Genomic DNA, 57,165 nt, shown 5'->3' with positions numbered 1-57,165 from the left:
GAGGCCCGCGAGTACGGCGTCCGCTCGGCCATGTCGACCCGGGAGGCGCGCTCGCGCTGCCCCCACGCGGCGTTCCTGAGTGGGCGGTTCCACGCCTACCGGTCCACCAGTGACGAGGTGATGCGACTGCTGCGCTCGGTGTCGCCGCTCGTCGAGCCGCTCTCGCTCGACGAGGCGTTCATCGACCTGGCTGCGGCCGACACGACCGAGCACCCCGGCCTCGCCGACCTGTCGTTGCCCTCGGTGACCGCGTTCGCCGAGGAGCTCCGCTCACGGCTCACCGAGGTGACGGGCGGGCTGACGGCGTCGGTCGGGATCGGGACCTCGAAGTTCATCGCCAAGGTCGCCAGCGACCTCGACAAGCCCGACGGTCTCGTCGTGGTCGCCCCCGGCACCGAGCGCGACCTGCTCCGCCCGATGAAGGTCACCGTGCTCCCCGGCGTCGGACCGGCGACGGCCGAGCGGCTGCGCCGGGTCGGGGTGCACACCGTCGCCGACCTGGAGTCCCTGGACGAGGACGAGCTGGTCCGGCTGCTCGGCAAGGCCAGCGGGCACTGGCTCTACAGCCTCGCCCGCGCCGAGGACGACCGCCCGGTGGTGGCCGAGCGCGAGGCCAAGTCGGTGAGCGTCGAGGGCACCTATGACCATGACCTGACCGACCGAAGCCTGATGGAGCACCTGCTGACCCGGCAGGCCGGCGACGTCGCCCGCCGACTGCGCAAGGCCGGGCTCTCGGGTCGCACCATCACGATCAAGGTGCGGATGCACGACTTCACCACGGTGAGCCGCTCGAACACGCTCGCCTCTCCCACCGACACCGCGTCGACCATCGCGCGGCTGGCGCGCGGGCTGCTCGCCGACCTGGACACCTCGGGCGGCGTACGCCTGCTCGGGGTCGGTGTCTCCGGGCTCGCCGACTGGGTGCAGGAGGACCTGTTCGGCGAGACGGCCGAGGAAGAGGAGGAGCTGCCCGAGGTCAAGGTGCCACACCACTCCCGCCGTGTCTGGGCGCCGGGCATGGACGTCGTCCACACCGAGATGGGGCAGGGCTGGGTGTGGGGCTCGGGCCGCGGGGTCGTGACGGTGCGCTTCGAGACGGCCGCGACGCCGGCCGGTCCGGTGCGCAGCTACTCCGAGGACGACCCGGAGCTCAGCCCCTGGCTCCCGCCGACCCAGCCCGAGTGAACGTCACCGCGTCGCCCGGACGCAGCTGCGCGCACTGCCACAGGTCGTCCTCGTCGACGACCGCGAGCACCGGGTAGCCACCGGTCGGTGGATGGTCGGCCAGGAACACGATCGGCACGCCGGACGGCGGCACCTGTACGGCTCCGAGGACCATCCCCTCGCTCGGCAGCTCTTCGTGTCCGGCCCGCGGGATCGACGCCCCGTCGAGGCGCAGACCGATCCGGTTGGAGTCGGCAGCCACGACGTACGGCGTCGCGCAGAGCCGGTCGAGCGCGCCCTCGACGAACCAGTCCGCCCGCGGACCGACCCGGACCCGCAGCGGACCGGGTCGCGGCGGGCGCGGCGTGTCCAGCGGCTGTGGTCGGCCTCGCGGCTGCCCCACCGGCAGCACGGCGCCGGCCTCCACCCGGGGCGGGCCGACCCAGGCGAGCGTGTCGGTGGACCGCGAGCCGAGCACTGGGGGCACCGCGATACCGCCGGCCACCGCGACGTAGGTGCACACGCCGGTCGGCGGCGTCGGGACTCGGAGCGTGCCACCCTTGGGGAGCCACTCGGCGCGGGCATGGGCGCTGCCGGCCCCGGCGACCGCTACCCAGCAGCCACCGTCGGCGCGCAGCTCGAGACCGCCGAGCACGACCTCGAGCACCGCGTCGTCCGCGTCGTTGCCGACGATCCGGTTGGCCAGGGCGGCAGCGGGGGCGTCGAGGGCGCCTGCCCGGGCGACCCCGAGGTGGGCGAGGCCCACTCGGCCGCGGTCCTGGACCGTCACCAGCGGGCCGGTGGCGAGCACGTGGAGAGACGTCATCGGGGGACGAACACCACCCGCGTGCCGGGCGCCAGCAGCGCCGGCCGGTCGCGCGCCGGGTCCCACAGCGTTGCTTCGGTGCGGCCGAGCAGGCGCCACCCGCCCGGCGACGCGGTCGGGTAGACGCCGCACCAGCTCCCGGCGAGGCCGACCGACCCGGGCGCCACCCGCGGACGCGGCGAGTCCAGCCGGGGTACGGCGAGCTCCCCCGGCAGCCCGGACAGGTAGGAGAAGCCCGGCGCGAAGCCGCAGAACGCCGCGACGTACTCGATCTCGGAGTGCCGAGCGACGACGCCGGCCACGTCGGTCCCCCAGAGATCGGCGACGGACGCCAGGTCCGGCCCGTCGTACACGACCGGCACCTCGACCCGCTCGCCACCGGGCGGCACGCCGGTCGCCGTCCACTCGCGCAGCAGAGCGGTCAGCGCCGCGACGTCCGGGACCCCGTCGAAGAGCACGGTCTGCGCCGCCGGCACCACCTCAGCCGCGCCGACGCCCGCCGACCGGGCCCAGGTCGCGAGATCGAGTGCCTCGACGGCGTGGGCGACCTCGGCGAGGACCGCGGAACGGCCGACGGGGCGCAGCTGCATGGAGACAGTCTGGACGGACTCAGGACTCGAGGGCGACCGTGCCGTCGAGGTCCTTCACCCGCAGGGTGACGTCCTGCGTCTCGTCGCCCATGTAGAGCGTGCATCCGAACGTGGTGTCGGGATCCTGGACGATGATGGCGTCCTCGCCGCAGTCGGCCTCGGCGGCCTCGATGCCCTGGTCGGTCGCCTCCTGGACGAGGTAGTCGACGACCTTGTCGGTCGAGATGATCGCCTGGGCCGGGGCGATGTCGAACTTCACGTCGTCGTCGGTCACGGTGGTGAAGGTGACCGTGTACGGCGCCTCGACGCCCTCGATGGACACCGTGCACTCGATGGAGGCGCCCTTCTCCGGCTCGGAGTCGTCCGGGCAGCTCGCGTCCGTGACCTCCAGGTCGGGGGTCGCCTTCTCCTGGGCCTTCTGGACCTGGTCGGCGACGTCAGCGGGGTCGTAGCCCCCGGTGTCGACGGAGACCGATCCGCTGCAGGCGCCGAGAGCGAAGAGGACGGGGGCGATGGCGGCGGCGGTCAGCGCGCGGCGCAGCTTGATGGTCACCTGCACATGATCGGGGCACGGCAGCCCCAGGTGAGTGGTTTCACCCCTACAGCCCTCGCAGCACCAGACCACCTTCGGCCAGACCGCGGCGTACGGCGATGGCGTGCGCGACCGCATCCGGGCTGTCGCCGTGCAGGCACACGGAGTCGACGGTCGCTGCCAGGGCGAGTGCCTGGGCCACGATCTGGCTCTCGTCGGTCACCAGCGCACCGGGCTCCGAGCGCGGCACCAGACGCCCGTCCGGCGTGTAGCCGCGATCGGGAAAGCCCTCGTGGAAGACCGCGCGCCCTGCCTCCGCCGCGAGCGTGAGCAGCCGGCCGGGCATCCCGAGCACGGGCAGGTCACCCGAGCCGTCGAGCACCGCTTGCGCCTGCTCCTCGTCGTCGAGGACCCGGTGGTAGAGGGCGCCGTGCGGCTTGAGGTAGCGCACCGAGGTGCCGGCGGCCACCGCGAGCTCGGCGAGAGTGCCGACCTGGTCGGCGACCTGGTCGCGCAGCACGGCGTAGGGCACGTCGCGGGCGACCCGTCCGAAGTTCACCCGGTCGTCGTACGACACCTGGGCGCCGACCGAGACGCCGAGCCGTGCTGCCTCCGCGCACACCACGCCCATGATGGCGGCGTTGCCGGCGTGGTAGCCGCATGCGACGTTGGCGCTGGTGACGACCGCGAGCAGCGCGGCGTCGTCGGTGACCTCCTCGCCGAGGTCGGCGTTGAGGTCGACCGTCTTGGCGTGCATGGCCCAACGCTATCGTCGCGACATGCAGCCGCCCGTCGCCGACAAGCGACCCACCAGCACCGAGATCCACGGCCACACCCGCACCGACGACTACGAGTGGTTGCGTGACAAGGACTCGCCCGAGGTCACGGCGTACCTCGAGGACGAGAACGCCTGGACCCAGGACCGGACGGCGCACCTCGCCGACCTGCGGCAGGCCGTCTTCGACGGCATCAAGGCCCGCACCCGCGAGACCGATCTGTCGGTGCCCACCCGCAACCGGGGCTTCTGGTACTACGGGCGCTCCTTCGAGGGCAAGGAGTACGGCGCGAGCTGCCGCGTCCCGGTCGCCGACCCCGATGACTGGACCCCGCCGAAGCCCGCCGAGGACACTGCGCCCGACCAGCCGGCGCTGCCCGGCGAGCAGGTCCTGCTCGACCTCGACGCGCTCGCGGAGGGCCACGAGTTCTTCTCCCTGGGCGGCTCCTCGGTCAGCCCGAGCGGCACCCTGCTGGCCTATGCGACCGACGTGGTCGGCGACGAGCGCTACACGATCCGGGTCAAGGACCTGGCCACCGGCCAGCTGCACACCGACGAGATCGCCGGCTCGCTCGGCGGCGCCACCTGGGACCGCGCGAGCGAGCACTTCTACTACACGACCGTCGACGACTCGTGGCGTGCCGACAAGATCTGGCGGCACCGGCTCGGCACCAGCCAGGACGAGGACGTGCTCGTCCACCACGAGACCGACGGCCGCTTCTGGGTCGGCGTGGGCCGCACCCGCACCGATCGGTTCCTGGTGATCGCGGCGGGCTCGAAGACGACGAGCGAGTACCGCTTCCTCGACGCCGACGACCCCGACGCCGGCTGGCAGGTCTTCTCCGAGCGCGTCGAGGGGCTCGAGTACTCCCTCGACCACGCCGTGATCGCCGGCGAGGACGTCTTCCTGGTGATGCACAACCACACGGGAGCCGACTTCGAGCTGGCCACCGCGCCGATCGCACCGACCCCGGCGGCCGGCTGGCGGCCGCTGATCGCGCACGACCCCGCCGTACGCCTCGAGGACGTGGACGCGTTCGCCGGCCACCTCGTGGTCCACCAGCGCAGCGAGGGCCTCACCCAGCTGCGGATCCTCGAGCTCGGCGACCAGGGCGTCGCCGACGACTACCTCGTCGAGTTCGACCACGAGATCTACACGGTCGGCTCGTCCGGCAATCCGGGCTTCCACCAGCCTGTCGTCCGCCTCGGCTACACGACGATGGCGGTGCCGCCCTCGGTCTACGACTACGACGTGCGCAGCCGGTCGCTGACCCTGCTGCGGCGGTCTCCGGTGCTGGGCGGCTACGACCCCGCCGACTACGAGGAGCACCGGCTCTGGGCGGTCGCCGACGACGGTGAGCGGATCCCGGTCTCGATCGTCGCGCGCAAGGGCCGCACCGGCACGGTGCCGACGCTGCTCTACGGGTACGGCGCCTACGAGACCTCGATCGACCCGTACTTCTCGATCGCGCGGCTCGCCCTGCTCGACCGCGGTGCGGCGTTCGCGATCGCCCACGTGCGCGGTGGCGGCGAGATGGGCCGGCGGTGGTACGACGACGGCAAGCTCTTCAACAAGCAGCACTCGTTCTCCGACTTCGTCGCGTGCGCGCGCCACCTCGTCGAGGCCGGCTGGTCGACGGCGGACTCGCTGGTCGCCGAGGGTGGCAGCGCCGGCGGGCTGCTGATGGGGGCTGTCGCCAACCAGGCGCCCGAGCAGTTCGCCGGCATCGTCGCGCAGGTGCCGTTCGTCGACGCGCTCACCACGATGCTCGACGCGACCCTTCCGCTGACGGTCACGGAGTACGACGAGTGGGGCAACCCGGAGGCCGACCCGGCCGTCTACGACTACATGGCGTCGTACGCGCCGTACGACAACGTGGCGGCGGTCGACTACCCGCCGATCCTGGCCGAGACGTCGCTCAACGACACCCGCGTGCTCTACGTCGAGCCCGCGAAGTGGGTCGCGCGGCTGCGAGCGACCGCCGTCGGACGCCAGGACTTCCTGCTCCGCACCGAGATGTCGGCCGGTCACGGCGGCGTGTCCGGACGGTACAAGTCGTGGCACGACCGGGCGTTCACGCTCGCCTGGATCCTCGACCGGATGGGCCTGGCAGGGGCCGAACCCCGAGCCTGATCCTGGGGCCGCCCCTGAGAAGTCCCTGAGAGTACGACCCCCATGCAACTCCCCGGCCGTCTCACACGTCGTCACTATTGAAGGTTCACGTTTACCAAGGGAATCCAAAGGTCACCGTGGACGTTGTTGAGAACGTGTGGAGACGCAATGGCGTCGTCCACGATCGAAGGAGGGCGTCACATGGCTACCCGTACCGCTCCGGCCCGAACGCGCGAGATCGAGGGCCGCGACAGCGTCGGCCTCTACCTCGATGAGATCGCCCGCAACCCGTTGCTCGACGCCGAGTCCGAGGTCGAGCTCTCGAAGACGATCGAGGCCGGCCTGATGGCTGAGCACCTGCTCGCTGAGGGCCGCGTCGGCCGCAAGAAGGGTGGCGCGCCGATGTCGGCGACCCAGGACGAGCTCGAGTGGCTCGCTGAGGAGGGTCGCCAAGCGGTCAAGACCTTCATCAACGCGAACCTGCGGCTGGTCGTCTCGATCGCTCGCAAGTACGGCCGGGCCCAGATGCCCATGCTGGACCTGATCCAGGAAGGCAACACCGGCCTGATCCGTGCGGTCGAGAAGTTCGACTACACGAAGGGCTACAAGTTCTCGACGTACGCCACCTGGTGGGTGCGGCAGGCGATCACCCGCGGCATCGCGCAGCAGGCTCGCGTCGTACGGCTCCCCGTGCACGTCGTCGAGGAGCTCAACCAGGTCGGCGGCGCCCGTCGCACCCTGGAGCGGCAGCTCGGCCGCGACCCCGACCCACAGGAGATCGCCAACGAGCTCGGCATGACGCTCGAGCGGGTCCTCGACCTGATGGCCTGGGGCCGCGAGCACGTCAGCCTGGACTCGCCGATCGACGAGGACGGCGACACGTCGCTGGGTGACCTGATGGCTCAGGAGACGACGCCGGGTCCAGACCTGTCCGTGCTCGACGTCGAGTCGCGCGAGCGGCTCAACAGCCTGGTGGGCCAGCTCGATGACCGCGCCGCCGACATCATCCGGTCGCGCTACGGCCTGGTCGACGGTCGGCAGCACAAGCTCGCCGACATCGGCCTGAAGCACGGCATCTCCGCCGAGCGGGTGCGCCAGCTCGAGCGGGAAGCCCTGCAAAAGCTCCGTCGCCTCGGCGACCCCGACCTCGCGGCCTGACCGCGATACTGACGTGGTTGCATAGTCGCAACCAACTGCTCGACCCCGTCCGACTCCTCGGGCGGGGTCGAGACCATTTCAGGCCGCAGCCACCAGCTCCGCGTACACCGCCTCGACGCGGGCGCGGAGCTCCTCGCGCGTGCCCGTGTTGACGATCAGGTACGTCGCGATCGCGCGGCGCTGCTCGGGCGTGGCCTGGGCGGCGATGCGGGACTCTGCGTCAGCCCGAGACCAGCCACGGTCCCGCAGCATCCGTTCGATCTGGACCTCTGCCGGCGTCTCGACGACGATCACTGCGTCGAAGGTGTCGGCCCGGCCGGACTCGGCGAGCAGCGGGATATCGTGGATGACGACGCCGTCCTTCGGGGCCGACGCCTCGAGCGCGGCGTACCTCTCGAAGACCAGCGGGTGCACGATCCCCTCGAGCACCTTGCGCTTCGCCTCGTCGTTGAAGACGATCTGGCCGACCTTGGCGCGGTCCATCCCACCGTCCGGCAGCAGGATCTCCGGTCCGAAGGCCTCGACCACCTGAGCCAGGCCGGGTGTGCCCGGCTCGACCACCTCGCGCGCCAGCTTGTCGCCGTCGATGATCACGGCGCCGAGCTCGGCCAGGATCGCCGACACCGTGCTCTTGCCCGAGGCGATGCCTCCGGTCAGTCCCACTCGCATGAGGGCAATCCTGCCGGACGACTACCTCCGGCCGTACGTCCGGCACGGCTGGCTGCGCAGCGAGCCACACTTCGGCGCCTTCGTGGGTACGTCGATCCCCGCGACCAGCGGCAGCACGATCCGCGAGCGGTGCTTCCGGTCGGCAGCGATCTGCACTCGCTCCCCGTGAGAGATGGTCTCGAAGGACCAGGTCGGGCGGGAGCCACCGGGGGCGTCCACCGTGATCCGGATCCGCGAGCCCTTGCGGAAGGGCTGTGCGAACGGGAAGAGCTCGACCCGGAGCTTGGTGAACTGCTTGCGCGACAGCGGTTTGGCGTCCGCCTCACGGTTGGTGTGCACCGGCGAGATCACCGTCGACTTCGCCCTGGCGAGCTTGCGGTGGCTGGCGCGCAGCCAGCCCGACTGGACGTAGACCTCCCGACCGTTCGGTCGCACCTCGGTGAGGGTCACCTCGAGGTCGGTGTCGCGGGCTCCGGGGGTGCGCACCCACAGGTCGACCGAGCCGGTGCCGACGGCGACCAGGGTCTGCTTCAGCGGCGGGGTGATCCACCCGAGTCCGGTGCCGGCCGGGATCTGCTTCCAGTTGTACGTCGGGTTGACCGCCCAGATCGAGCCCGGGCCCGTGAAGGTGGTCTTCGGCAGCGCGTTGGGACGGGCCCGGTAGCTGCGCGCCTTGGTCTTGCCCGGAGCCGCCTCGGACGGCTTCTCGCGGAGGTTCTTGCCCGGCGAGAGGTACCAGGCGGTCGCCTTGGCACGCGCGATCGGCCAGGACTTGAACGACTTCTCGAAGCGCGGCAGCGGCGACCCGGCCGGCTTCCCGTCGGCCGCGCCCTCCTCGAAGAGGACCCGGATCGGGTCCTGGCGCTCGAACGTCGAGAGCGCCTTGCCGTAGGTCATGCCGGCGTAGCTGGTGCCGGTCGGCATCGTCAGGCCGCTGACGCCGGTGAGCACACTCGCCAGGATGGGAGCCACGAACGCCTTGCGTCCTGTGGGGACCCGCTGGCCGACGTACAGATCCAGGAAGTCGGCGTACTTGTCGAAGACGCCGAGGCTCAGCGACTCGGTGTGCGAACCGTTGGTCATGGTCGCGTAGAGGTGCGGCGACGAGGTGAAGTCGTCGAGCATGGCCGGGAAGTGCCCGCCGGTCTGCTCGTCCTGCCAGGCGCCGGCCAGGAAGACCGGCACGTTGATCTTCTTCGCGAAGAGCATCGGCGAGATCGGGTCGCCGACCTCCTTCGTGTAGAACGGGTTGTCCTTGATCAGCTGCAGTGGGTCGGGGTTCTGCAGGCGCAGCGCCTGGTTGGCCGCACAGACGGTGTCGCCCGCGTCGACGCGCGGCTGCTCCCAGCCCTCGCCGTACGGCGCCGCGTCCTCGGCGCGGTCCTTCGCCCACGGGACGGCGAAGCCGGTGTTGAGGATGCCGCCCGGGTAGAGAGTGCCCTGGTAGGTGTCGTCGATGACCGACAGCGGCGAGATCGCGGAGAGGCTCGGCGGCTGGGTCTGCGCGACGTACAGCTGCGAGATGCCGGGGTAGGAGATGCCCACCATCCCGACCTTGTGGAACTGCGCCCACGGCTGCGCTGCGATGGTCTCGATCATGTCGTAGCCGTCGAGGCTCTGGATCGGTTCGAAGTTGCGGAACGAGCCGCCCGAGCACCCGGTGCCGCGGATGTTCACGCCGACGTAGGCGAAGCCCAGGTTCGTGTAGAGCTGCGCCATCACGGTGTTCTTGGGGTTGCTCGGGTCGTAGCCGGAGTACTCGACCACGGTCGGGAAGGGCCCGGTGCCGGGCGGGAAGGTGACGTTCGCCGAGAGCGTGGTGCCGTCGCGGGTCGTGATGTAGCCGAAGCCCTTGTCGAGGGTCTGGCCGGAGTAGAACGACGGAGCCGGAGCCGGGTCGTCGTAGTCCGTGACCGTGGCGGCCTTCGACGCCGCCCGGCCGCTCGTCGTACGCACCGTGTAGCTGCCGGGGTCGAGCTCACGCCAGGCGAAGCTGCCCGCGGTGTCCACGGTGCCCGTGCCGACGACCTTGTTGGCGCCGGCGACCAGCTCCACGCCCTGTCCGGCGGTCGCGTCCAGCAGGTACACCTGGTTGACGCTCCCCCGCACGACGAAGTCGCCCGGCGCCGCGGTGGCGATGTCGGTCGCCGTCAGCGCTCCGCCGATGAGAGCGATCGTGGCCAGAGCCGCAAGTGACGCCCGTCTCATGCTTCGCATGGCGCGATCGTGCCATGTGATGTCTCCGCCATCGACACAACGCGACGGGATTCGTCCGTCACGTCAGTACTGTCGACACATGAGCGCGATGGGCGAACCGGTGGCCTTCGAGGTCTACCAGGCCGGTCTCTACCTGCACGGCACGAAGGCCGACCTCGCCGCGGGCGATCTGCTGGTGCCCCGCCGCGAGTCCAACTTCGAAGCCGGCCGGGTGATGAACCACGTCTACTTCACTGCCACCCTCGATGCCGCGACCTGGGGCGCCGAGCTCGCCGCGGGCGAGGGCCGCGGCCGTATCTACGTCGTCGAGCCGACGGGTGACTTCGAGGACGACCCCAACGTCACCGACAAGAAGTTCCCCGGCAATCCGACGCAGTCCTTCCGCAGCCGCGAGCCGCTCCGCGTCGTGCGCGAGCTCGTCGACTGGGTCGGCCACTCTCCCGAGAAGCTGCAGGCGATGCGGGACGGTCTCGACGCGTTGAAGGCGCAGGGCAACGCGCAGATCTCCGACTGAGGTCGCTGAGACGCAGGCGCTACCGGTTCCCGCGACCGAACATGCGCCCCAACCGGTCCGCCATCGACCTCGCCGGCTTGATCTCGACCAGGGTCGACTCCTCCGGATGGGGAAGATTCCCCGCCTGGTCCGCGGAGAGCGTCGTACGGACGTGGCTGGTGTAGATCGAGCCGATCTGGTCAGCGTCGACGAACCGGGTCCCTTCGGACGTCTCGACGAGGATGCCGTCGAAGACCGAGACCCTTTCGTCGACGAGCACGTCCTGGACCGTGGCGAACGTGTGCCCGTCGCTCGTCTGCACCGGCGTGCCGGGCTGGAGCGCGGTGTAGGCGATGGGGTGATCAGGCGCGTCAGACATGTCCCCACACTAAGACGGCGTTGCCAGGGCAGCATGTCGAGATCCCGGCCCCGGCTCGGTCCCAGCTTCGACTCGACCAGTTTCACCAGCGAAGGATGGCTCACATGTCACACGTACGACGCTTCGACCACATCGGCATCACCGTCGCCGACCTCGACTCGGCGACGGCGTTCTTCGTCGGGCTGGGCCTCGAGGTCGAGGGCACCGGATCAGTGGAGGGCGAGTTCGTCGAGACCGTCTGCGGCATCCGGGGCGCGCACTGCCGGATCGCGATGCTGAAGTCGCCCGACGGCGGAGCACGGCTGGAGCTCTCGAGCTTCGTCACCCCTGACCACGTGCCCGGATCGCCCGCCGCGATGGCCAACGAGCTGGGCTTGCGCAATGTCTCCTTCGAGGTCGGCGACCTGCAGGCAGCGGTGGACGCCGTGGCCGCGGACGGCTACGGGCTCGTCGCCGGCATCGGCGAGTACGAGGGCAGTGTGCGGATGGCCTACGTGCGTGGACCGGAGGGGATCATCGTCTCGCTGTTCGAGCAGCTCGGTTGAGGTGGGTCTTTCCGCTGGCTGTCGGCGCGGGCAGCGAGGCCGGCTGGGCCCGCCGCACCATGTCGCCATAGGGATCCGGGGTGGCCCGTGTTCATGCTGGGGCGGGGGTCGCTGAACCGACGGGAGGTGGTCCTGGACAGCGGCCGTACCTGGCCTGGTTCTGCTTGATCTGGCGGTCCCTGAGGTCGTTGTCATAGGGAACGGGCTTCTTCGGAAGGTAGGAATCGAACCACTTGGAGGCCGGTGTCTCGTCCGTGGAGTACCGGGTCGACGTACCGGCTCGGCGTCGCCGACGTGGGCGCGCGGATCTCGGTGCGCGTCACGGCGACCGGTGCCGACCGTCCGATCGGGACCGCCACGTCAGCACCGTCAGCGACGGCCGCCTGACGCTGAGGGTCAAGGCCACCGGCCGCGGCTCCACGAAGGTGAAGGTCCGCTACCTCGGCAGCAGCGTGCTCGACGCCAGCGCCGCCTCGGGCAGGTACCGGGTGCGCTGACCGGAGCGCTACGACGCTGGAGGGCGGTGCTTCGACACCGCCCCTCCAGATGTCGGTGCCGTGACATAGGTTTGATCTCGTGAGTGAACGATGAGCAAGACCGACGAGCTGCGCGCGATGCGTGAGGCCAAGTACGCACGGGCCGCCGCCGCCCTGAGCGGTCAGCCCCAGGCCCAGCCGAAGACGGAGCCGAAGAAGAAGACGGCGGCCAAGCCGAAGACCGATCCCAAGACCGAGCCGCAGGCGGCGACCGATGACGGCCTGTGCGGCCACCGGTCGATGAACGGCCGCAGCTGCACCCGCGAGGCCGGCCACGCCGCCAAGAGCCACCGCTACTCCTGAGCGACGACCAACCGCAGGATCCGGTCGAGCTCGGCCCGGTCGGCGTCGCTGAGCACTGACAGCCGTTCCTCGGTCGCCGTACGACGGGCCTCGTCGAGCTTCGCGCGCAACGCCGTCCCCGCCGACGTGGGTACGACGCTGGTCGCACGCCGGTCGGCCGGATCAGGCTGACGCGCGACCAGTGACCTCTCCTCGAGGGCATCGACGACCTCGGTCGCCGACCGGGGCGCGATCCGCAACCGCTCGGCGAGGGTGGAGAGCCGGACCGGGCCGAGCTCCGCGACGGCGCGAAGAGCGCGCGCCTGGCTCGGCGTGACGTCGTACTCCGCCATCACCTCACCGAAGGAGCGGCGCATCGAGCGCGCCGCCATCATCAGGAGGTCGCTCGTCGACTCGTCGCCCCCGGATGAATGAGTGTGCACGGGAACATCCTAGCGAATGCGGGTGTTCCCTCATCGTGAGGTAACCTCACCATACTACCTGGCACCCACCCGTGAGAGAGGTGAGCGCATGGAGGAGTCCATGAGCCGCGGCCGCGGAGGCCGCCCCCAGAACCGCCATCCCGAGTCGCGAGCGGCCGACAAGGCCCAGCTCGCCGACGCTCCCGTCTCGCTGCGCCGCATCGGGCGGCTCTTCGCCGCACACCGAGCCCGCCTGGCCTTCGTGGTCGTCCTGATCGTGGCCAGCTCGCTGATCGCCCTGGCCCAGCCGTTCCTGATCAAGCGCGTCATCGACGTCGCGATCCCCCAGCAGGACGTCTCCCTGCTGCTCACCTGCGTCCTGCTCATGGTGGGCATCGCCGTCGCGACCTCCGCGATCGGCGTCGTCCAGACCTGGCAGTCGACCACCGTCGGGCAGCGCGTGATGCACCGCCTGCGCTCCGACCTCTTCGGCCACCTGCAGCGCCAGTCGATCGGCTTCTTCACCCGCACCCGCGGCGGCGAGATCCAGTCGCGGGTCGTCAACGACATCGGCAGCATGCAGTCGGTCGTCACCTCGACGGCCACCTCGATCGCGTCCAACCTGACCACGGTCGTGGGCACCCTCGTCGCCATGCTGCTGCTCAGCTGGCAGCTCGCCCTGGTCACCCTCGTCGTGCTCCCGCCGGCCGTCATCCTGACCCGTCAGGTCGCGCGGATGCGGTACGCCGTGACCGCCGCACGCCAGCGCAAGCTCGCCGACCTGCACGTGCAGGTCGAGGAGGGCCTGTCGATCAGCGGCATCCAGCTCACCAAGACCCTCGGCGCCGCGCCCACGCTGGCCCGACGCTTCGAGCAGACCTCGGCCGACCTCGTCGACCTGGAGGTGCGCTCGCAGCTCGCCGGCCGCTGGCGGATGGCCACGATGAACGTCGTCTTCGCGGCCGTGCCCGCCACCCTCTACCTCGCCGCCGGCCTGCCCGCGACGTCCGGCGGCATGACGATCGGCACGCTGGTCGCCTTCGTCGCCCTTCAGGGCGCGCTGTTCCGCCCGCTGATGGGGCTGCTCGGCGTCCAGGCCGACGTCACCGCGTCACTGGCGCTCTTCAGCCGGATCTTCGAGTACCAGGACCTCCCGATCGAGATCGACGACCCGGCCGACCCGGTCCGGCTCGATCACGTCCGTGGCGAGGTCTGCTTCGACCACGTCGACTTCGGGTACGGCGACGCGACCGTGCTCCATGACATCGAGCTCACGGTGCCGGCCGGCGGCTCCCTCGCCCTGGTGGGCGAGACCGGCAGCGGCAAGACGACGCTCGCCTCACTGGTCGCCCGGCTGCATGACCCCACGACGGGTGCGGTCCGCATCGACGGGGTCGACGTACGCAGCCTGACGCTCGAGGACCTGGCTGCGACCGTCGGCGTGGTGACGCAGGAGACCTACCTGCTGCACGCCACGGTCAAGGACAACCTGCTGCACGCGAAGCCGGGCGCCACCGACGCCGAGATCGAGGCGGCCTGCCGGGCCGCGCGCATCCACGACGTCGTGGAGGCGCTGCCCCAGGGCTACGACACGATGGTCGGCTCGCGCGGCCACCGGTTCTCCGGCGGCGAGAAGCAGCGGCTGGCCATCGCCCGCACGCTGCTGCGCAACCCGCGGATCCTGGTGCTCGACGAGGCGACCAGCGCGCTCGACAACGAGACCGAGCGGGAGGTCCAGGCCGCCCTCGACCGGCTGGCCGAGGGACGGACGACGATCACCATCGCCCACCGGCTCTCGACCGTGCGCAACGCCGACCAGATCGCCGTACTCGCCCGCGGTCATGTCGTCGAGCTCGGCACCCACGAGGAGCTGCTGCTGCGCGGTGGGCGCTACGCCGACCTGGTGCGCAGCGGACTCTCGACCGTCGCCGCCTGAAGGGTCGGGTCTGCGTTGAGCGCGGTCGCGCGGCAGACCTCGTCCCACGGCGTCGGCGTCAGGCCGAGCTCTCGCTCGATCGCACTGGAGTCGAGCACGTAGGGCCGCTGGAACTGGTACTCGGTCTCCCGCAGCTCACGCATGACGGACACGAACAGCCCGCTGAGCGCCAGGGTGCCCTTCGGGAAGCCCTTCACCGTCACCGGCTCGCGGCCGGCCGCCCGGCAGACGTCGGCCACCGCCTGTGCCTGGGTGACCGGGCCGTTGGTCGGCGCGTGCCAGACCCGGCCCCAGGTCTGCGGGGCAGCAGCTACGGCGACCAGCGCCCGGCCCATGTCGCGCACGTCGGTGAACGAGTGGGGTACGTCGGGCCGGCCCATCACCCGCACGGCCTTGCCGGCCAGTGCGGCCGGCGCGACCCGGGCGATGTGCCCCGCCTCGACGGTGACGCCCGGACCCATGTAGTCCGAGCCGCGCACCTCGACGGCGCGGATCCGGCCGGCCTCGTGCCGGGCCTTCGCCTCGGCCCACATCCCGGCCCTGATCCGGGCCTTCTTCGTGGCCGCCGCGTCGGGCATCCCCTCGACCATGGGGACGTCGACCGGCCCGTAGCCGTAGAGGCATGACGCGGTGACGAGCACGGCGCCGGTGCGCTCGGCGGCAACCAGGAACGCCTCGGCCACCGGCGGCCAGAACGTCGGCCACACCGTGTAGTCCGATGGGTTGACGCAGTTGTAGATCGCGACGGCGCCGGCGGCCAGCTCGACCAGACGATCGGCATCCGCCGCGTCGGCCGCCTCGCGGCGTACGCCAGGCAGGTCCGGGCCGGCACCCGAGCGACTAACCAGCCGCACCTCGTGGCCGGCCGCGACCAGCTCGTGCGCAGTGGCGCGACCGACGGGGCCGGCGCCGACGACGACGTGGAGCTCTGACATGGTTCCTCCTGAGGTTCGAAACGAGAGCGCTGCTCTCCGTTCCTCGAGGGTGGCACGACGCGCAGTCGAAAGCAAGAGCACTGCTCTCGTTTTGTGCGACCATGTCGGCATGCCCCGCATGTCCCGCGCCGAGAACCGTGCCGAGCAGACCCGCGCGATCCTCGAACGCGCCCGCGCCCAGCTCGCCGAGGTCGGCCCAGCAGCGCTGTCGGTCCGTCAGATCGCCCGCGACGTCGGCCTGGTCTCCTCGGCCGTCTACCGCTACTTCCCCAGTCGCGACGAGCTGCTGACCGCGCTGATCGTGGAGTCGTACGACGAGCTCGGCGACGCGGTCGAGCAGGCCGATGCCGGCGTACGGCGCCGGTCCGACCTCGACAAGCGGTTCCTGGCCGTGTGCGCCGCCATCCGCGACTGGGCGCGCGCCAACCCGCACGAGTACGCCCTGCTCTACGGCTCCCCTGTGCCCGGCTACGTCGCTCCTCAGACGACGACCACGTCGGCCAGTCGGATCACCGGCGCGTTCCTGCGACTCGCCCAGGAGTCCGAGACCGCCGGCGATGTGCTCGGTGCGCCCACCGGCGCCGTCCCGCCGAAGGGGCACCAGGCGCTCGGCGGCGTGCATCTCGCGCTCGAGACCACGGTCGCCGACGATCGGATCGTGCGCTGGCTGATGGCGTGGACGACGGTCTTCGGCCACGTCAGCATGGAGCTCTTCGGCCACATGCACCGCGGCATCCTCGACTACGACACCCACTTCCAGCAGGTGACCGGTCAGCTCGTCGCCGACCTGGGGCTGACCGGCTAGAGATGCAAGTAGTCAGCAGGTCTCGTTGGCCTGCGCGCAAGTGTCGACGCCCGGCTTGAGCGAGTACTCCTTCTGGACGCCGGACAAGCTCACGGTGACCCGGATCGGGGTCGGGTCCGGCTCGCCGCCGGCGTACGAGTAGACCATCCGCCACCAGGTGCGCCCCTGGTCGTCGGTCGTCGTCGTGGCGCGCTCGGTGTGACCGTCGGGGAACGTGTAGCTCACGTCGTACGCCGTCGCGCCTTGCGGCACCAACCCACCTGCAACCTGGACGGTGCGGAAGCCGTCCTCGGTGCGCGGGTAGATGCTGCTGACCTGGAACGGCCCCACTCCGGACGGGTGGGCCATCGAGATCGGCTTGTGCACGATCGTGATGCCGGCGCGGACGTCGCACAGCGCGTAGCTCTCCCCCGCGACCCACATCGTGGTCTCACCACCGACGTCGTCGGCCGGGAAGGTCACGACCTGCTGTGCCCCTGCCAGCACCTGCCCCATGGGGTCCACGCAGGTCGAGAGGTTGACCGAGGCCTTGCCCGACGGCTCACTCGGCGCGGGGTCGTCCGGCCAGCCCATCGTCCAGTCGGCACCGGGGACGGTCGGGGTCGGCGCTCCGGCGGGAGCGCCGTTGTCGTCGCGGCCCGCCTGGACGGCCCAGCCGGCAACGCCCACGACGACGAGCACGGCCGCTGCGGCGACGATCGGGGCCAGCCAGCGGCGCGCGCCACCACGGCCGTCCTGGGCCGCGGCCAGGAGGTCGGCGCGGATCCGCGCGCGCGACTGGTCGGGCAGGGACTCATCGGGCGGGGGTGTGAGGTCGTCGTCAGCCATCGTCACTCCTCGGTCAGGGCGCTCAGCCGGGCACGGGCGCGGGAGAGCCGGGACCGCACGGTCCCGACCGGTACGTCGAGCGCGGCGGCCGCCTGCTCGTAGGACAGGCCGGACCACGCGACCAGGCCGAGCACCTCCTGCTCGCGCACGGGCAGCTCGCGGACCGCGGCGAGCACGGTCTGCATCCGCGCGGTCGAGCCCAGCCGGTCGACGACGCGCTCCGCGTGGTCGGGCTCGACCGAGGGAGGCGGCAGCGCGGCGAGTCCGCGGCGACGCCGGCGCCCGGACCGGGTGAGGTTGCGGCAGACGTTGGTCGCGACGCCGTACAACCACGGCAGCGCCGACCCGTCGTGGGCCTGCACCCGGCCGCGGTGTCGCCACACCTCCAGGAAGACGGTCGCGGTGGCGTCCTCGGCATCAGCCCAGTCGCCGGTCGCCCGGAAGCAGTGGTTGTAGATCCGGTCGGCGTAGCGGTCGAAGAGGGCCGCCAGCGCCTCGGGGTCGTCGGCGCGCAGGGCGTCGACCAGGGCCAGCTCGTCCCCCTCGGTCACCACCACGCCTCCTCGCATACCTGGTCATGTCCGCGGCGAGCCCGGAGTTCCCGCCTATCGCATGCGCACCCGCACCTCGTGCGACCATCGGCCCGCGACCAGCTGGTGCCAGGGTCGCACCCGGAAGCTCGCGACCCCGCGCGGCAGGCCGCGCACGACCAGCGCGGTCGCCACCACGGTCCGCACCGGCTCCCACCGTCCACGTCGGCGGACCTGCACGGAGTACGACGACGCGGCGGGCCGGTGGCGCCAGGTCAGCAGCGCCCGGTGCGCACCGGTCTGCCGGGCCCGCAGCTGGGTGGGAGCGGCGACCTCCGGCCCGCGAGGCACGCCGACGACCGTGACGGCGGGTCCCGAGCCGGCGGCGTTGAGGGGAGTGATCGTGACGTCGTACCGCTCCCCCGCTAGGACGTTCGTGATCGCGACCGCAGGGCCGCTGACGGCGGCCTGCCCGCGTAGGTGGAGCTTCCGACCGGCCCAGGTGACGTCGTAGGCCGTCGCGCCTGCCGCCGGCGACCAGGTGACGTCCAGTCGATGCGAGCCGGGCGCCACGACCACCCGGCTCGGCCGGCCCATCGGCTCCGGAGCGGGCGCGGTGGGAGTGCCCTGCGTGACAACAGCCGCGCCCGATCCGGGAGCGGCGTTGCGCGCCGCGACGGAGACCCGGTAGACCCGGCCGCCCACCAGTCCGCCGAGGACCACTGGTCCGCCTGCCACGCTCCGGGCTCCATTGTCCCCGGGGACGTCGCTGGTCCAGATGACGTCGTACGACGTCGCCGTCGACACCGGGGCCCAGTCCACGGTCAGCCGGTTCAGTCCGGGGGTCGCGACCACCGTCGTAGGCGCACACGCCTGCCGGGGCCAGGGATCCGAACCCGCCACGACCACCCCGACGACGTTGGAGAAGCCGTCCGAGATCGCAGTCCCCTTGGCGGCCTGCAGGCGGAAGTCGTAACGGTGACCCGGCACCAACCCGGTCGCCTCCCACGACGTCCCCTCGAGCGCCACCGGCAACCGGATCCAGTCCGCGCATGCCGTCAGATCGCGTGTCCACACGAGCTCCTCTCGCGCGCCCGGCGGCCCGCTCCAGGTCAGCGCCGCCTTGCGCTCGCCGGGTGCGACCGCAAGCGTGGCGCCGCCCCAGTGCCCGTTGCGGACGACCGGCAGGGTGCCTGCACCGGTGCCGATACCCAGCTCAGCCAAGGCCTCCGCGACCCCGGCCGCCATCTTCACCTCACCGGTCGCAGCGAGGTGAGCTGGGTCCCACGTGTCGACGTACTCCTCGAAGCCGTGACCGGTGTCCGACACCACGACGGACGAGTCGGGTCCGGAGAGCCCGGCCGCCAGTGCCGGCAACGAGGCGTTGTAGCTGCCGATCTCCTCGGACCAGTCCTGGGGCAGTGCAGCGACGACGAAGTCGACCTCCGGGGCCGCAGCACGCGCTTCGGCGATCTCGTCGCTGACGAGATCGTCCACCTCCTCGGCAGGAAGGCCCATCCACCCGAGGTCGTTGAAGCCTCGGGCCTCGACGACGACGTCCGGGTCGAACTCCTCCACCAGTGAGGCCATCGAATCGGCCGGCTCGCTCAGCGTCGCCCCCCACCGGGCGGCGTGCTCGCGGTCGTCGAAGGCGGGGTCGGCGTACGCCTGGGAGCCCAGCTCCCCGGACACATTGTCGAAGACGTCCGTGTGCGGGCCCACGAAGTCGACGTCGACCCCAGCCGCGTCCAGCATCTGGTGCAGTCGGTAGCGCCAGGTCCAGTCACCGGCCGAGCCCTGCACGACGGAGTCGCCGACGATCATGATCCGCACGGGGTCCGGCGGTGCGGCGACCGCAGCCGGGGTCAGCGACGTCAGGGCGGTCAGGAGCACCAGTGCGGCGCCGAGACTTCGTCGCATGGCGCGAGGCTAGTCGATCGAGCACTCCTCAGCCGGCGAACCGGCGCCGGTACTGCTGGGGGCTCAGTCCGCGCACCCGGGCGAAGTGGTGGCGCAGGGTGGCGGCGTTGCCGAACCCCACCTCGTCGGCGATCCAGTCGATGGAGTGGTCGGTGCGCTCGAGCAGCTCCTCCGCGGCCTGCACCCGCTGTCGGGTGACCCAGGAGTGCGGGGTGGTGCCGGTCTCGGCCCGGAACCGACGGGCGAACGTGCGCGCCGACATGTGGTTGCGCCGCGCCAGGGTCTCGACGCTGAGGTCGTCGCCGAGGTTCTCGACGATCCACTGCAGCAGCGGTCCGAGGGTCTCCGCGTCGCAGTCCGGCACGGCGTTCGCGATGAACTGCGCCTGCCCCCCGTCGCGGTGCGGAGGTACGACGATCCGCCGGGCCGTCGTCGCCGCGACCTTGGCGCCGAAGTGGTCCCGCATCAGGTGCAGCGATGCGTCGATGCCCGCCGCGGCGCCCGCGCCCGTGAGGATGTTGCCGTCGTGGCAGTAGAGGACGTCCGGGCTGACCTTGGCCTCCGGATACGTCGACGCCAGCAGGTCGGTGTAGCGCCAGTGCGTCGTGCACTCCCGCCCGTGCAGCAGGCCGGCAGCGCCGATCTCGAAGACGCCCGAGCAGTGCGCGTAGATCGTGGCGTCGCGCGCGTCGGCGGCACGGATCGCCTCCAGGACGGCGGGGTCGTGCTCGAGGAAGTTGTACTTCGGCGCCAGGCAGACCAGGTCCGCGTCCTCGAGGGCCTCGAGCCCGCGCTCCACGACGATGTCGTAGTCGGATCGGCCGCGCAGTCGCCCCGGTCGCGGCGTACACACCTGGAAGTCGAAGACCGGGTTGTCGTCCTCGGGGTGGTACGGCTCGCCCCACACCTCGACGAGAGATCCCAGCCCGAACGGCTCGGCGCCTTCCTGCACGATCACGGCGACCTTCTTCACCCGAACAGCAAACACCCGATCTGGCAGAAAATCAACGGACCCTGACTTTTCTGCCACTCGTGGCAGGATCTCAACAGGCGCAGTATTACTGCCATGACCTTCCTGATGATTCTGCTGCTAGTCGTGGTGGCGCTCAGCGTTGCGAGCGTCTACCTGATCGTCCGCGACGGCCGGGGGCCGCAGCGCCCGCCGGTCTCGCACTTCGAGGACGCCCGCTTCGTGGCTCCTCTGGCGCGCTGACCTCTCTTCACTCCCCACAACGCACGAGGGCCCGGTCACCATCAGGTGACCGGGCCCTCGTGCGTTCAGAGCTGGTTAGCTGGCGCCGCCGGTGAGCTTCTCACGGAGCGCCTGCAGCGCCTCGTCGGAAGCGAGCGAGCCGCCGGCGTCGACGTCCTCGTCCACCTCAGCGGAGGAGGAGTACGACGTGGCCTCGCCGGCCTCGGCCTCGGCAACCTTCGCCTCGGCCTGCTGCTTGACGTGCTGCTCCCAGCGAGCGTGCGCCTTGGCGTACTGGTCCTCCCAGACCGCGCGCTGGTCGTCGAAGCCCTCGAGCCACTCGCCCGTCTCGGGGTCGAAGCCCTCCGGGTAGACGTAGTTGCCCTGCTCGTCGTACGTCGCGGCCATACCGTAGAGGGTGGGGTCGAAGTCCTCGACGTCACCCGCCGCAGCGGTCTCGTTGGCCTGCTTGAGCGACAGCGAGATCCGGCGACGCTCGAGGTCGATGTCGATGATCTTGACCATGACGTCGTCGTTGACCTGGACGACCTGCTCCGGGATCTCGACGTGACGCTCGGCGAGCTCGGAGATGTGCACCAGGCCCTCGATGCCCTCCTCGACGCGGACGAACGCACCGAACGGGACCAGCTTGGTGACCTTGCCGGGCACGATCTGGCCGATCTGATGGGTCCGGGCGAAGTGCTGCCACGGGTCCTCCTGCGTCGCCTTCAGCGACAGGGAGACACGCTCGCGGTCCATGTCGACGTCGAGGACCTCGACGGTGACCTCGTCGCCCACGGCGACGACCTCGGACGGGTGGTCGATGTGCTTCCAGGACAGCTCCGAGACGTGGACGAGACCGTCGACGCCGCCGAGGTCCACGAACGCACCGAAGTTGACGATGGAGGAGACGACACCCTTGCGGATCTGACCCTTCTGGAGCTGGGTCAGGAAGCCGTGGCGAACCTCGGACTGGGTCTGCTCGAGCCAGGCGCGACGCGACAGGACCACGTTGTTGCGGTTCTTGTCGAGCTCGATGATCTTGGCCTCGAGCGTCTGACCGACGTAGGGCTGCAGGTCGCGGACACGACGCATCTCGACGAGGGAGGCGGGCAGGAAGCCGCGCAGACCGATGTCGAGGATGAGACCACCCTTGACGACCTCGATGACGGTGCCTTCGACGACGCCGTCCTCTTCCTTGACCTGCTCGATGGTGCCCCAGGCGCGCTCGTACTGGGCGCGCTTCTTGGACAGGATCAGGCGGCCTTCCTTGTCCTCCTTCTGGAGGACCAGGGCCTCGACCTTGTCGCCCACGGAAACGACCTCATTGGGGTCGACGTCGTGCTTGATCGACAGCTCGCGCGAGGGGATGACGCCCTCGGTCTTGTAGCCGATGTCGAGGAGGACCTCGTCGCGGTCCACCTTGACGATGGTGCCCTCGACGATGTCGCCGTCGTTGAAGTACTTGATGGTCGCGTCGATCGCGGCGAGGAAGTCCTCTTCTGAACCGATGTCGTTGATCGCGACCTGCGGGAACTCGAGCTCCGGCAGAGTGGAGATGCTGCTCGTCATAAGGAAGGTGTGTCCTTGGATGGATGGAGTCGTACGGGCACGTCGAAGGTCCGTTTCACTAGCTCGGAGAGAGTTAGCGAGCGAATGTCCGCTCTGTACGGGACGTAGGCAGACCTTCGGCGCACCCTGAAGACTACGCGGGGCCCGCGACGTACGTCCAACCGGCGAAGGACTACGCTCCGCAGCGTGGAGAACCATCCCCCGGTTCGGGTGGAGCGACGACCGGTGTCGGAGGAGGAGTCCCGACGGGCCAACGGCCCCGACTGGGACCGGTACGCCGACGAGTACCAGGCCACGCACGGCGAGTTCCTCGGCGACGCGGGCTTTGTCTGGGGACCCGAAGGCTTCACCGAGGCCGAGGCCGGGGTCCTCGGCGACGTGGCCGATCGCGACGTCCTCGAAGTCGGCTCGGGCGCCGGCCAATGCTCGCGCTGGATCCGCAGCCGCGGCGGTCGCGCCTACGGGCTCGACCTGTCCTTCCGGCAGCTCCAGCACTCCCGGCGCATCGACATCGACTCCGGGCTGAGCGTGCCGTCCGTCCTGGGCACTGCCACCGCACTCCCCTTCGCCGACAACTCCTTCGACGTCGTCTTCTCGTCGTTCGGCGCCCTCCAGTTCGTGAGCGACATCGCGACCGCAGTGGCCGAGACCGCCCGAGTGCTGCGTCCCGGCGGTCGCTACGCGTTCTCGATCACCCACCCCACCCGGTGGATGTTCCCCGACGACCCGGGCGAGGAAGGGCTGACCGCGAGCCAGTCCTACTGGGACCGCACGCCGTACGTCGAGGTCGACGACGCGAGCGGCGTGGTGTCGTACGTCGAGCACCACCGCACGCTCGGCGACTGGGTCGGCCTGCTGGCGGGTCGGGGCTTCGTCATCACCGACCTGCTCGAGCCCGAGTGGCCAGACGGACACGACCGGGTGTGGGGTGGTTGGTCGGGCGTCCGGGGCCGGCTCACACCCGGGACGGCGATCTTCGGCGCTCGCCTGGGCTGACCGCCTGCGGGCCCCGCCGCAGGCAACCTCAGCCGGAACATGGCGGTGGCCCCGCCGGCGGTGTGGTGTCAGTGGGCATGTCGGGCGTGCTGGGCATGCTGGCGCGGGGGTTCGCGGCTCGGGCCTGGCGGCCCTCACACCTCAACCACCGGGTCAGTGCCCCAGAGACGACGCATGCGGCACCGGGTGGAGCCCGGTGCCGCATGTCGTCAGTGCTGGTACGTCAGTTGGCCGCCCCGGCCAGCTCGTGCTTGGCCGGAGCGCTGCCACCGCCGCCACCGCGACGGGCGGACAGCAGGATCAGGATCGCAGCGACCACGCAGAGGCCGCCGACGATGAACCCGATCAGCGGCACCCAGAAGAGCAGGAGGCGCAGGCCCGAGAGGTTCGTCTTAGCGTCGTCTGCGAACGTCTTCTGCTGCTCCTCGGTGAAGCCGACCTTGAGGTCGAGGACGGGGGTGCCGTCGTCGAGGTAGCGCTGCTGGTCCTGCTTCTGCTGCTGGATCGCACCGGTGATCGGCTCGACCCAGATCTCGATCTGCTGGTCGTAGGTGCCGTTGATGCCCTCGGCGATCTCGATCGGAGCGTCGGCGATGGCGATCTTGTAGACGTAGCAGTCGACGCCCTGGAAGCTCTCCTCGCGGTCGTAGATCGCGGGAAGGGCCTCACCGACGGTGCCGTCCCAGTAGGTGTAGTCCTTCTTCTGGGTGTCGAACGGCCACTTGTTGACCAGACCCTCGTGCGGGACCGCGTCGTCGGGCAGGCCCTTGAAGTCGGGCACCGCCTCGGCCGTCACCCGGTCGGTCGCGAAGACGTCGGTGGTCGCGCTCACCAGGCGCGGGTCGTCGCCGTCGACGCAGTCGGGTGCGTCGTCGATGTCGATCACCACGCACGCCGTGCTCACCCACACGGCCGTCGAGTCGTCGGACGCGTCCGAGTCGACCTTCGAGATGCTCTGAACCTTGACCGGGTTCTCGACGAGCTCGCCGGTGGCGGGGTCCAACTTCTTCACGACACCGTCGAGATGTGTCGTGGTGTTGACGTCGAGCGGCAGCTTCTTCAGCTGCCCCGGGGCCCATACCGTGGTCATGACGCCGACCACGAGCATGAATGCCCCGAGCCCGAGCAGGATCAGCCCGAACACCTTGCGCTTCACTTCGCCTCCCAAGCATCCGTTAGGTTCAGCGCACCGTAGCAGTACTGGCCGGTAGAAATGAGGCCTGCGTCACAGTCGAGGCGAAATCTTTATGGGTCCGCTGGTGTGGCATAGTCCCCGCGTGCCGCGCCGACCCGAACGCCTCCTGCTGCTCGGCGGGCTGATGATCGCCGGGCAGCTTGGACTCCGTGGCTGGGCGCTCTCCGGGTCGTGGTTCTACTTCGACGACCTGGCCTTCATGTCGCGCGCGATGAACCAGCCCTTCGACAGTGACTATCTGCTCGAGTCGTACGGCGGGCACCTGATGCCGGCCGGCTTCGCGCTCGTGCGCGTGCTGACCGACGCGGCGACGTACCAGTGGTGGCCGTGGGCCCTGACGCTCCTGGTGCTCCAGGCGCTGGCCTCGATCGGGATCTTCCGGCTGCTCCTCTCGATGTTCGGCCGACGACCGTTCGTGCTGGTGCTGCTCGCGGGCTACCTCTTCTGGGTCTTCACCCTCTCGGCCGGGATCTGGTTCGCGGCCGGGATCAACCAGCTCCCCCTCCAGATCGCGCTCGGCTTCGGGCTGACGGCGCACCTGGGCTACCTGCGCACCCCGCGCATCCGCTACCTCGTCACGACGCTGCTGTGGACCGCCTTCGGTCTCGCGTTCTACGAGAAGACGCTGATCCTGTTCGGCATCTACGCGCTGGTCGCCATCGGGTGGTTCAGCACCGGCAACACCCCGCAGCGACTCCGCGGGCTGTGGGACCGCTACCGCCTCGGGATCGTCGTGCACGGCGCCGTCGCCGCTGTCTACCTCGCCGCCTACGTGCACTGGGGCCTGGACTTCGGCCTCGGCGAGTCGGCCGGTGTCTCCTGGGGCCCGATCGCGTGGAACCTGGTCGGCGTGGCCCTGGCCGCCGCCCTGGTCGGCGGGCCGATCACCTGGGAGACGCTCAACGTCGGCTCGCTCGCCAACCCCTCCGACCTGCTGCTCCTGGTCTCCTGGGCCGGGTGCGCCGGCGTCATCGCCTACGCCTTCTTCACCCGCACGATGAGCAAGCGCGCCTGGTCACTGCTGGGCTTCACGCTGCTGGCCAACGTCGTGCTGCTCGCCAGTGCGCGAGCCTCGATCGTCGGCCCCGAGATCGGCCGGGAGTACCGCTACCAGACCGAGTCAGCCGCGATCGTCGTGCTGTGCCTGGGCCTGGCGTTCCTCCCGTTGCGTGGCGCGGTCGAGGTCAACTCGACCCGGGAGGGAGTGCCACGCACCTACGAGGGCCGGGTGTTCGTCGGCGTCGTCACTCTGCTGATCGTGGCGCTCTCCGTGGTGTCGACGGTCCGGTACGTCGACCTGTGGCAGAGCCGCAACGACTCCGAGGCGTTCTTCCGCAACGCACGCACCACCATCGCGGCCGCGGAGCACCCGGTGCCGATGGTGGACACCGGCATCCCCCAGACCCTGCTGTGGTCGTTCCGGTTCCCGGAGAACTCCTACAGCCACATCCTGCGCCCGTACGCCGACAAGGTCGACTACCCGCGCAGCTCGGTCGACGGGCTGTTCATCCTCGATGACGACGGCCGACTGTCGCCCGTCCGCCTCGAGCCTGCGCGCGAGATGAAGGAGACGAAGGGCTGCGGCTACCGGCTCGACGACGACGGCACGACGACCATCCCGCTGGACGGTCCGGTCCTCGGCGGCGGCTGGTGGATCGACCTCTCGTACGAGTCGTCCGAGGCGACGCCGCTGACGCTGACCGCGGGTGAGGAGGAGCACGAGCTCGACCTGCCGGCCGGTGACCATGACGTGTTCGTGCAGGCGGCCGGCGAGTTCCGGAGCGTCGAGCTCAGCGACTACCCCACGACGAGCGACCTGTGCGTGACCGGGCTCGTGCTGGGGACCCCCGTGCCCGACTCGCCGACATGATCCGGCCCGGGCCCCGAGTCCTGGCGGTTGCGGGCGCGCTGATCGTCGCGCAGCTCGCCTTCCGGGCATGGTCGGTGTACGGCTCCTGGTACCACTACGACGACTTCGACCTCATGTCCCGGATGGCCAACGCCGGGCCGAGCCCGCGAGCCGCGTTCGAGCCCTACGTCGGCCACATCATGCCGGGAGGCATGTACCTCTCCTGGCTGGCCGACGCGGTCGCGCCGTACGACTTCCGGGTCACCGCGACGATGCTGCTGGTGCTGCAGGCGGGGGCGTCGATCGCGCTGCTGTGGATGCTGGTCCGTGTCTTCGGACCGCGGCCGGGCATCCTGCCCCCGCTGGCGCTCTACCTCTTCGCCGTGATCACGACCCCGGTTGCGATCTGGTGGGCGGCCGGGGTGAACCAGCTGCCGTGGCACATCGCTCTCTTCGCCGGCCTCGGGACTCACGCGACCTACCTGCGCACCCGCCAGCTCCGCTACGCGCTGATGACGGTGGCGTGGTCGGCGTTCGGCCTGCTCTTCTTCGAGAAGACGATCCTGCTGTTCGGCGCCGCCGCGTTCCTGTCGCTCGCCTACTTCGCGACCGGCACCCTCGGGGTGCGTGCGGTCCAGGTGCTGCGCACCTACTGGCGCGGCGTCCTCGTCTACGCCGGTGCCCTCGGTGCCTACCTGGCCGTCTACGTCGCCACCGCGCTCGACTTCGGTGCCGCGGCCGCCGCGAGCGGCAGTCTGGGCCGGGTCACGTGGAACATGGTGGGCCACGGCTACGTCACCGCCCTGGCAGGTGGACCACTGCGCTGGCAGTACCTCGACCACGCTGCCTTCCCCGATCCCGGCAGCGCCGTGCGCTGGGCGAGCGTCGTGGCCGTGGGGCTGGTGGTCTGGGAGATCCGCCGAGCCCGGACCCGGAGCCTGCGCGCGTGGCTGCTGCCCGTCGCGTTCCTCGTCGCCGACATCGTCCTCGTGACGGCCGGACGTACGACGTACCCGGGCACGATCGTCAGCTTCGACTATCGGGACCAGGGCGAGATGGGCGCGGTCACCGCGATCGCCCTGGCGCTGGCCGTGCTGCCGGTGCGCGGCGCCGTGGAACCGGTCGAGGTCCGGCGCCCGAGCGAGCTCCTCGACCACCCGCGCCGCGTCATGGTCGCGGTCGCCGTACCCGTGGCGCTTGCTCTGGTGTCGTCGACACTGTTCGTGCGGCACTGGCAGACCCACGACCCCGGGCAGACCTACTTCGACAATCTGCTCCGCACCCTCACCGCGAGCCAGCAGCCCGTCGTCCTCGACGACACCACCGTGCCGGAGGTCGTGATGGGCGCCTACTCCTACCCGGACAACACGCTGAGCCGCCTGCTGACGGCGCACGAGGAGCACACGTCGTTCCCGGACGCGGCGATCGACGGCGTCTCCACGGTCACCGACGATGGCCACGTCGTGCCGGCCGTCATCCGGCCGCTCGAGCAGGCGCCACCGGGCCCGGACAAGGACTGCGGCTACCGGGTGGCCGACAAGTCGCGCACCATCGAGCTGGTGCCGACCGGGATCGGATCCGGGCCCGACGTCCGCCGGAACGCCCGCTCGTGGGTGAGGATCGGCTACCTCAGCAGCGGCACCAGCTCGGTCACGGTCGAGGTCGGTGATGAGACGATCTCGGCCACCATCGTGGGAGGGCTCCATGCGCTGTTCGTCAGGACCGACCTCATCGCCGACCCGGCGACGCACCAGTCGGTGGGCAGCGTGACACTCTCGGGCCTACAGGGCGACACCCAGATCTGCACCAACGACGTCACGGCCGGGCCGCTCCTGCCGGTGACCCAGGACGAGAGGGTGGCTTCGTGACCTTCCATGACCGCTCCTTCCCCGCGCTCAACGCCGTCCGTGCGATCGGCGCGATCATGGTGGTGCTCACCCACGCCGCCTTCAACACCGGCCAGATCAACCAGGGCTGGGTCGGCGCGGCACTGGCTCGTCTCGACTTCGGCGTCACGCTGTTCTTCGTCCTGTCTGGCTTCCTGCTGAGCCGGCCGTGGTTCCTCACCGTCGCCCTCGACCGGCCTGCCCCCTCGAGCCGCCACTACCTCTGGAAGCGCGCGCTGCGGATCCTGCCGCTCTACTGGGTCGTCGTCGTGATCGCGCTGACCCTCGACCCCGCCAACGACGGCGCGGGGTGGCAGGTCTGGCTCACCAACCTCACCTTCACCCAGCTCTACGTGCCCGAGCTGCTGCCGAGCTCGCTGACGCAGATGTGGAGTCTGTGCACCGAGGTCGCCTTCTACCTCGTTCTCCCGCTGCTCTGCTGGTGGCTGACGTGGCAACCCCGGGGCGTCGGTCACGTGCTCGACGCCGGCTCCGTGCTCCGCCGCTGCGCCGTCCTCTTCGTCGCCGGCGTCGCATGGCAGGCGACGGTCGCCCAGATCCCCGGCAGCGAGGGGCACTACGCCCAGTGGCTGCCCGGCTACCTGCCCTGGTTCCTCGTCGGCGTCTGGTTCGCCGCGGTCTCCGCGAGGCTCGCGGTCGAGCCAGGGGACCACGTCCTCGAGCGGCTGGGACGCGACCTGCCCGGCTGCTGGATCCTGGCCACGGCGGTCTTCGCGATCGCCTGCTCACCGATCGCAGGCCCCCGCCAGCTGCTCATCCCCGGCGGTTGGGAGGCCGGCTCCAAGGTGGTCCTGTACGCCGTCGCGGGGGCCTTCTACGTGCTCCCGCTGGTGTTCGGCCCCGAGCGGGAGGGCTGGGTCCGCACCCAGCTCAGCGGCCCGGTGCTCTACTGGCTGGGGGACATCTCCTACGGCATCTTCGCGATCCACATGCTGGTGCTGAACGCCGTCTTCGCGGTGCTCGACATCGACATCTTCACCGGCCGCTACCTCACCGTCGCCACCGCCACCCTGACCGTGACGATCGTGCTCGCCAGCGTCTCGTTCTACCTCTTCGAGCGGCCGATCCTGCGCGCCAAGAACATCGCGTTCTTCGCCCGAATGGACCGTGAGGCCCGCCCGGCGCGGGCCACGGTCCGGTGAGCGGAGCCGGCGCCCGCCGGGCCGATCCGGTCCCGACGGGCCGCCGACGTGCCGTGCTGGCGTCCGGGCTCCTCCTGGTCGCCGCCAGCACGGCGTTCCGGGTCTGGCAGCTCCACGGCGCGTGGTTCTTCTTCGACGACTTCTACTTCATCCAGCGCGCCCTCGACGGACCGCTGACCTGGACCTACCTGGTCAAGCCCTACAACGGACACCTGATGCCGGCCGGGGCGTTGGTCACCTGGCTGAACGCGCACGCTGACCCGATGTCCTTCACCTATCCCGCTGTCGAGATCATCGTCTGCTTCGCGCTCACCGGGCTCGCGATGCTGCGGCTGGTGTTGCGCCTGTTCGGAGCGCGCTGGGCGGTCCTCGTGCCGCTGACGATCTTCCTGTTCTCGCCGATGCTGATCCCGGCGACGATCTGGTGGGCCGCCGCGGTCAACCAGATCCCGATGATGCTCGCCATCATCATGGCGCTCTCGTCGTTCGTGGCCTACCTGCGCCGGCCGCGCTGGACGTCGCTCGCGGCGACCTTCGCGTGGATGGTCGTCGGCCTGCTGTTCGTCGAGCGGACGTTGGTCGGCTTCGCGGTGCTGTGGCTGGTGGCGCTGCTCTACTTCACCGCCGGTACCTTCCCCGACCGGCTCCGCCAGCTGTGGACCCGGTACCGCGGGGCGGTGGTCACCCAGGTCGTCGTGGTCGTGGCCTACCTCGCGGCATACGTGCCCTTCGCGCTCAACTTCGACGCCGGTTCGGTGCGCAGCAAGCCCCTCTTCGGAGTGCTCCGCGAGCTGGCCGGGACCGCCTTCCCGATCGGCGCGGTCGGCGGGCCCGTCGACTGGAAGGTCTCGGGAGTCACGCAGAGCGAGGTGCACCCGTCGCAGCTGCTGCTGGCGCTGTCGTGGATCGTCCTGCTCGTCGTCGTGGTCGCGTCGGCGATGACCCGCCGCCACGGCCTGCGCGCTTGGCTGATCCCGGTCGTGGGTCTGCTGGCCAACGCGGCCCTGATCTCGGTAAGCCGCGCGATCTACTTCGGCAGCGCGATCGCCCTGGACTACCGCTTCCAGACCGAGTCGGCGCTGACGCTCTCCCTCGCGGTCGGGCTGGCGTTCCTGTCAGTGCCGGGTGCCGCGCAGTCAGCGGAGCCACGCCCGTCGGCGACGTGGTCGATCACGACCCCGTCGTGGGCCGTGAGCGCGATGATCGGGTACCTCGTGCTCGCGACGGCGAGCACCGCGTCGTACCCGTTGCGCAACCTCACCGACACCAGCCCGGAGCGCTACTACGACAACGTCGCGGCCTCGATGCGCGCCGAGCCCGACGCCCAGCTGATGAACCTGACCGTCCCGGACTGGCTCTGGGCACCGCTGGCCTACCCGACCAACACCTACCGCTCCATGTTCCCGATGCTCAGCCCAGGCCCGTCGGTCTCGACCACGGTCACCGACCAGGGCCGCATCGTCGACGACAGCGGCACCTTCCGCCCGATCCAGTTCACACCGGCGCGGGCGCAGCTCACGCACGTCGGGCCCGACGGGTGCTTCGGAACCGCCCGGCGCACCACCTCGAGGTTCTCCCTCGACGGACCCGTGCTCGGACCCGAGTGGTTCCTCCGGCTTCGGTACGCCGCGTCCGAGGACAGCACCGCGACGATCGGGATCGGCGACCGCGAGGTCGACGTGCCGCTCGAGAAGGGTGGGCACACCCTCGTGACGCCCGCCCCGGGCGCCTACTCGTCGATCACGATCCGGGTGCAGTCCGGGGTCGCCTGCCTCGAGCGCCTCGAGATCGGCGAGGTCAGCCCCGGCCGCTGACGGTTCCCGGCGAGTGCGGCGACCAGCAAGCACACTCCCCCGAGCACCCAGGCCTGGCTCCACGTCACCGCCCAGGACCGGTCGGTGATCTCGTCCCAGCCCAGCGCGAGCGAGCCGATCAGCGCGGCCAGGCCGGCCAGCCAGGCCCAGGCCTCGGACCACCTGCCGAGCAGCCGTCCCACCACGAGGGCGACGGCGGCGCCGGCCAACCCCCACCAGCCGGCCAGGAGCGACCCAGCGCTCAGGACGACGGCGACGTCGAGCAAGCCGGTCGTCCCGGCGACGAGCGCGGGCTGCTCCTCACCGCGGGCTCTTCCGCGCGGCCAGAGCGCGACGAGCAGCACGACGAGCGCCCCGAGCCCGCCCACGCCGAGCAGGACGACGAACGGCAGCGCCGGGCGGTAGCTCAGCTCGACGGTCCCGGCATCGCCCGCCGGCAGCCGCCAGCCCTGCTTCCAGCCGTCCGTCCGTACGACGGGCAAGGTCTCGCCGTCGAGCGTCGCCCTCCAGCCGGGGTTCACGTTCTGCGGCAGCGACAGCACGGTGTCCCCCGTGCGGGCGGGCACGTCCACCGAGGCCGGGGCGTCTCGGGAGTCGCGGTGCGCGGTGACACCGGCCAGGAGCGGGCTCGACTCGGCGTCGTCTGTCCGCAGGCTCACCGCGTCCGCGCGCAGCAACGTCGGCACGGCGAGCAACGTGGTCTCCTCGGCGTCGAGCGCGACCTCGTCGGAACCGCACAGCCGCAGCGGCACGCTCCTCCCCCGGATCAGGTCCTGGGTGCTCGCCGTGAACGTCGTCTCCTGCACCTCGCCGGCCACGCCGATCCGGGGGCCGGTGCCGCAGGGGAACGACCGCGCGATCGTCGTGCCGGGGTTCAGCGACTCGCCGTTGACCTCCAGCTCGGAGATGCCCGGGGGGAGCTCGACGAACTGGCTTCCGGACGCCGAGTAGGCGCGGTCGACCTTGCGCACCTGCAGCTCGAGCTCGTCCACCCGCCAGCCCGGGACCCGGACGACGCCGTCGTCGTCGACCGGCAGCACCCGCTGCCGGTCCCCCGACGTCAGCTCGACCCGGGTCGGCAGCGATACCGGCGCGCCGCGGTCGACCGTCAGCTCCAGGGTGTCGATCCGGCGCCGGTCCGGGAACTCGATGCGGACGGTCTCGTCGGTCGACTGCGAGACCCACGAGGTGCCGTCATCACCGTCGGCGAGTGCGACGGGGCCCTCGGCGACATCGCGCACGACGGCGTCGCTGGTGATCCGGGCCCCGGAGGCCAGGAGTGCGCTCGCGTCCGCGGTACGGCGGAGCGACCCGGTCGCCGAGAGCTCGTAGGTGTCGGCGAACGACGACTGGAACCGGCGCGCCAGGGTGTCCCCGTCCTCGCCCGGAGCGATCAGTGAGTTGTCGCAGGGGAACGCCGTACCGACCTCCGCGCAGGCGGCGCGATCGGGGTCTCGCTCCAGCAGGATCGCCGCGACCGGCTGGCGCTCGTCGGGCTGCGGGAGATCCAGGAACCGTTGGGCCACGACGCCGGGCACCTCGACCTCCGCGAGCGAGAACGAGCCCACGAGATCGGCCCCCGGGCCGGCAGCGGTGATCCGGAGCAGCTCGGCACCGGTGAACCGCGTCGAGTAGGTCCGCGAGCCGCCAGGAGCGGGTGCGGGCACGAGGACCGACTCCTCCCCGGACTGGATGACCAGCCGCTCGACGGGCGCCGAGCCTGCGGCGAGCGTCACCCGCACCTGCGGCACCGAGACGGGCTCGGTGAAGCGCTCCTGCCACCACTGCCCCACCGGCTCGGCCTGCCGCCCGGAGCGCCAGGCCGTGGCCAGGTCGTGGTCGAGCGCGGCACCGGGATGCGCGCCGACCTCGAGGGGTGGCAGCGCGTCGGCGTACGCCTGCGAGGAGCTCGCGTCCGCCGACGACACGTCCCCGGCCCAGGTCTCGACGGTCTGCCACCGGTCGGGGTCGCGGAGGATGCGGTGCTGGTGCTCGGGGCCGTTGAGGCGATAGGGCTGGATCGCGGGCATCGTGGCCGAGCGGTTGGCGCGGACGGCAGCGAAGTTGACCTCGCGGCGCTTGTTCCCGTCCGTCAGCACGGCGCCGCCCTCGTCGCCCGTGGTGTCGTCGGCCAGCAGGAAGGGCCCCGCGCCGAGACCGGCGGGCTCGGTCTGGAAGCCACTTCCCGGGTCGCCGGCCAGCGGTAGCGGGTCGTTGAGCGTCACGGAGCGCGCCCCCGCGACGTCGTAGACGTCGACCGACCCGACCTCCGCGGCGATCCCGGTGCCGGTGACCACGCGGACGTCCCCCTCAGGCGTCTCGACGTCATCGACAGCCGCTGCGCCGACGCGTGGTCCGAAGGACTCCGCGAGACTGATGCCCGCGGAGCCGACCAGCACTCGCTCGACGTACGCCGGGTCCGGCGCGCCGGTCTCGAACCGGTCGAGGTCGTTGCGGACGACGAGTCGGCCGACGCCGTTGGTCGCAAGCACGGTGGCGAGGGAGTCGCTCGGCCGCCCCGACTCGATGGTCCGGGTGACGGCGTCGAGGAAGGCGACGTTGCCCGGCTGCGCCAGCGGGATGACGTTGCGCACCGCCCACGGACTCTCTGCCAAGCCCTGCATGATGTCGTCGTGCACGTTGCCCCACGAGTAGACGCCGAACGCCGACGCGGGGATCACCAACGAGACGGTGCCGTCGTCGTGCTCGTGCAGGTAGCGCGCGACATCGCTCCAGTAGTCGGGCACCTCGAGGACGCCCTCGCGCGGCGCGATGCGGTCCTGCGCCCAGGGCAGTGCGGTAACGGCGACGGCGAGCACGGCAGCGGTCGCCAGCGCTCGGACCGCCCAGACCGAGGAGCGATCGCGCCGACCTCCCACGAGCGCCGGCAGGGACGTCAGCGCGTGCGCGAGCCCGAGGATCAACGGGATCCGGAGTACGACGTCGAACTTGTGCAGGTTGCGCAGCGGCGCGAGCGTGCCGTCCAGCCACGCCTGGCGGTCGCCGGCGAGGAATCCCGACAGGTCACCCGCGTAGCCGAAACCGACCAGCGCGATGCCGACCAGCACACCCCACGCGAGGAACCGCTGGTGCGGGTTGCTGCGTAACCCGACCCCGGCCAGTCCGAACGCCGCCACCGCCGCGGCCTGGAGCAGGAGGAAGGACGTGACCAGCTGCTGGCCGGCCGGGTAGTCGATGCCGGCGAAGTAGGCGACCCAGTCCGAGGTGCCGGCTAAGGTCCGGGCAAGGTCGGTGGGCACCGTGGTGACGGTGGCGTTCTCGATGTAGTCGAGGAACGGCGCGCTGTAGCGCCCCATCACCAGCAGCGGGAGGCTCCACCACAGCGTGGCGAGGCCGGTGAAGAGCGTCCACCAGCCCAGCAGCCGCCACTTGCGCGGTCCGGCCGCCCGCGTGAGCAGCCAGATGACACCGAGCGGGAGGACGGCCGCGACCGCGATCGCGTTGACTCCTCCGCAGGTGGCCACCACCAGGGCACTGACCGCCGCGGCCCGGCGTACGGAGCCCTCACGGCTGCCGCGCACCAGCGGGATCAGCACCCACGGCGCGAGCGCCATCGGCCACACCTCGATCGAGGTGCCGCCGAGCAGGGTGGTGATCCGCGGGGTCAGCACATAGGCGAAGCCGGCGACGACCTGGGTCCGCGGCGAACCGAGGTCGAGCTGCTGGGCGAGCCGGACGATCCCGAAGAACGCCAGGCACAGCAGCACGCTCCACCACGCGCGCTGGATCGCCCACTCGGGCACGTGGGCCAGCTCGCCGAGGACGAAGAACGGCCCCATCGGCCAGAGGTAGCCGTAGGCCTGGTTCTGGATCTGCCCGAACGCCGCGAGCGGGTCCCACAGCCGCATCGCTCCGGCGAGGAAGCCCCGCGGGTGCGTCATGAGGTCGAACTTGGTGTCCGCGACCATCCGGCCGGCCGACTGCGAGAAGGCCATCGCAGTGAGGATGGCGGCGTACCCGACCATCCGCAGGCGTGACGTCGCCCGGCCTCGCTGCTGCGGAGGCGTGGTGTCCTGGTTGCTCACGCCTTGCGCACCACGATGACGAGGTTCCAGGTGGCGAGCTCTCGTACGCCGGGCACGCGGGTCAGCCAGTAGGTCCATCGCGGGTTGTAGCGCGGGATCACGTCGAGCACGGTGCCAGCCTGCTGGCGGCGGGCCCACGCGATCCCGTCTTGGACGGTGACCGCGAAGAGCGACTCGCCGTACTTGTTCTTGGGCTCGTGGCCCTGGCGGGCGGCGTAGCGGCGGCGTGCCCGCGCCCCGCCGAGGTAGTGCCACGGCGAGGTCTCGTGACCGCCCCACGGGCCGTACCAGACCGTGTAGGAGATGAAGGCGATGCCGCCCGGACGGGTCACGCGGAGCATCTCGTCGGCCATCTCCCACGGCCGGGAGACATGCTCGAGGACGTTGGAGGAGTAGCAGAGGTCGACCGCGCCGTCGCGGAACGGCAGGTTCATGCCGTCGCCCAGCACGGTGCCCCGCGGGATCGAGCCCAGTCCCGAGAGCTCGCCGACGTCGGCGTCCAACGCCCAGTACGTCGAGCCTGCGGCCTCGAACGCGTCGCGGAAGTAGCCGGGGCCGCCGCCGACGTCCAGCACGGTGCCGCCGGAGAGGTCCAGGTAGCCCGACAGCTGGCCCACCGAGTCGGCCGCGAGGGCCGAGTAGAAGCGGGCGGGATCGGCCTGCTCCTGGCGGAAGTCAGCCATCAACCGCACCGAGCGGCGCAGGTCCGCGCGCCAGGGACCGACCCCGGGCGCACCCCTCTCGGAGGTCGGATCCGGCGACGGAGTCGCGGGCGAACTCGTCGTCGGGCTGGACATGCGCCGAACAATAACCGAGGTCACACGGCGAAACCGACTGACGGGTAACCTCGGCGGGTGCCACCCGTCCAGGACGCCTCGTTGCGCGACTGCCACGTCGCCTTCTTCAGCTGGCGCGACGGCCGCAACCCCGAGGGCGGGGGCGCGGAGCGCTACCTGGAGAAGGTGGCCGCGGGACTGTCCGCCCGCGGCTGCCAGGTCACGATCTTCACGGTCGCGTACGCCGGCGCCGCGCCCGACGAGGTCGTCGACGGCGTCCGCTACGTGCGCCGCGGCTCGAAGCTCTCGGTCTACCTGCTCGGCGTCTGGGCGCTGCTGCGGCGCCAGCTGGGGCGCGTCGACGTCGTCGTCGACGTCCAGAACGGGCTCCCCTTCTTCACCACCCTCGGCACCCGCAAGCCGGTGGTCGTGCTGGTCCACCACGTGCACCGCGAGCAGTGGCCGGTCGTCTACCCCGGGCTCTTCGGCAAGGTCGGGTGGTGGATCGAGAGCCGGGTCGCGCCGCGCCTCTACCGCGGCCGGCAGTACGTCGTCGTCTCCCGCGCCACGCGTGCGGAGCTGCGCGAGCTCGGCGTCACCGGCCCGCGGGTAGCGGTCGTGCACAACGGGACCGAACCGGTCGTGTCGACGCACACCCGCAAGACGACGTACCCCTCCATCTGCGTGGTGGGCCGGTTGGTCCCGCACAAGCAGGTCGAGCACGCCGTCGACGCTGCCCGCTCACTGGTGGCCGAGTTCCCGGACCTGCGGCTGCGGATCGTCGGCGACGGGTGGTGGGAGGCCGAGCTGCACGCCTACGCTGCCGACCTGGTCGCGGCCGGGACCGTGGTGTTCGAGGGGCACGTCAGCGAGGTGCGCAAGCAGGAGATCTACGAGGAGTCGTGGCTGATGGCCCTCCCCTCGCTGAAGGAGGGGTGGGGCCTGGTCGTGGGCGAGGCCGCGGCGCACCAGACGCCGACGGTCGCCTACCGGAGCGCCGGCGGCACCCGCGAGTCGATCGCGGACGGAGTGACCGGCGTGCTCGTCGACACCCCGAGCCAGCTGGCCTCCGCCCTGGGTGCGCTGCTGCGCGACGACCGGGGCCGCCAGGTCCTGGCCAAGGCCGCGCTCGAGCACAGCTACGGGTTCACCTGGGAGCACTCACAGGCGGCGTTCGCCCACGTCGTGGCGTCGGCACGACAAAACGTCCTGGTCAATGACCAGGACGTTGTCGAAAGCTGAGATCGAGAAGGCGCTACTGGGTCTCGCCGTAGTTGAGGACCGGGTTGGTCACGCTCGCGGGTGACTTGCTGGGCGCCTGGGTCTGGGAGTCGACGACGCCGAAGATCGCCGCCCCGGCCATACCGCCGCCGACCAGCAGGCTGATGCCACCGATGAGAATAGTCTGCACGTAATTCCCTCCCTGTTCGGCGCAGAACGTATCACTTCCGGCGACGCTTTCGGGGGTTTGCGCGCCAGATGTTGTGAATCCCGTTACACGCGGCGGTAACAAGGACCGCGGCGAACCCGGCCCAGGCGAGCGCGACCGCTGCTCGCGACCCTGACCCGGGCTCCCGCTCTGACGGCGCCGCGAGCGCGATCAGCTCCAGGTCGTCGCCCCGGTAGGCGGTACGGCCGGCCAGCTCTGCGTCGTACGCCGATGTGGTCGCGACGTCGAGCTCCCGGGCGACGATGCCGATGCCGAGCGCCTCGAGCGCCGCCGATCGGGTCGCCGGGTCGGGCTGGGCGAGCGCGTCAAGCACCTGCGGCGTACGCGGGTCCTCTCCCGGGACGACCACGCCGTCGACGAGGAGCTGGTCGTTGACGAGGTAGTTGGGCTGGAGATAGCGGGGCAGCGGGTCGAGCACCCGGCGACCGTGGTTCCAGTCCGGGGCGCGATAGCTGGTGAAGGGGAGCACGAGCAGATCCCCGGGAGGCGGGTCCGTGAGCACGTCGCGGGCGGCCGCATAGTCGTCGGGGTACGTCGCCGGGGCGAGCTCGCCCGAGATCCCCCAGGCAGCGTCGGGGAGCATCACGAGGGGGAAGAGCGCCGCGCCGATCCCCACGAGCACCCGGGCAACCAGCTCGCCGCTCGCGACACGTGCCCTCTCGGCGGCCCGCTCCGCGCCGGCAGCCACCAGCACCGCCGTCAGCGGCGCCGCGAGCGCCAGTCCGCGGGACCCGTCGCGGAGGACCCCGCCCCCCGGGACGTGCGCGGCGAACCAGCCGAGCGAGCCGGGAGCGGCCCAGGACCAGAGCGCGACGCCGACCCCGACGGCCCAGAGCACGAGCAGCGCTCCCGCCGTACGCCTTCCGAGGCGGCGCCGCGCGGGACGTACGCCGGCCACCGCCAGCGCAACCAGCACGTGCAGCGACACCCAGGCGAGCACGGACTCGCGGCTGCCGGGCACGACGGCCGCGTTCCAGATCCCGCCGAGGGACAGCGCCGTGAGTGGTGCGGGCAGGGAGCCCTCGCCGCGCAGGGCGAAGACCCCCGTGCCCACGGTCGTGGCGGCGTCTGCGTGCAGCAGGCCGGCGACGACCCAGGGCGCGTTCACGGCTGCGACGAGCAGCAGCAGTCGTACGGCGGCGCCACGCCTGGCAGTGAGGCCGACGGCCAAGAGCGTCACGGCCGACATCAGGCCGGCGTTGGCGCTGAGGCTCCCGACCAGCAGGAGGAGGGGCAGGGCCGCGCCGATCCGGCCGTCGTCGCGGTAGCGGACCGCCTCGCGGACCAGCCACGGCAGCACCGCCCAACAGAGCAGCACCGGCCAATGACCGAGCCAGAGCCGCTCCACGACGTACGGGCTCCACAGGTAGACGCTGACCGCCACGAGCCGGGCGAGCACCGACGGGCCGACCAGGCGGGCCGCGCCCAGGCCGCCGGCGAACAGCGCGCCGAGGAGGACCGCCTTCTGGAGCAGCATCCCCGGCACCACTTGGTCGGCGAGCGCGACGACGAGATCCGAGGGGACGGCGCGCGGCAGCGCCGGGCCGAGCCCGAGGAAGTCGCTGCGCACGGCGAGGTCGGGCACCCACACCATGTCGAAGGTGAGCACGTAGCCCGGCCCGAGCGCCGGCCCGAGCATCAGCAGAGCGAGGGCGCACGCCCACGCCGCCGGCACGAGTCGGAGGGCGCGCACCTGCACTCAGATCGGGAGCTTGCGGAAGAGGGGCCGTGGCACGTGGCGCAGACCGGACATCACGCCTCGCATCGCCTTGGGCACCCAGATCAGGTCGTCGCCCTTCGCGACCGCCGTCGTCACGGCGTCGGCGACCTGCTCGGCAGTGACGGAGAGCGGAGCGGCCTCGCGCCCCTCGGTCATCTTGGTGTGCACGAACCCGGGGCGTACGACGAGCACCCGCGCACCGCTCCCGCGCAGCGCCTCGCCGAGCCCGAGGAAGAAGCCGTCCATGCCGGCCTTCGAGGCGCCGTACGCGAAGTTCGAGCGGCGGACCCGCTCGCCGGCGACCGACGACAGCGCGACGATCACGCCGTGCCCCTGGCGACGCATCACCTGCGCCAGGCAGACGCCGACACTGACCGGCGCCACGTAGTTGACCTCGGCGAGCCGGGCCGCCGTCTCGTGGTCCTGCCACGACTGCTCCTCGTCACCGAGCACCCCGAAGGCGATGACGGCCACGTCGATGTCGCGAGAGGCGGCGATCGACTCGATGAGGGCCGGGTGATCGCCCGTGGCCTCCGCCTCGAAGTCGACGGCCTCCACGCGCAGGCCCAGGTCGGCGAGTCCGGCGGCCGCTCGGTCGCGCCGCTCCCCCGGCCGCGCCGCGAGGATCACCTCGGGCGAGCCGTTGCGTGCCCAGGCGCGCGCGAGCGCCAGCGCGATGTCGCTGGTCCCGCCGAGCAGGAGGACGGTCTGGGGCTGGCCGAGTGCGTTGATCATGGGGCGGCTTTCGTCAGAGGGCGAGGCGTCGGGAGAGGTCAGACTGGAGGCGGTGGTGTGGGTCGAGCCGCTCGCGCAGCTCACGGAACTCGGCAAGCCGGGGATACATCGTCGACATCAGCTCCGGGCGCAGCCGGGCGTCCTTCGCGAGGTAGATCCGGCCGCCGGCCTCCGCCACCTGCTCGTCGAGGTGCGCCAGGAGACCGACCAGGCCCGGCCGGGTCGGCGCATCGATCGCGAGCGTCCACCCGGCCGTCGGGAAGGACAGCCAGCCGGAGCTGCCCGGGCCGAAGCGCTTGAGCACCGCCAGGAACGTCGTGTGCTTGTCGGCGGCGACCTCCTCCAGGATGCGCCGTACGACGTCGGCGCGGTCCTCCGGGACCACGAACTGGTACTGGAGGAGCCCGTGCGGCCCGTAGAGGCGGTTCCAGTGCGCCACCCCGTCGAGCGGGTGGAAGAACGCCGAGACACTCTGGATCTCGCCCGCGCGGAACTGCGGTGCCCTGCGGAACCACGCCTCGTTGAACGCACGGACGGTCGGCCTGGTCACCAGGCTGAACGGCGGCGCGAACGGCACCGTCAGCCGGGGCGCCGTGGGGACCGCCAACGGGTGCGCGGCGGCAGCACCCGCGAGCTGGTCGAGGGTCGCGTGCTCTCCTCGTGACAGGACCGAGCGGCCGAGCGAGCTGCCCTTGGCCTCGGTGTCGATCCACGCGACGGAGTAGGTGAAGTCGTCGTCGGACCCGGCCATCTCGGCGAGCACCGCGTCGAGGTCCGGCAGCCGCTGCGTGGTGACGTCGAGGTAGCCGGTCTCGACGGCGATGGTCCGCAGCACGGCCGAGACGATCACCCCGGTCAGGCCCATGCCGCCGACCGTGGCCCAGTAGAGCTCAGGGTCGTGGACGGGACCGACGGTGCGCAACGTGCCGTCCGGGAGCACCAGGTCGAGCGAGACCACCTGGTCGCCGAAGCTGCCGGTGACGTGGTGGCTCTTGCCGTGGACGTCGCAGGCGATCGCGCCGCCGATCGTGACGTAACGCGTCCCGGGGGTGACCGGCACGAACCGACCACGGGGCAGGAGGAAGCGCATGAGGTCGTGCAGGCTGGTGCCCGCCGAGACCCGGACCGTGCCGTCGGCGGCGGGCTCGTCGATGATCGAGGGCAGCGGGTCGAGCACGACTCCCCCGGCGTTCTGCGCCGGGTCGCCGTACGAGCGCCCGAGCCCGCGAGCGATCAGGCCCCGCGGCCCGGCGTCGCGCAGGAGGTCGGCGACCGCGTCGGGCCCGGCGTGGCGGCGGACCCGGCCGGCGCTCGGCGCCGTACGACCCCAGCCGGTGAGCACCTCGGACTCGTCAGACATCGAGGATCCCCAGGGTCAGGACGACCAGCCACACGACACCGATGCCCTGGAGGACCCGGTCCCGCCAGACGATGTCCTCCGGCTCGGACGCCGTGCCGGCGTCGATGTCGACGGCGTAGCGCAACAGCGCGCCCACGAACGGGATGATCGAGAGCGCCAGCCACGGCAGGCTCCCGCTGGTCGGGTTGCTGAAGGCCCACAGGCTGTAGCCGGCGATGGTGACGCCGGCGGCCGTGCTCCACACGAAGCGGAGGTACGACGCCGTGTAGCGCACCAGCGAGCGCCGGGTGCCGGCCTCGCTGCCGAGCGTGTGCAGCTCGGAGTAGCGCTTGCCGGCGACCATGAAGAGCGAGCCGAAGCCGGCGACCAGGAGGAACCAGTCGGAGATCTCGAGGGACGCCGCGAGCCCGCCGGCGACGGCCCGCATCAGGAAGCCCGCCGCGACGAGCATCAGGTCGATGACCGGCTCGTGCTTGAGCCAGGTCGAGTACAGGAGCTGGACGGCGAGGTAGGCGATCACCAGGACGAGGAGCTGCCAGGTCGCAGCGTATGCGAGTGCCGCGGCCAGCGCCGCGAGCGCGACCGCCACCGCGACCGCTGCCCCCACCGACAGCTCGCCCGCCGCGATCGGTCGCAACCGCTTGCGCGGGTGAACCCGGTCGGCCTCCCGGTCGACGCAGTCGTTGACCAGGTAGACCGCGGACGAGGCGAGGCAGAAGGAGACGAACGCGACCACCGTCGCGCCCAGGACACCGGGCTCGCCGATGTCCCCGGCCGCCACGGGCGCGGCGACCACGAGCACGTTCTTGACCCACTGGCGGGGCCGCATCGAGCGGACGACGGCCTCGGCGGGACTCACGGCGGGAAGTCTAGGGGTGGCACGTCCCGGACGCGCCGTCGCGAGCCGAGTCGCATACGCTTCCCTCCCGTGAGCTCACCGCCGTCCCGGATTCGATCGCTGCTCGCCGGTGGCGGCTCGATCGCGATCGCGATGGGTGTCATGAACGTCGCCACCTACGCGTTCACCATGGTGGCCGCGCGCATCCTGGGTCCGAAGTCGTACGGCGCGTTCGCCGGCCTGATGGCGACGATCCTGGTCGTCGCCGTGCTCCAGCTCGGGCTCCAGGCGACCGCCGCCCGGCGGATCGCCGCGGAGCCGGGCCATGTGGCGCAGATCGAGCGGACGATCCTCGGGGTCACCTACCGCGCGGCCGCTGCCCTCGGCGTCCTGCTGCTGGTGCTGACCCCGCTCCTCAACCAGATCCTGCGCCTCGACAGCATGGCCACCGCGGCGCTCGTCTCCGTGGTGTCGGTGCCGTTCACGATCATGGGCGCGCAGGCCGGGATCCTCCAGGGCGAGCGGCGCTGGGCGGCGCTGTCCGTGCTCTACATCCTGAGCGGCGTGCCGCGCCTGTTCATCGGCACGGCCCTGATCGCCTGGCGGCCCACCGAGTTCTCCGCCCTGGTCGGGATCGGCATCGGCGCCTGCGCGCCGGTCATCGCCGGCTGGTGGCTGCTGCGCCGACCGCGCGACCCGGGGGTGCACAGCGAGGACCACGGCTTCCGGCGGGTGATGGCCGAGACCTTCCACAACTCGCAGGTGCTGCTCGCGTTCTTCGCGCTCTCGAACGTCGACATCGTGCTCGCCCGCAACGTCCTCGACGAGCACGACGCGGGTCTGTACGCCGGCGGGCTGATCCTCACCAAGGCGGTTCTCTTTCTGCCGCAGTTCATCGTCGTGATCGCGTTCCCCTCGATGGCCACCCAGGAGGGCCGCCGCCGCGCTCTCACCGCGAGCCTGTCGCTCATCGCCGCCCTCGGCGTCGGGGTGACCCTCGCCGCGGCCGTCGTACCGGACCTGGCGCTGATCTTCGTGGGCGGCGACGACTACGACGAGATCGCGAAGAACCTCTGGATCTTCGCGATCCTCGGGACGCTCCTCGCGATGCTGCAGCTGCTCGTCTACTCGGTCCTCGCCCGGCAGGGGCAGCGGTCGGTCTATCTCGTGTGGGCGGCCCTGGTCGCGATCGTCGCCATCGGCCTCACGACCTCGACGCTGCGCGGGCTGCTCACCACGGTGATCGCCACCGACGCCGTCCTGCTCGTCGCCCTGCTGTGGATCAGCCTGACCGTCATCCGGCACGCCGTCAGCGAGCAGGAGTCGGCACCCGCCAGCTGAGCTGGATCCGCTAGTGAGCGGCTTCGTGCCAGCTGCGGCCGAAACCGACCGACACGTCGAGGGGTACGGCGAGCTCGGCGGCGCCGCCCATCTGCTGGCGCACCAGCGTCTCCAGCGCCTCCCGCTCGCCCGGCGCCACGTCGAAGACGAGCTCGTCGTGCACCTGGAGCAGCATCCGCGACTTCAGCCCGGCCGCGGTCAGCTCGCGCTGGACGTCGAGCATCGCGACCTTGATCAGGTCGGCCGCCGAGCCCTGGATCGGCGCGTTGAGCGCCATCCGCTCGGCCATCTCGCGCCGCTGCCGGTTGTCGCTGGTCAAGTCGGGCAAGTAGCGCCGGCGCCCCATGATCGTCTCGGTGAAGCCGGTGCGGCGGGCCTCGTCGACGACTCCGGCGAGGTAGTCGCGGATGCCGCCGAAGGTCTGGAAGTACTCGTCCATCAGGCCGCGGGCCTCGCCCGGGTCGATGCCGAGCTGCTGGCCGAGGCCGAACGCCGACAGCCCGTAGGCGAGGCCGTAGTTCATCGCCTTGATCTTGGCGCGCATCTCGAGCGTGACCTCGTCGGCCGGGACGTCGAAGACCCGGGCCGCGGTGATCGAGTGGAAGTCGCTCCCCGAGCGGAACGCCTCGATCAGCAGCGCGTCCTCGGAGAAGTGCGCCATGATCCGCATCTCGATCTGGCTGTAGTCGGCGGTCATCAGCGACTCGAAGCCCTCGCCGACGACGAACCCCTCGCGGATCCGGCGTCCCTCCTCGGTGCGGACCGGGATGTTCTGCAGGTTGGGGTCGGTGCTGGACAGGCGGCCGGTCGCGGCGATCGTCTGGTTGAACGTCGTGTGGATCCGGCCGTCGCCCGAGACCGTCTTGAGCAGCCCCTCGATCGTCTGGCGCAGCCGGATCACGTCGCGGTGCCGGAGCAGGTGCAGCAGGAACGGGTGCTCGGTCTTCACGTACAGCGCCTGCAGCGCGTCGGCGTCGGTCGTGTAGCCGGTCTTGGTGCGCTTGGTCTTCGGCATGTCCAGCTCGTCGAAGAGCACCACCTGGAGCTGCTTGGGCGAGCCGAGGTTGATCTCCTTGCCGATCACGGCGTAGGCGTCCTCAGCCGCCTTGCGCACCTCGGCGGCGAAGTGGCTCTCCAGCGCCTCGAGGTGGTCGACGTCGACCGCGATGCCCGTCTGCTCGAGCTGCGCGAGCAGGTCGACCAGCGGCAGCTCCACGTCGTTGAGCAGCGCCGTGCCGCCGCGCTCCTCCAGCTCGTCGTCGAGCGCCGCGGCCAGGTCGAGCACGGCGCGGGCGTGCAGCATCTCGACCTCCCCGGATGCACTCTGCCCATCGAGAGTTGCTTCGATGCCCAGGCTCAGCTGGCCGTCGTCGGTGCCGCCCTGCTTGAGCTCGCGCTTGAGGTAGCGCACCGTGAGGTCGGCGAGGTCGTAGGAGCGCTGATCGGGGCGCGCGAGGTACGCCGAGAGCGCCGTGTCGCGGGCCAGCCCGGCGAGCGGCAGGCCCCAGGCCGCGAGGGCCAGCATCGGCCCCTTGGCATCGTGCAGCACTTTCGGGCGGGCGGTGTCGGCGAGCCAGCCGGCGAGCGCGGTCTGGTCGTCGGGGTCCAGGTCCTCCGCCGAGATCCAGGCCGCGGCTCCCTCGGTGGTCGGCCCCGGCGACGTGGCGAGCGCCAGCGAGGTCACCTCGCCGGTGCCGGCACCCCAGCGGCCGGCGACGTGCAGGCCGACCCGCTCTCCGGTGGCGGCATGCTCGGCCAGCCAGGCCGCCAGCTCGCCGCTGGCGAGGACCGACGTGGCCAGGTCGAACCCCGAGTCGTCGATCTCCTCCTCGGAGGTGAGCGTCTCGAAGAGCCGGTCGCGGAGCACCCGGAACTCAAGACCGTCGAAGAGGGTGTGCACCTCGTGGCGGTCCCACGGCTGGATGACGAGGTCGGCCGGCCGGAGGTCGAGGTCGAGGTCGCGCACCAGGCGGTTGAGGTGTCGGTTGCGGATGACGTCGCCGAGGTGCTCGCGCAGCGCCTCGCCCTTCTTGCCGGTGATCTCGTCGGCGTGGGCGATCACGTTGTCGAGGCCGTCGTACTGGTTGATCCACCGGGCGGCGAAGCCCGGACCGACCCCGGGCACACCGGGCAGGTTGTCGGACGTCTCCCCCACGATCGCGGCCAGCTCGGGATAGCGCGCGGGCGGCAGGCCGTACTTCTCCTGGACCGCGGTCGGCGTCATCCGCGCCAGGTCGGAGACCCCGCGCATGGGGTAGAGGACCGTCGACCGGTCGGTGACCAGCTGGAGGGAGTCGCGGTCTCCGGTGAGGATCAGGACCTCCATCTCCTCGTCCTCGAGCGCCTGGGTGACGAGGGTGGCGATGATGTCGTCAGCCTCGTAGCCGTCCTTCTTCAGGAACGGGATGCGCAACGCGTTGAGCACCTCCTCGATCAGCGGCAGCTGGCTGCTGAACTCCCCGGGGGTCTTGTTGCGCTTCGCCTTGTACTCGGAGTACTCCGCCAGCCGGAACGTCTGGCGCGACACGTCGAACGCGACCCCGACGTGGGTGGGCTGCTCGTCGCGCAGCACGTTGATCAGCATCGAGGTGAAGCCGTAGACCGCATTGGTGTGCTGCCCGGTCGTGGTCGAGAAGTTCTCGACCGGGAGCGCGAAGAACGCGCGATAGGCGAGCGAGTGACCGTCGAGGAGCAGGAGGCGAGGCACCCGCCGACTCTATCCGCGACCGCCGACAGCCAGAATGGCACCATGAGCAACGAGATGTCGGTGACGGACTACATTGCGGCGATGCCGGAGGACGTACGCGGCCTCAACGAGAAGATGGGCATCGAGCTCACCGAGATCTCGGCCGAGCGGGTCGTCGGCACCATGCCGGTGGAGGGCAACACCCAGCCCCACGGCCTGCTGCACGGCGGCGCCTCGGTGGTGCTCGCCGAGACGCTGGGATCGGTCGGCTCGGCGGTGCACGCGCACCCCGACAAGCGGTCCGTGGGCATCGAGATCAACGCGACCCACCACCGCTCCGCCACCACGGGCACGGTCACCGGCGTCGCGACCGCGATCCACCTGGGCCGCACCATGGCGACGTACGAGGTCGTCATCACCGACGAGCGCGGCAAGCGGGTCTGCACCTCGCGCATCACCTGCGCGCTGCTGCCCAGCGAGCGCTTCCAAGACTGAGGCTGGTCTTCAGCTCACCGGGTCTCGACACGCCAGTCGCGACCTCGCCCCTCAGTCGCGCGGCTTGCTCGACCACCATCAGCGGAGCCGCTGACGCGTCTCCGCTAGCTCTCCGCGGCCGCCCGGCTCTTGCGCAACGAGCGGCGGGCGGCGAGCACCTGGGTCAGCTGCTTGCCGTGGCCGGCGCCCGCGGGCCGGCGGTGCGCGCTCAGGCGGCTGCGGACCGCGTGGGTCGTGGCGACCCGGAGTACGGCGTACGGGCCCAGCGCGATCCGGGCCATGAAGCGGTTGGCGTCGCGGGAGCCGGCGACGGCGGCCGTCGCGACGTGCGCGATGCCGAGCTCCTCGGCCCAGGTCACGGCCGACTCCATCAGCGCGGTGCCGATGCCGCGGCGTCGGTACGGCGCGAGCACGTGCGGCGACAGCGCCCGGACGATTGGTTCGCGGTTGATCGCGGACATCGTCGTGTGCTCGAGGTGGATCGCGCCCGCGAACTTCCCGTCGTACTCGGCGACGATGATCCGCTGGTGGTCGGACGCCAGGACGTCGATGACCACGGCTTCCATGTCGATCGCCTGGTCCTCGGGTCCGACCCGACGGATGACGTCGGTCCACACCTCCGCGAGGTGTCGCGCGTCCTCGGGGGTCACCGAGCGGAGCGACACCAGGGAGCGATTCATCGCGCCATGCCTATTCCGACCTTCCACAGGCTGCCGCGCCTCCGTGTCCCCCGAACGCGGCTCCAGCGGTAGACACTACGCTCAGCCTCCCAGTCCTGTCAGAGGAGTCCCGTGATCCCAGGCCTCGGAACCGTCGTGAACGTCGCCGCCGTGCTCGTCGGCAGCGTGATCGGAGTGCTCCTGGGCAACCGACTGCCGGTGCGCACCCGCGACGTGGTGACGGACTCGCTGGGTTTGGTGACGCTGCTGATCGCGGGTACGTCGGCCATGGCCGCGCTCGACGCCGACCTCTCCGACTTCGTGGGCGACAGCGCGCCGATGCTGATCGTGCTCGGCGCGCTGCTGATCGGGGGCATCGTCGGGTCGCTGCTGCGCCTGGAGTCCCGCGTGGAGTCCCTGGGCGGTTGGCTGCAGACCCGGCTCGCCGGCGACGCCACCTCAGCAGACCGGCACCGCTTCATCGAGGGCTTCGTGGTCTCGTCACTGATCTTCTGCACCGGACCGCTCACGATCCTCGGCTCCATCAACGACGGGCTCGGGAACGGCGCCGACCAGCTCATCCTCAAGTCCGCGCTCGACGGGTTCGCCGCCATCGCGTTCGCGGCGTCCTTCGGCTGGGGGGTCGCCGCCAGCGTCGTCACGATCATCGCCGTGCAGGGCAGCCTGACCCTGCTCGGGCTGGCGCTCGGCGACGTGCTCCCCGACGCGCACCTGGCCGCGATCACGGCCACGGGTGGGCTGCTGCTCGTGGGCGTCGCCCTGCGCCTGCTCCGCGTCCGAGAGATCCCGGTGGCCGACCTGTTGCCCGCGCTGCTCGTGGCACCGATCCTGGTGGCGTTTGTTGGCGCGCTTCATTGACGTAACGGTTCGCTAACGACAGGGTGCCGTAACACACCGGGCCCCACGGCCAGTCCTACGGTGGCATGGCTATGCCCAACCAATCGGTAGGGCGGGCGCGGTGTAGTGCATCAACGCGACAGAAAGGTTCACCCCGTGAATCGAACCAAGACCAACTGGGTAAGGCTGATGGCGGGCACAGCCGTCCTCGGCCTCGCCCTGACCGCCTGCGGCTCTGACTCGGACGGCGGCGACGCCGCCCCGGAGGCAAGCGACTCACCGTCGGCGTCCGACTCGGCTGCCGCAGCTGACTCGTTCACCAACGACAAGTGCGCGCCCAACCAGACCAGCGCCGACACTTTCCGCGTGGGTGGCATCCTGCCGCTGACCGGTAACCTCGCGTTCCTCGGCCCCCCGGAGATCTCCGGTGTCGGCCTGGCCGTCTCGGACATCAACGCGGCTGGCGGCGTCAACGGCGCCCAGGCATGCCACGACATCCAGGACTCCGGCGACTCGACGGACATGTCGGTCTCCACCGCGTCGGCTGGCACGCTGGTCGCCAGCAAGCCGTCCGTGGTCATCGGCGCCGCCTCGTCCAGCGTCTCGCTGAACGTCGTCGACACCTTCGCCGACAACAAGATCACCGAGGTCTCGCCGGCCAACACGGCCGTCGACCTCAGCGGTTACTCGCCGTGGTACTTCCGTACCGCCCCGCCGGACGGCGTCCAGGGCAACGCACTGGGCACCCTGATCTCCACCGACGGCTTCTCGAAGGTCGGCTTCCTGGTGTTCAACGACACCTACGGCACCGGCCTCCGCAACGTCGTCGAGGAGACGGTCAAGGCCTCCGGTGGCTCCTGCACCTACGGTTGCAAGGGCCAGGGCGACGAGTTCCCCGCCGGCCAGACGACGTTCTCGGCCGAGGTCAGCGGTGTGCTCGCCTCCAAGCCGGACGCGATCGTCGTGCTCGCGTTCGACGAGACGAAGTCGATCATCCCCGAGCTCGCCTCGCAGGGCTGGGACATGTCGAAGGTCTACCTGTCCGACGGCAACACGTCCGACTTCAGCAAGGACTTCGAGAAGGGCACCCTCGAGGGTGCTCAGGGCACGATCCCCGGCGCCGACCCGGACGCCACCTTCAAGGAGCGCGTGAGCGGTTGGGCCGAGCAGGCTGACGGCAAGCCCCTGAAGGACTACTCCTACTCCGCCGAGTCGTACGACGCGACCATCCTGGCCGCGCTCGCCGCCGTCAAGGGCAAGGCGACGGACTCGCAGACGGTTCGCGACAACTACGCGGACGTCTCGGGGGCCACCGATGGCGAGGAGTGCACCACCTACGCCGACTGCGTCGCCCTCCTCGAGGACGGCAAGGAGATCCGGTACACCGGACCTTCGGGTATCGGCCCGATCGACAAGGAGAACGACCCCTCGTCGGCCTTCGTCGGCATCTACAAGTACACCGCCGACAACAAGAACGAGCTCAGCAGCACGGTCGAGGGCTCGAAGTAACACCCAGCACCTGGTACGAGAAGGGCCCCGGACCTCACGGTCCGGGGCCCTTCCTCATCTCCGGCCGTCGCAGCACCCACCTCGACCTCACCCCCACCACAACAGCGAAGTCGTTCTCGCCGCAGGGGTGCGCGATGCCGCCACTTGAAGATGCCGTCGCCAGGACGGAGAAGACCATCCAACGTCCGAGGCCACCCGCGCCACCGCCTGCTTCGTGGAGGACGCCACGACCCCCTAGGGTCAGTGCGAGTCGCGCTCCTCGTCGACGTCCTTGGCGAGCGTGCCCAGGTAGAGCGCGATCACCTTGGGGTCGTTGGCCAGGTCGCGGCCGGTGCCCGTGTGAGCGTCCCGCCCCTGGTCGAGCACGTAACCGCGGTCGCAGATCTGCAGGCAACGGCGGGCGTTCTGCTCGACCATGACGACGCAGACGCCGGTCTTGTTGATCCGGCGGGTGCGCAGGAACGTCTCGTCCTGACGCACCGGCGACAGGCCCGCCGACGGCTCGTCCAGCAGCAGGACGGACGGCTCCATCATCAGCGCCCGGGCCATCGCCAGGGACTGCCGCTCGCCCCCCGACAGCGCGCCGGCACTCTGGTTGCGGCGGTCGTGCAGCACCGGGAAGAGGTCCCACATGGCATCCAGGCGCTCGCGAATCTTCTTGGGCCGCAGGTAGAGGCCCATCCGGAGGTTCTCCTCGATACTCAGCGAGGGGAAGACGTTGTTGGTCTGCGGGACGAAGCCGACCCCCATCTCGACCAGCTGGTTGGTGCGCAGGTTGGTGATGTCGCGGTCACCGAGCGTCACCGATCCGGAGTGCACCTTGACCAGGCCGAACATCGCCTTGAGCAGCGTCGACTTGCCAGCGCCGTTCGGACCGATGATGCCGATCATCTCGCCCGGGTAGGCGACCAGGCTGCACCCGTTGAGGATGTTGACGCCGGGGATGTAGCCGGCGACCACGTCCTTGGCCTCGACCACCGGCTTCTGCGTCTGCGTCGCGACTCCACCACTCTGCTGCTGCTCGGTCATCGCAGTCCCTCCGCCTCTTCCTCGGCCTGACGATCGGCGTCCTCGGCGGCCACCTCTTCGGCGATCTCTTCCAGTGCCTCGTCCGACAGCAGCGCGTCGTCACCGAGGTCGGTGTCGTGGTGCGCACCGAGGTAGGCGTCGATCACGGCCGGGTCGGACATCACCGTGTCGGCGGAGCCCTCGGCGACCAGGCGGCCTTCTGCCATCACCGCCACCCAGTCGGAGATGTGGCGTACGACGTGCATGTCGTGCTCGACGAAGAGCACGGTCATGCCCTCGTCGCGGAGGTTCTGGATGTGCCCGAGCAGCGACTGGGTGAGCGCGGGGTTCACGCCCGCCATCGGCTCGTCGAGCATGATCATCTTCGGGTCGCTCATCAGTGCCCGAGCCATCTCGAGCAGCTTGCGCTGACCACCCGACAGGCTGCCGGCGTAGTCGTTCTTCTTCTCGTACAGCTTGAAGCGCTCCAGGAGCTCGTCGGCCTTGGCCTCTATCTCCTTCTCCTGCCTGCCCCAGGAGCTGCGGAACAACGACTTGAAGAGGTTCTCACCGGCCTGGTTCTGCGCCCCTAGCATCATGTTGTCGATGACGGTCATCGCGCTGAGCGCCTTGGTCAGCTGGAAGGTGCGGACCATGCCGGCCCGGGCCACGCTCGACGCCGAGGTCTTGTCGAGCGTCCGGCCGTCGAAGGCCCAGTGCGCGCCCTTGCCGGCCGTGGTCGGCTTGTCGAAGCCGGTGATCAGGTTGAAGAACGTCGTCTTGCCGGCGCCGTTCGGCCCGATCAGGGCCGTGATCAGGCCGCGCTGCACCTCGAGGTGCTGCACGTCGACCGCGGTCATGCCGCCGAACTGCCGCACGATGTTGTTGACGAGCAGGATCGGGTCGGGCTTGCTGGCACCGGGGGTGGCCTCGAAACCGGAGGTCAGGGCCTGCCGTGCCGCGGGGTCCGCGAGCTCTCGCGCGACCTTGGGGTCAGCCATCTGGTCAGACATTGAACTGCAGCTCCCTCTTGTTGCCCAGGATGCCTTGTGGTCGGAAGATCACGATCAGCATCAGCGCCACACCAACGACGATGTAGGAGAACTGCTCCGTCTGCTGGTTGTTCATGATGCTGTCCGGGACGTATGCCGCGGCGGTGTACTTGATGCCGATCCGGCCCGCGAAGAAGATCACCGATCCGAGCACCGGGCCGAAGATCGTCGCAGCGCCGCCGAGCAGCAGGGCCGTGTAGCAGAAGAACGTCAGCGAGCGGCCCATCGAGTCGGGCTGCACGCTGGACGACAGCACGTAGACCATGCCACCGAGCGCTCCGAAGAGACCGCCGATGATGAGCGCCTGCATCTTGATGGCGAAGACGTTCTTGCCGAGCGAGCGGATCGCGTCCTCGTCCTCGCGGATGCCGCGCAGCAGGCGACCCCAGGGGCTGCGGACCATCAGGAAGACGAGGAAGGTGCACAGGAACGCCAGGCCCCATGCGATGAAGCGGACCCACCAGCCGCTGACACCGGTGCTCTGATAGGGAACCGGGAAGAGGAAGAACAGCAGGAACAGGTTGATCACGACCAGCCCGGCGATCGCGAATCCCTTGCTCGCGCCCTTGAGGTCGGCACCACCACGCAGCAGGTAGATCAGGGCGGCGATGCCTGCCACGACGACGATCCACCCGAGGATCCGCACCCAGGCCGCACCGTCGGCGACGTCCTGGTAGTTGAACGGGAGCAGCGTGAACTGACCGTCCCCGAAGAACGACAGGTTGCGGAAGGGCGTCGTGTACTGGCTTCCGGGGATGCCCTGGGCCGAGCCGGTGAAGTCGACGAGCAGTGCCGATCTCCCGACGTACCGGATGATCTCGGCCGCCGAGATGGTGACGATCGCCAGGTAGTCGCCGCGCAGCTTCAGGGTGGGTGCGCCGAGCACCAACGCGAAGATGAACGCCGCGCCGAACCCCAGCAGGACGCCGACGATCATCGGCAGGCCGTTGGAGATCGAGATCGCGAAGCCGTACGCGCCGAGCAGCATGAAGCCCGACTGGCCCATGTTGAGCAGGCCGGTGAAGCCGAAGTGGATGTTGAGGCCGATGACGGCGATCGCGACCGCCGCGGTCTGCGGCGACAGCACCTCGCGCATCATGCCGTTGAGGATGAACTGGATGGTGTCCATGTCTGTCAGTCCTCCCTCTACCCGACCCGCTGCGGCTTGCCGAGCAGACCCTGGGGTCGCACGAGCAGGAGCAGGATCAAGATCAACAGCGCGGTCGCGTACTTGAAGTCACCGGGCATGCCCAGGACCGGTGAGAGCTCGACGACCAGGCCGATGATCAGCGCACCGACCAGGGCGCCGAACGCCGTACCGAGGCCACCGAGCGTGACCGCTGCGAAGAGCAGCAGCAGGATCTGGAGACCGGAGTCCCACTTGATGCCGTTGGTGACCAGCGCGTAGAGCAGCCCGGAGAGGCCGGCGAGGCCCATCGCGGTCGTCCACACCAGCCGGATCACCCGGTCGGTGTCGATGCCCGAGGCGGCCGCGAGCGCCGGGTTGTCCGAGACGGCACGCGTGGCGCGCCCGACCCGGGTCCGGAGCAGGGCGTAGCCGACGGCAGCCAGGACGACCACCGAGATCAGCATCGCGACGATCGACTGGTTGGTGATCGTGACCGGCCCGATCTCGCGGACCGACGGATTGTCCTGGAGGACACGGACGGTGCGCGCACCGACGGTGTACTGGTAGACGTACTGCAGCGCCAGCGAGAGACCGATCGTCACGATCATCATCTGGGTCAGGCCCAGACCGCGCCGCCGTAGCGGCTGCCACAGGATCCGGTCCTGGAACCACCCCGTGAAGGCACAGAGGATCACGACCAGGAGGCCGCCGATCCAGAGACCGAGGCCGTGCTGGTTGATCAGGAAGTAGCCCAGGATGCCGCCGAGCGTCACCTGCTCGGCGTGGGCGAAGTTGGAGAGCCCCGTGGTGCCGTAGATCAGCGACAGACCGACCGACGCGAGCGCCAGCAGCAGGCCGAGGCGCAGGCCGTTGACCGTGCTCTGGATCAGCTCGTCGACCTTGCTGGTCTCGGCGCTGTACGAGCCGGTGCGGACGTCCAGCGTGGCCGCCTGAGTCACGCCCAGCCGCGCGACGTCGACCGTGATCTCACCCTGCCCGATGACCACGTCGTCGGGGAGCGACTCCTTGTCGAGGACGACGGTGTACTCGCCGGGCTCGTTGACCTCGACGCTCCACTTGCCGGTCTCGCTGGTCTGCACCTCCTGCTCCTCACCCGAGGGCGAGGTGACGGTGATGGTCGCGTCGGGGACCGGCGACTCCTCCGTACGGAGGGTGCCGGCGATGCAGGCGGTCTCGTCCGGCTTTGCCATGCACAGGACATCCACTGCGCTCGCAGACCCCGAGGAAATCAACGCGAGGAAGGGCGCGAGCAGCAGCGCGAGGATGAGACCCGCTACCCCTCTGAGCACCGTCCGCTCGCGGACGACGTGTCGAGACTTCAACTCGGTCCTCCCATTCCAGAACCCGACCGGGCTCGGAACGGCAGTCTAGGGGTGAACGATGAGTGAAACGCCAGTACATCGCCGTCGCGGCGCGCCTGGCGGGCAGGCTTTACCGAAGCGTGATCTGACGGAAACCTGCCCCGGGGAGCGAGGTTCAGCCGGCGATGCCCGGACCGTGGGCGATGACGCCCTCGGCGACCTGCCGCATGGAGAGCCGCAGGTCCATCGCCGTCTTCTGGATCCAGCGGAACGCCTCCGGCTCGCTGAGCTTCAGCTGCTCCTGCAGGACGTTCTTCGCCCGGTCCACGGACTTGCGGGTCTCGAGACGCTCGGTGAGGTCCGCGACCTCGGCCTCGAGCATCGACAGCTCGGCGAACCGGCTCACGGCCATCTCGATGGCCGGCACCAGGTCGGTCTTGCTGAACGGCTTGACCAGGTAGGCCATCGCCCCGGCGTCGCGGGCGCGCTCGACCAGGTCGCGCTGGGAGAACGCCGTGAGGATGACGACCGGCGCGATCCGCTGGCTCGCGATCCGCTCGGCGGCGGCGATGCCGTCGAGGACCGGCATCTTGACGTCCAGGATCACCAGGTCGGGCCGCAGCTCCTCGGCGAGCTCGATCGCCTTCGCGCCGTCGCCGGCCTGGCCGACGACCTCGTAGCCCTCCTCGGAGAGCATCTCCGCGAGGTCCATCCGGATGAGGACCTCATCCTCGGCGATGACGACCCGGCGGGGCGCGGTCCCCGGGGTCGGCTGGTCGGTCGGCTGCGTCACGGCAGCAGGCTATCGGCCCGCCCGCCGTCGTACGCCGCCAGTCCCTTTACCGACCCTTCAGGCTGGACGCGGCGCGGCACCGGGCACGGGCACGAGACGTGCCTCCCTGGTCCGCAGGTACAGGTCGACCTCGTCGCGCTCGACCCGGCGGCGGCTGAGTGCCGTCGTCGCCCTACGAGCGTTGCCGATGGCGCGTTCATTGCTGGCCCGGCCCCATCCGCTGACCTGCTGCCACGGCTTCCACATGTCGACCTCCACTGCCCGAGCACCCGCGTGATCGAAACTGTAGTAGTTCTATTGACTTTAGCCAAGAAGGAACCCGGGATCAGTTTCGGCTAAGGTTTCCCGCGCTGTCGGCCCCGGTATCCCAACGGCAGAGGAAGCGGTCTCAAACACCGTCCAGTGTGGGTTCGAATCCCACCCGGGGCACCAAACGCCGGGACGTCATACGAATCGTGGCCCCCAGGGCTCGATCCGTATGACGTCCTTAGGGCTCTCCGGCTCAGCGGTGGCGCTTGTACGCCGGAGCGACCTCGTTGATGGCGTCGCCCATCCGGTGGATGCGCAGGGCGTTGGTCGAGCCGGGGATGCCCGGAGGGGCGCCGGCGATGATCACCACGAGGTCGCCCTCGGTGACCCGGCCGATCTGCAGCAGCTGGTCGTCGACCTGGCGGACCATCTCGTCGGTGTGCTCGACCATCTGGGTCAGGAACGTCTCGACGCCCCAGCTCAGCGCGAGCTGCGATCGGACGGCGGGGACGGGCGTGAAGGCGAGCACCGGGACCGGGCCGCGGAGGCGGGACATCCGGCGCGCCGAGTCACCGCTGGTGGTGAACGCGACGACGTACTTCGCGCCGACCCTCTCGGCGACCTCCTCGGCCGCCTTGGCGATGACGCCGGAGCGGGTGTGCGGGTCCCAGTCGATCTTGGCGAAGACACCGGCGCCGTCGCCGTTGCGGATCGCGTGCTCCTCGGTGGAGGTGATGATCCGGGCCATCGTCTCGACGGTGTGCACGGGGAACTCCCCCACGCTGGTCTCGCCGGAGAGCATCACCGCGTCGGCGCCGTCGAGCACCGCGTTGGCGACGTCGGAGGCCTCGGCGCGGGTGGGTGCCGGGCTCGAGATCATCGACTCCAGCATCTGGGTCGCGACGATGACCGGCTTCGCGTGCAGACGCGCCTTGCGCACGATCTGCTTCTGCAGGAACGGCACGTCCTCGAGGGGGCACTCGACGGCGAGGTCACCGCGGGCCACCATGAAGCCGTCGAAGGCGTCGATGACCTCGTCGAGGTTCTCGATGGCCTGCGGCTTCTCGATCTTGGCGATGACCGGGACGCGGATGCCCTCCTCGTCCATGATCTTGCGGACGTCGTCGGCGTCCTTGGCATCGCGCACGAAGCTCAGCGCGATGAAGTCGACGGTGAGGTGCAGCGCGAAGCGCAGGTCCTCGATGTCCTTCTCCGACAGCGCGGGCACCGACACCGCGACGCCGGGCAGGTTGATGCCCTTGTTGTTGGACACCTTGCCCCCGACCAGGACCTCGGTGTGCACGTCGGTGCCGTCGACGACCCCGGTGACCCGGAGCCGGATCTTGCCGTCGTCGATGAGGAGCGGGTCGCCGACGTTCACGTCGCCGGGCAGCCCCTTGTACGTCGTACCGCAGATCTTGTCGTCGCCGGGCACGTCGCGGGTGGTGATCACCCACTCCTGGCCGCGATGGAGCTGGACCGGGCCGTCGGCGAACGTCTCGAGCCGGATCTTCGGACCCTGGAGGTCGGCGAAGATGCCGACCCCGTGCCCGCTGGCATCGGAGGCCTCGCGCACGAGGCGATAGGCCTCGGCGTGGTCTTCGTGGGAACCGTGGCTCATGTTCAGCCGGGCGACGTCCATCCCGGCGTACACGAGCTCGCGGATCCGACGCGGCGACGAGGTCGCGGGGCCGAGGGTGCAGACGATCTTTGCTCTACGCACGTGCCTCATCCTACCGCGACTTTGAACGTTCAAAGACCTAACTCCCGCGGGCTGGATCGTGAAATCGCCGAGTCGGCGCAAAGTGACCCCTGGC

Annotated in this window: 51 protein-coding genes and 1 tRNA gene (1 of these 52 cut by a window edge); 21 read left to right on the top strand and 31 right to left on the bottom strand. The window is 70.5% G+C overall.

The features are described from left to right. Positions 1-1,185: the 3' portion of a DNA polymerase IV gene (locus ABEA33_RS25885; protein WP_345530011.1), read on the top strand. It extends 144 nt beyond the left edge of the window; 1,185 of the gene's 1,329 nt are visible here — the last part of the coding sequence; its start codon lies off the left edge, out of view; its stop codon occupies positions 1,183-1,185. On the opposite strand, the gene ABEA33_RS25880 is transcribed toward ABEA33_RS25885, so the two are convergent. From ABEA33_RS25880 to ABEA33_RS25865, 4 genes are read right to left on the bottom strand one after another with little or no spacing between them, the layout of a single operon-like run. Continuing rightward, positions 1,151-1,990 carry a 5-oxoprolinase subunit C family protein gene (locus ABEA33_RS25880; protein WP_345530009.1) on the bottom strand — a complete coding sequence of 280 codons (840 nt, stop codon included), beginning with the start codon at positions 1,988-1,990 and terminating at the stop codon, positions 1,151-1,153. The genes ABEA33_RS25885 and ABEA33_RS25880 overlap by 35 nt on opposite strands. After that, positions 1,987-2,580, bottom strand: a complete 594-nt coding sequence (locus tag ABEA33_RS25875; protein WP_345530007.1) for a 5-oxoprolinase subunit B family protein — start codon at positions 2,578-2,580, stop codon at positions 1,987-1,989. The genes ABEA33_RS25880 and ABEA33_RS25875 overlap by 4 nt, the downstream gene beginning before the upstream one ends. A gap of 19 nt (positions 2,581-2,599) precedes the next feature. Continuing rightward, positions 2,600-3,133 carry a DUF4333 domain-containing protein gene (locus ABEA33_RS25870; protein WP_345530006.1) on the bottom strand — a complete coding sequence of 178 codons (534 nt, stop codon included), beginning with the start codon at positions 3,131-3,133 and terminating at the stop codon, positions 2,600-2,602. A 46-nt stretch (positions 3,134-3,179) separates the two neighbouring features. After that, a complete protein-coding gene (locus tag ABEA33_RS25865; protein WP_345530005.1) occupies positions 3,180-3,869 on the bottom strand; it encodes a 5-oxoprolinase subunit PxpA in 690 nt (229 codons plus the stop codon). Positions 3,870-3,891: 22 nt separating this feature from the next. Here ABEA33_RS25865 and ABEA33_RS25860 point away from each other — a divergent pair, with 22 nt between their 5' ends. Both ABEA33_RS25860 and ABEA33_RS25855 read left to right on the top strand, forming a co-directional pair. Next, entirely contained in the window at positions 3,892-6,021 is a 2,130-nt protein-coding gene (locus ABEA33_RS25860; RefSeq protein WP_345530004.1) for a S9 family peptidase, read from the top strand. Between the two features lie 180 nt (positions 6,022-6,201). Further along, positions 6,202-7,158 (top strand): sigma-70 family RNA polymerase sigma factor, encoded by a 957-nt coding sequence (locus ABEA33_RS25855; protein ID WP_345530002.1) that lies wholly within the window; start codon positions 6,202-6,204, stop codon positions 7,156-7,158. A gap of 78 nt (positions 7,159-7,236) precedes the next feature. Here the strand turns inward: ABEA33_RS25855 and coaE are convergent, their stop codons facing one another. Both coaE and ABEA33_RS25845 read right to left on the bottom strand, forming a co-directional pair. Next, the gene (gene coaE, locus ABEA33_RS25850) at positions 7,237-7,827 is read right to left on the bottom strand and encodes a dephospho-CoA kinase (RefSeq protein ID WP_345530001.1); all 591 of its coding nucleotides are present in this window, start codon (positions 7,825-7,827) and stop codon (positions 7,237-7,239) included. Positions 7,828-7,848: 21 nt separating this feature from the next. Then, positions 7,849-10,044: a CocE/NonD family hydrolase gene (locus ABEA33_RS25845; protein WP_345530000.1), complete on the bottom strand. Its 2,196-nt coding sequence runs from the start codon at positions 10,042-10,044 to the stop codon at positions 7,849-7,851. 79 nt (positions 10,045-10,123) lie between these two features. Between ABEA33_RS25845 and arr the strand changes: the two genes are divergently transcribed. Beyond that, entirely contained in the window at positions 10,124-10,558 is a 435-nt protein-coding gene (arr, locus tag ABEA33_RS25840) for an NAD(+)--rifampin ADP-ribosyltransferase (protein WP_345529999.1), read from the top strand. 19 nt (positions 10,559-10,577) lie between these two features. On the opposite strand, the gene ABEA33_RS25835 is transcribed toward arr, so the two are convergent. Beyond that, positions 10,578-10,916: a hypothetical protein gene (locus ABEA33_RS25835; protein ID WP_345529998.1), complete on the bottom strand. Its 339-nt coding sequence runs from the start codon at positions 10,914-10,916 to the stop codon at positions 10,578-10,580. A 104-nt stretch (positions 10,917-11,020) separates the two neighbouring features. Between ABEA33_RS25835 and ABEA33_RS25830 the strand changes: the two genes are divergently transcribed. The 3 genes from ABEA33_RS25830 to ABEA33_RS25820 all read left to right on the top strand — a co-directional run bounded on the left by ABEA33_RS25830 (position 11,021) and on the right by ABEA33_RS25820 (position 12,300). Next, a complete protein-coding gene (locus ABEA33_RS25830) occupies positions 11,021-11,461 on the top strand; it encodes a VOC family protein (RefSeq protein WP_345529997.1) in 441 nt (146 codons plus the stop codon). Between the two features lie 233 nt (positions 11,462-11,694). Next, a complete protein-coding gene (locus ABEA33_RS25825) occupies positions 11,695-11,958 on the top strand; it encodes a hypothetical protein (RefSeq protein WP_345529996.1) in 264 nt (87 codons plus the stop codon). A gap of 90 nt (positions 11,959-12,048) precedes the next feature. After that, entirely contained in the window at positions 12,049-12,300 is a 252-nt protein-coding gene (locus ABEA33_RS25820) for a hypothetical protein (RefSeq protein WP_345529995.1), read from the top strand. Here the strand turns inward: ABEA33_RS25820 and ABEA33_RS25815 are convergent. Continuing rightward, on the bottom strand, positions 12,291-12,722 hold the full coding sequence (locus ABEA33_RS25815) for a MarR family winged helix-turn-helix transcriptional regulator (RefSeq protein WP_345529994.1): 432 nt from the start codon (positions 12,720-12,722) through the stop codon (positions 12,291-12,293). The two genes, ABEA33_RS25820 and ABEA33_RS25815, sit on opposite strands and share 10 nt — an antisense overlap. A gap of 88 nt (positions 12,723-12,810) precedes the next feature. Here ABEA33_RS25815 and ABEA33_RS25810 point away from each other — a divergent pair, with 88 nt between their 5' ends. Further along, positions 12,811-14,637: an ABC transporter ATP-binding protein gene (locus tag ABEA33_RS25810; RefSeq protein ID WP_345529992.1), complete on the top strand. Its 1,827-nt coding sequence runs from the start codon at positions 12,811-12,813 to the stop codon at positions 14,635-14,637. On the opposite strand, the gene ABEA33_RS25805 is transcribed toward ABEA33_RS25810, so the two are convergent. Beyond that, on the bottom strand, positions 14,592-15,572 hold the full coding sequence (locus tag ABEA33_RS25805; RefSeq protein WP_345529990.1) for an NAD-dependent epimerase/dehydratase family protein: 981 nt from the start codon (positions 15,570-15,572) through the stop codon (positions 14,592-14,594). The two genes, ABEA33_RS25810 and ABEA33_RS25805, sit on opposite strands and share 46 nt — an antisense overlap. Before the next feature lie 109 nt (positions 15,573-15,681). Here ABEA33_RS25805 and ABEA33_RS25800 point away from each other — a divergent pair, with 109 nt between their 5' ends. Then, a complete protein-coding gene (locus tag ABEA33_RS25800) occupies positions 15,682-16,377 on the top strand; it encodes a TetR/AcrR family transcriptional regulator (protein WP_345529989.1) in 696 nt (231 codons plus the stop codon). Between the two features lie 12 nt (positions 16,378-16,389). Here ABEA33_RS25800 and ABEA33_RS25795 read toward each other — a convergent pair whose 3' ends face one another. The 4 genes from ABEA33_RS25795 to ABEA33_RS25780 are packed head-to-tail and all read right to left on the bottom strand — an operon-like array spanning position 16,390 to position 20,628. Next, a complete protein-coding gene (locus ABEA33_RS25795) occupies positions 16,390-17,205 on the bottom strand; it encodes a hypothetical protein (protein ID WP_345529988.1) in 816 nt (271 codons plus the stop codon). A gap of 2 nt (positions 17,206-17,207) precedes the next feature. After that, positions 17,208-17,756 carry an RNA polymerase sigma factor gene (locus ABEA33_RS25790; RefSeq protein WP_345529987.1) on the bottom strand — a complete coding sequence of 183 codons (549 nt, stop codon included), beginning with the start codon at positions 17,754-17,756 and terminating at the stop codon, positions 17,208-17,210. A gap of 54 nt (positions 17,757-17,810) precedes the next feature. Further along, complete coding sequence (locus ABEA33_RS25785) at positions 17,811-19,655, bottom strand: SGNH/GDSL hydrolase family protein (protein WP_345529986.1); 1,845 nt, start codon at positions 19,653-19,655, stop codon at positions 17,811-17,813. A 28-nt stretch (positions 19,656-19,683) separates the two neighbouring features. Beyond that, a complete protein-coding gene (locus tag ABEA33_RS25780; RefSeq protein ID WP_345529985.1) occupies positions 19,684-20,628 on the bottom strand; it encodes a GlxA family transcriptional regulator in 945 nt (314 codons plus the stop codon). A 93-nt stretch (positions 20,629-20,721) separates the two neighbouring features. Here ABEA33_RS25780 and ABEA33_RS25775 point away from each other — a divergent pair, with 93 nt between their 5' ends. Next, positions 20,722-20,868, top strand: a complete 147-nt coding sequence (locus ABEA33_RS25775; protein WP_345529984.1) for a hypothetical protein — start codon at positions 20,722-20,724, stop codon at positions 20,866-20,868. 75 nt (positions 20,869-20,943) lie between these two features. On the opposite strand, the gene rpsA is transcribed toward ABEA33_RS25775, so the two are convergent. Further along, positions 20,944-22,419, bottom strand: a complete 1,476-nt coding sequence (gene rpsA / locus ABEA33_RS25770; protein ID WP_345529983.1) for a 30S ribosomal protein S1 — start codon at positions 22,417-22,419, stop codon at positions 20,944-20,946. 186 nt (positions 22,420-22,605) lie between these two features. Here rpsA and ABEA33_RS25765 point away from each other — a divergent pair, with 186 nt between their 5' ends. After that, positions 22,606-23,415, top strand: coding sequence for a class I SAM-dependent methyltransferase (locus ABEA33_RS25765; protein WP_345529982.1), 810 nt, complete (start codon positions 22,606-22,608; stop codon positions 23,413-23,415). Positions 23,416-23,638: 223 nt separating this feature from the next. On the opposite strand, the gene ABEA33_RS25760 is transcribed toward ABEA33_RS25765, so the two are convergent. Then, a complete protein-coding gene (locus tag ABEA33_RS25760; RefSeq protein ID WP_345529981.1) occupies positions 23,639-24,571 on the bottom strand; it encodes a PorA family protein in 933 nt (310 codons plus the stop codon). Between the two features lie 121 nt (positions 24,572-24,692). On the opposite strand from ABEA33_RS25760, the gene ABEA33_RS25755 reads away from it, so the two are divergent. From ABEA33_RS25755 to ABEA33_RS25740, 4 genes are read left to right on the top strand one after another with little or no spacing between them, the layout of a single operon-like run. Continuing rightward, on the top strand, positions 24,693-26,480 hold the full coding sequence (locus ABEA33_RS25755; protein WP_345529980.1) for a hypothetical protein: 1,788 nt from the start codon (positions 24,693-24,695) through the stop codon (positions 26,478-26,480). Continuing rightward, a complete protein-coding gene (locus ABEA33_RS25750) occupies positions 26,477-28,327 on the top strand; it encodes a hypothetical protein (protein WP_345529979.1) in 1,851 nt (616 codons plus the stop codon). Before ABEA33_RS25755 ends, ABEA33_RS25750 begins: the two co-directional genes overlap by 4 nt. Next, positions 28,324-29,508: an acyltransferase family protein gene (locus tag ABEA33_RS25745; RefSeq protein ID WP_345529978.1), complete on the top strand. Its 1,185-nt coding sequence runs from the start codon at positions 28,324-28,326 to the stop codon at positions 29,506-29,508. Before ABEA33_RS25750 ends, ABEA33_RS25745 begins: the two co-directional genes overlap by 4 nt. Beyond that, the gene (locus ABEA33_RS25740) at positions 29,505-31,322 is read left to right on the top strand and encodes a hypothetical protein (protein ID WP_345529977.1); all 1,818 of its coding nucleotides are present in this window, start codon (positions 29,505-29,507) and stop codon (positions 31,320-31,322) included. Before ABEA33_RS25745 ends, ABEA33_RS25740 begins: the two co-directional genes overlap by 4 nt. Here ABEA33_RS25740 and ABEA33_RS25735 read toward each other — a convergent pair. Next, positions 31,238-35,368: an alpha-(1->3)-arabinofuranosyltransferase domain-containing protein gene (locus ABEA33_RS25735; protein WP_345529976.1), complete on the bottom strand. Its 4,131-nt coding sequence runs from the start codon at positions 35,366-35,368 to the stop codon at positions 31,238-31,240. The genes ABEA33_RS25740 and ABEA33_RS25735 overlap by 85 nt on opposite strands. After that, positions 35,365-36,165: a class I SAM-dependent methyltransferase gene (locus tag ABEA33_RS25730; RefSeq protein ID WP_345529974.1), complete on the bottom strand. Its 801-nt coding sequence runs from the start codon at positions 36,163-36,165 to the stop codon at positions 35,365-35,367. The genes ABEA33_RS25735 and ABEA33_RS25730 overlap by 4 nt, the downstream gene beginning before the upstream one ends. 57 nt (positions 36,166-36,222) lie before the next feature. On the opposite strand from ABEA33_RS25730, the gene ABEA33_RS25725 reads away from it, so the two are divergent. Next, on the top strand, positions 36,223-37,386 hold the full coding sequence (locus ABEA33_RS25725) for a glycosyltransferase family 4 protein (protein ID WP_345529973.1): 1,164 nt from the start codon (positions 36,223-36,225) through the stop codon (positions 37,384-37,386). Positions 37,387-37,399: 13 nt separating this feature from the next. Here the strand turns inward: ABEA33_RS25725 and ABEA33_RS25720 are convergent, their stop codons facing one another. Genes ABEA33_RS25720 through ABEA33_RS25700 form a run of 5 tightly spaced genes read right to left on the bottom strand, consistent with a single transcriptional unit; the run spans position 37,400 to position 42,268 of the window. Next, positions 37,400-37,555 (bottom strand): hypothetical protein, encoded by a 156-nt coding sequence (locus ABEA33_RS25720; protein ID WP_345529972.1) that lies wholly within the window; start codon positions 37,553-37,555, stop codon positions 37,400-37,402. A 31-nt stretch (positions 37,556-37,586) separates the two neighbouring features. Beyond that, the gene (locus ABEA33_RS25715; RefSeq protein ID WP_345529971.1) at positions 37,587-39,287 is read right to left on the bottom strand and encodes an MmpA family trehalose lipid delivery protein; all 1,701 of its coding nucleotides are present in this window, start codon (positions 39,285-39,287) and stop codon (positions 37,587-37,589) included. Between the two features lie 6 nt (positions 39,288-39,293). After that, a complete protein-coding gene (gene dprE2, locus ABEA33_RS25710) occupies positions 39,294-40,049 on the bottom strand; it encodes a decaprenylphospho-beta-D-erythro-pentofuranosid-2-ulose 2-reductase (protein WP_345529970.1) in 756 nt (251 codons plus the stop codon). Between the two features lie 13 nt (positions 40,050-40,062). Continuing rightward, positions 40,063-41,409: an FAD-binding protein gene (gene dprE1 / locus ABEA33_RS25705; protein WP_345529969.1), complete on the bottom strand. Its 1,347-nt coding sequence runs from the start codon at positions 41,407-41,409 to the stop codon at positions 40,063-40,065. Next, complete coding sequence (locus ABEA33_RS25700) at positions 41,402-42,268, bottom strand: decaprenyl-phosphate phosphoribosyltransferase (RefSeq protein WP_345529968.1); 867 nt, start codon at positions 42,266-42,268, stop codon at positions 41,402-41,404. The genes dprE1 and ABEA33_RS25700 overlap by 8 nt, the downstream gene beginning before the upstream one ends. A 69-nt stretch (positions 42,269-42,337) precedes the next feature. Here ABEA33_RS25700 and ABEA33_RS25695 point away from each other — a divergent pair, with 69 nt between their 5' ends. Further along, complete coding sequence (locus tag ABEA33_RS25695) at positions 42,338-43,588, top strand: lipopolysaccharide biosynthesis protein (protein ID WP_345529967.1); 1,251 nt, start codon at positions 42,338-42,340, stop codon at positions 43,586-43,588. Between the two features lie 10 nt (positions 43,589-43,598). Here the strand turns inward: ABEA33_RS25695 and polA are convergent, their stop codons facing one another. Then, positions 43,599-46,295 (bottom strand): DNA polymerase I, encoded by a 2,697-nt coding sequence (gene polA / locus ABEA33_RS25690; RefSeq protein ID WP_345529965.1) that lies wholly within the window; start codon positions 46,293-46,295, stop codon positions 43,599-43,601. A gap of 42 nt (positions 46,296-46,337) precedes the next feature. Between polA and ABEA33_RS25685 the strand changes: the two genes are divergently transcribed. Continuing rightward, positions 46,338-46,769, top strand: a complete 432-nt coding sequence (locus ABEA33_RS25685; RefSeq protein WP_345529964.1) for a PaaI family thioesterase — start codon at positions 46,338-46,340, stop codon at positions 46,767-46,769. A gap of 104 nt (positions 46,770-46,873) precedes the next feature. Here the strand turns inward: ABEA33_RS25685 and ABEA33_RS25680 are convergent, their stop codons facing one another. Next, a complete protein-coding gene (locus tag ABEA33_RS25680; RefSeq protein ID WP_345529963.1) occupies positions 46,874-47,449 on the bottom strand; it encodes a GNAT family N-acetyltransferase in 576 nt (191 codons plus the stop codon). Positions 47,450-47,560: 111 nt separating this feature from the next. Between ABEA33_RS25680 and ABEA33_RS25675 the strand changes: the two genes are divergently transcribed. Next, positions 47,561-48,307, top strand: a complete 747-nt coding sequence (locus tag ABEA33_RS25675) for a DUF554 domain-containing protein (RefSeq protein ID WP_345529962.1) — start codon at positions 47,561-47,563, stop codon at positions 48,305-48,307. Between the two features lie 135 nt (positions 48,308-48,442). Beyond that, complete coding sequence (locus tag ABEA33_RS25670) at positions 48,443-49,795, top strand: ABC transporter substrate-binding protein (RefSeq protein WP_345529961.1); 1,353 nt, start codon at positions 48,443-48,445, stop codon at positions 49,793-49,795. Positions 49,796-50,035: 240 nt separating this feature from the next. Here ABEA33_RS25670 and ABEA33_RS25665 read toward each other — a convergent pair whose 3' ends face one another. From ABEA33_RS25665 to ABEA33_RS25640, 6 genes are all read right to left on the bottom strand, one after another. After that, positions 50,036-50,824, bottom strand: coding sequence for an ABC transporter ATP-binding protein (locus tag ABEA33_RS25665; protein WP_345529960.1), 789 nt, complete (start codon positions 50,822-50,824; stop codon positions 50,036-50,038). Continuing rightward, positions 50,821-51,804 carry an ABC transporter ATP-binding protein gene (locus tag ABEA33_RS25660; RefSeq protein ID WP_345529959.1) on the bottom strand — a complete coding sequence of 328 codons (984 nt, stop codon included), beginning with the start codon at positions 51,802-51,804 and terminating at the stop codon, positions 50,821-50,823. Before ABEA33_RS25660 ends, ABEA33_RS25665 begins: the two co-directional genes overlap by 4 nt. A gap of 4 nt (positions 51,805-51,808) precedes the next feature. Further along, the gene (locus ABEA33_RS25655; RefSeq protein ID WP_345529958.1) at positions 51,809-52,984 is read right to left on the bottom strand and encodes a branched-chain amino acid ABC transporter permease; all 1,176 of its coding nucleotides are present in this window, start codon (positions 52,982-52,984) and stop codon (positions 51,809-51,811) included. A 17-nt stretch (positions 52,985-53,001) separates the two neighbouring features. Further along, on the bottom strand, positions 53,002-54,195 hold the full coding sequence (locus ABEA33_RS25650) for a branched-chain amino acid ABC transporter permease (protein ID WP_345529957.1): 1,194 nt from the start codon (positions 54,193-54,195) through the stop codon (positions 53,002-53,004). Between the two features lie 286 nt (positions 54,196-54,481). Then, positions 54,482-55,099 carry an ANTAR domain-containing response regulator gene (locus ABEA33_RS25645; RefSeq protein WP_345529956.1) on the bottom strand — a complete coding sequence of 206 codons (618 nt, stop codon included), beginning with the start codon at positions 55,097-55,099 and terminating at the stop codon, positions 54,482-54,484. A gap of 57 nt (positions 55,100-55,156) precedes the next feature. Next, positions 55,157-55,345 carry a hypothetical protein gene (locus ABEA33_RS25640; protein WP_345529955.1) on the bottom strand — a complete coding sequence of 63 codons (189 nt, stop codon included), beginning with the start codon at positions 55,343-55,345 and terminating at the stop codon, positions 55,157-55,159. Positions 55,346-55,455: 110 nt separating this feature from the next. Here ABEA33_RS25640 and ABEA33_RS25635 point away from each other — a divergent pair. After that, positions 55,456-55,531, top strand: a tRNA-Leu gene (locus tag ABEA33_RS25635). 70 nt (positions 55,532-55,601) lie between these two features. Here the strand turns inward: ABEA33_RS25635 and pyk are convergent. After that, entirely contained in the window at positions 55,602-57,071 is a 1,470-nt protein-coding gene (pyk, locus tag ABEA33_RS25630; protein ID WP_345529954.1) for a pyruvate kinase, read from the bottom strand. Positions 57,072-57,165 lie beyond the last annotated feature (94 nt).

Source organism: Nocardioides endophyticus, from assembly GCF_039543845.1.
GTDB lineage: Bacteria > Actinomycetota > Actinomycetes > Propionibacteriales > Nocardioidaceae > Nocardioides > Nocardioides endophyticus.
This window is presented reverse-complemented; position numbering and strand designations above follow the sequence as displayed.

What these genes read in the sequence shown, in the direction of transcription:
- ABEA33_RS25810 (WP_345529992.1), top strand. Translation starts at nt 12,811, where the DNA reads ATGGAGGAGTCCATGAGCCGCGGCCGCGGAGGCCGCCCCCAGAACCGC.
- ABEA33_RS25875 (WP_345530007.1), bottom strand. Translation starts at nt 2,580, where the DNA reads ATGCAGCTGCGCCCCGTCGGCCGTTCCGCGGTCCTCGCCGAGGTCGCC.
- ABEA33_RS25855 (WP_345530002.1), top strand. Translation starts at nt 6,202, where the DNA reads ATGGCTACCCGTACCGCTCCGGCCCGAACGCGCGAGATCGAGGGCCGC.
- ABEA33_RS25800 (WP_345529989.1), top strand. Translation starts at nt 15,682, where the DNA reads ATGCCCCGCATGTCCCGCGCCGAGAACCGTGCCGAGCAGACCCGCGCG.
- ABEA33_RS25845 (WP_345530000.1), bottom strand. Translation starts at nt 10,044, where the DNA reads ATGCGAAGCATGAGACGGGCGTCACTTGCGGCTCTGGCCACGATCGCT.
- ABEA33_RS25750 (WP_345529979.1), top strand. Translation starts at nt 26,477, where the DNA reads ATGATCCGGCCCGGGCCCCGAGTCCTGGCGGTTGCGGGCGCGCTGATC.
- ABEA33_RS25805 (WP_345529990.1), bottom strand. Translation starts at nt 15,572, where the DNA reads ATGTCAGAGCTCCACGTCGTCGTCGGCGCCGGCCCCGTCGGTCGCGCC.
- ABEA33_RS25665 (WP_345529960.1), bottom strand. Translation starts at nt 50,824, where the DNA reads ATGACCGAGCAGCAGCAGAGTGGTGGAGTCGCGACGCAGACGCAGAAG.
- ABEA33_RS25880 (WP_345530009.1), bottom strand. Translation starts at nt 1,990, where the DNA reads ATGACGTCTCTCCACGTGCTCGCCACCGGCCCGCTGGTGACGGTCCAG.
- coaE (WP_345530001.1), bottom strand. Translation starts at nt 7,827, where the DNA reads ATGCGAGTGGGACTGACCGGAGGCATCGCCTCGGGCAAGAGCACGGTG.
- ABEA33_RS25795 (WP_345529988.1), bottom strand. Translation starts at nt 17,205, where the DNA reads ATGGCTGACGACGACCTCACACCCCCGCCCGATGAGTCCCTGCCCGAC.
- ABEA33_RS25830 (WP_345529997.1), top strand. Translation starts at nt 11,021, where the DNA reads ATGTCACACGTACGACGCTTCGACCACATCGGCATCACCGTCGCCGAC.
- ABEA33_RS25655 (WP_345529958.1), bottom strand. Translation starts at nt 52,984, where the DNA reads ATGGACACCATCCAGTTCATCCTCAACGGCATGATGCGCGAGGTGCTG.
- ABEA33_RS25775 (WP_345529984.1), top strand. Translation starts at nt 20,722, where the DNA reads ATGACCTTCCTGATGATTCTGCTGCTAGTCGTGGTGGCGCTCAGCGTT.
- ABEA33_RS25835 (WP_345529998.1), bottom strand. Translation starts at nt 10,916, where the DNA reads ATGTCTGACGCGCCTGATCACCCCATCGCCTACACCGCGCTCCAGCCC.
- ABEA33_RS25820 (WP_345529995.1), top strand. Translation starts at nt 12,049, where the DNA reads ATGAGCAAGACCGACGAGCTGCGCGCGATGCGTGAGGCCAAGTACGCA.
- ABEA33_RS25680 (WP_345529963.1), bottom strand. Translation starts at nt 47,449, where the DNA reads ATGAATCGCTCCCTGGTGTCGCTCCGCTCGGTGACCCCCGAGGACGCG.
- ABEA33_RS25730 (WP_345529974.1), bottom strand. Translation starts at nt 36,165, where the DNA reads ATGTCCAGCCCGACGACGAGTTCGCCCGCGACTCCGTCGCCGGATCCG.
- ABEA33_RS25860 (WP_345530004.1), top strand. Translation starts at nt 3,892, where the DNA reads ATGCAGCCGCCCGTCGCCGACAAGCGACCCACCAGCACCGAGATCCAC.
- ABEA33_RS25650 (WP_345529957.1), bottom strand. Translation starts at nt 54,195, where the DNA reads ATGGCAAAGCCGGACGAGACCGCCTGCATCGCCGGCACCCTCCGTACG.
- ABEA33_RS25865 (WP_345530005.1), bottom strand. Translation starts at nt 3,869, where the DNA reads ATGCACGCCAAGACGGTCGACCTCAACGCCGACCTCGGCGAGGAGGTC.
- ABEA33_RS25685 (WP_345529964.1), top strand. Translation starts at nt 46,338, where the DNA reads ATGAGCAACGAGATGTCGGTGACGGACTACATTGCGGCGATGCCGGAG.
- ABEA33_RS25640 (WP_345529955.1), bottom strand. Translation starts at nt 55,345, where the DNA reads ATGTGGAAGCCGTGGCAGCAGGTCAGCGGATGGGGCCGGGCCAGCAAT.
- ABEA33_RS25785 (WP_345529986.1), bottom strand. Translation starts at nt 19,655, where the DNA reads ATGCGACGAAGTCTCGGCGCCGCACTGGTGCTCCTGACCGCCCTGACG.
- rpsA (WP_345529983.1), bottom strand. Translation starts at nt 22,419, where the DNA reads ATGACGAGCAGCATCTCCACTCTGCCGGAGCTCGAGTTCCCGCAGGTC.
- arr (WP_345529999.1), top strand. Translation starts at nt 10,124, where the DNA reads ATGAGCGCGATGGGCGAACCGGTGGCCTTCGAGGTCTACCAGGCCGGT.
- dprE1 (WP_345529969.1), bottom strand. Translation starts at nt 41,409, where the DNA reads ATGTCTGACGAGTCCGAGGTGCTCACCGGCTGGGGTCGTACGGCGCCG.
- dprE2 (WP_345529970.1), bottom strand. Translation starts at nt 40,049, where the DNA reads ATGATCAACGCACTCGGCCAGCCCCAGACCGTCCTCCTGCTCGGCGGG.
- ABEA33_RS25660 (WP_345529959.1), bottom strand. Translation starts at nt 51,804, where the DNA reads ATGGCTGACCCCAAGGTCGCGCGAGAGCTCGCGGACCCCGCGGCACGG.